Origin of the sequence: Sapientia aquatica (genome assembly GCF_004358105.1) — a bacterium.
Lineage (GTDB): Bacteria > Pseudomonadota > Gammaproteobacteria > Burkholderiales > Burkholderiaceae_D > Solimicrobium > Solimicrobium aquaticum.
In genome coordinates this window covers 57,672-115,342 of the sequence record NZ_SMYL01000005.1, presented here as the reverse complement: position 1 = coordinate 115,342, position 57,671 = coordinate 57,672, and the positions used below count along the sequence as shown (strand labels likewise).

The window sequence follows — 57,671 nt, the reverse complement described above, 5'->3', positions numbered from 1 at the left end:
ACGCCGTTGATGCAAGGCGCGACAATGGGTGCCCTAACACTAAAGCTACCATCACTGCCGAACTCGGTAGATAAAACAATGCGCTGCATTTGAGCGCCAACATCAACGTAATCCCAATTGCACCATACGCACCAATGCGCGAATCTTTCATGATTTCTAGCGTGCGTTCAGCAGTTACCGTGCCGCCAAAACCATCACACACATCGGCAAAGCCATCTTCATGAAAAGCGCCAGTCAGATAAATCGTAAAAATCGTGGACAGCAAAACCGCAACCATTTGCGGCAACAAGAGGGAGCAAACAAAATACATCGCTGCGCCTAATGCACCAATCAATGTGCCAACCAATACAAAATAGCGGGATGCCTGATGCAGCCATTGCTCTTCAAATCCGACCCAACCGGGGATTTGAATGCGGGTGAAAAATTGCAAGGCTATAAAAAAAAGCCGCACTTGGTGTAACAACCAAGCGCGTGCTTTACTTATTGGATTGGATGGGGTGAGATTATTTTCCATGGCCTTAAAGTTGAACAGGAAACCAACTTACCAATCCTGAGCCACTGGGATTATTCCGATTTTTCACTTACTTGCGCCGACTCAAAGGTCGCCATTTCACACAAAAACTTAACGGCAGAGTGCACTAAGGGGAACGCCAAGGCTGAACCAGTGCCCTCGCCTAATCGCAAGCCCAAGTTTAGCAAAGGCTGCGCGCCTAAATATTCCAGCATCGCCTTATGTCCGCTCTCGTCAGAGCAATGCGAAAAAACGCAATAATCCAAACTACTCGGCTGCAACTTGGCAGCGACCAATAAAGCGCTGGTGCAAATAAATCCATCGACCAAAATCACCTTACGGAGTTTAGCCGCTTGGAGCATCGCACCAGTCATCATCGCGATTTCAAAACCACCAAAGGTTGCCAACACTTGCAAGGGAGTTTTTGCGGCGTGGTGAAATTCAACTGCTGCTTCCAATACGCGCTGTTTATGCCGAATTCCATCAGCGTTCAAACCAGTTCCGGCGCCCACGCAAGCGCTCAATGAAATACCAGAAAGCTTATGCATCAACGCTGCAGCAGAAGTCGTATTGCCGATACCCATTTCACCAAAGCCGACAATATTTGCAGCACTCGCGCTAACTAAATCAGCGCCATGCTGCATCGCCAGTTGGCATTGCTCGGCAGTCATCGCTGCTTGCTGGGCAAAGTTTTGGGTGCTGGGTGCGACCTTTTTATCGATCAAACCGTCGCGCGCGCCAAAGTCATGATTGACGCCTGCGTCCACCACTTTTAAATCAAAATCATGTTGACCCGCAAACACATTAATCGCCGCACCTTTTGCTAAAAAGTTCTCGACCATTTGCCAAGTAACGCTTTGCGGATAGGCCGAAATATTTTCCGCAACGACACCGTGATCACCAGCGAAGACAAACATGGCTGGCTTGGTCAACGTTGGCTGTGCGGTTTGCTGAATCAATCCAATATGTTTGGCGACTTTTTCCAACGTTCCCAAGCTACCTAGCGGTTTGGTTTTATTGTTGATCGCCGCGTCTAATAAAGCCGACAACTCAGCCGATTGGGTCGTTTCAATGTGGGGGATTTGCATAGAATTTTAGAAGAAAGAAATTAGAAGTTCGAAAGAGCAATTTACGAAATCGACTGCAAGGGCAAAAACAATGTTCGGTCACCATGTTGAATCTGCTCTATCGGATAACCCAAACATCGGCTCAAATTAGCTGCGTTCATTACCTCAGCGACTTGACCGGTTATCCATTGTCCATCGTCCATCATCAACAACGCATGAGTGGCCATGCCATAGGCCAAATTCAGATCGTGGCTGACGACCAAGACAGATTTTTTTTGCTTCGTACAGCGTTCTGAAAATAATTGCATCACACTGACTTGATGCGCTAAATCTAAGGAATTGGTCGGCTCATCCAACAACATCAACTCCGCGTCTTGCGCTAACAAGGCCGCAATTGCCACCCGCTGGCGCTCTCCGCCTGACAAACTGCGTACATCGCGATGCGCTAAGTCGGCCACATCTAATTCGGCCAGCGCAGCTTGGGCCATAGCGACATCTTCGCTCGACTCCCAGTAATTGCCATCGTTATACGGATGGCGCGCGGCCATCACGGTTTCGATCGCTGGGTAGGCAAAGACATCGTTACGACCTTGGGCAAGATAGGAACGGACTTTGGCTAACTCCAACAACGACCAGTTACGCAAACGCTGGCAATTAATCGCAATGTCGCCGGCATCACGCGGCAATTCGTTTAAGCCCGCCAAGCTGCGCAGCAAAGTCGTTTTACCCGCGCCATTGCGGCCAATAATGCACCAACATTCGCCCGGATTTACTCGCCAATCCAGATGACGGATTAGCGGCTTGGAGCCGATGGCGAGCGATAAATTGGTGACTTGTAATTGCATAGAGAGTCAGATCAATCCAGTGATTAAGGCAAATAATGCCGACGTTGTTGGTGCAACTGAACGAGAAATAACGGCACACCGATCAAGGCCGTAATGACACCCACGGGCAATTGCTGGGGCGCGGCAATCGTGCGCGCTAAGGCATCGGCCAGCACGACAAAACTGCCACCTGCAATACAGGATGCGGGAATCAATAAACGGTGATCAGGCCCCCAAGCAAAGCGACAAGCATGTGGCATCACCAAGCCGACAAAACCGATGCTACCGGCATTACTGACCGCACTGGCTGTCAACAGCGCCGCACAAAAGAACAAAATCTTTCTCAGCCGTCCGACCGAAATCCCCAAAGTACTAGCACCATCCGAATACAACGCCGCCACATTAATCACCCGTGCCAACTTGATGCAATAAGCTAAAACAGCCAACATAATCACCCAAGGCACGTAACGCAATTCAGCACCCGATAAATCACCAATCAGCCAAAACACCATGCTACGCAATTGACCATCGGGTGAGATCGAAAGAATCAAGGAAATAATCGCCATGCAACCAGAACCAACAATGACGCCAGTTAATAGCAACGTCGTGACCGTGCCTTGCGAACTTCCGCTTCCTTTGAAATCGTTGTAAGCCAGCATAAATAACAGGCTCGCTACCAAAGCAGCACCAGCAAAGGCCGCCACATCGATAATCCAAGCAACGCTACAAAGCAACATTGCCAACAAAGCGCCCACTGCCGCGCCGCCTGACACGCCCAACACATACGGCTCAGCCAAAGGATTGCGCAACAATGCTTGCATTAATACGCCGGCCAAAGCCAAGGTGCCACCAGTAACAAATCCCGCGAGCGCACGATGTAAACGCAGCTCAAGCAACGTAGCGCTCATGCTACTCGGCTCACCACGAATCAATTCTGCTGACGCGGTCAACAACTCAGCCAATGACAACGACACCGAACCCAAACAACACGCTAACGCGATGCATAGCAAGGCGAGCAATCCTAGGATCGCTAAAATTGCGTAGGTGCGGCGCGCAGAATATTGGTGGGTGAAGATCACGGATGCCTGACGAAAAAATCAATAAAAAATATATCGTTAAAATTCATACGGCCTGACAAATATTCACAACCAAGTCAGGCCGATGATTAAACAAACTAATTAAAAGCTATACCGCAGTGAAGCTTTTAACTGGCGCCCGTTATCTGGATATACCGCACCAAGACAAGCATACGCGTTAGTGAAATACTGTTTATTGGCTAAATTTGTTCCACCTACTGAGGCTTCCCACGCGCCGAAAGTTTTGGAATAGCGCGCATCCAAAGTCGCGTGCGAAGGAATCAACGCAGAGCAGGTATTTAAAAAATCGCCTCCATAACGTTGGCTATCGATCCACTGAGTACCGAGGTAGGCCGTTTGCCCATCGCCGGGTACCCAATTTAAATAGGCCGAAACTGTATTTTTAGGAACCAATATCATTTCATTGCCCTGATATACGCCGCTAGTGAACACGGCATTAACATGCTGGGCTTGAGCCGTTACACGCAACTGCTGGGATAACTGCATTTTTCCCTCAACCGCAAAGCCACGGCGACGAGTCGGATCAAGATTGACATTAGCGCCGGGAAATTGAGAGCCAGCTACGATAAGCACTGGATTGTAATAAATTTCATTCGTCAAATCGTGTTGAAAAAAACGTGCTGTCACTTTGCGCGATGCATCGCCAACGGTTGTGCCAATCTCCAAATCATGCGACAACTGTGGCAGCAAAGCTGTGTCGGCTATCGGAGTCAAACTATTGTCATCCACGTTAGCAACGCGGTAGCTCTGGCCAGCCTTGGCAAACACATTAACGACCGGAGTAAAAGCGTAACTAGTCTGTAACTCCCAAGCGTTCACTGCTTGAGCGATGGAATAGTTATCGCTGTTTAATGGATCGGATGAACTCTTATCGAATATCTCGCGGCGCAAACCAGCGGCTACCCGCAATTGATCAACCCTGATTTCATCGCGCACATACACAGCGCGCGATCTTTGAGTGGCGTAACCTAAGGAATAAATACTATTGGTTTGACGATTCCAGTTAATAAGATCCAAACCTGCAACGAATTCGTTAGAAATATTGTCGCTTTCCGCCAAGTTGCGCAAACGCGGTGTGAATTGAGTTTGTCGGCCAGAATAACGGGAATTACCGTAATAAGCCGAATTGGTATCCTTCTCGCGGGTAGAAAGTTCTCCAGCAACCTGCCACGTACCAAAGGTTTGCTCGATGAAAGCTGTGTAACGGTCATTGGAGCGGGAGGAGCTGTTGGTCGGTGTTGAGGCCTGATGCGGATCTTGCTCAAACTGCGCCAAACTCAGAGAGCCAGCTAAACCAGAGTCAGTGCGCGCGAAATCGGCGCGCAGTCCAGCTCTTCCAGTGGTCGAATACCAAGTCAAAGCAAGGCTGGCATTTTTCTGTGTTACGCCATTATTAACGCGGTAGTTATCCGTTTTGGACTCGCTCACATTAAGGATGGCATTAAACCCATCTCCGCCTTTAGCCAACATTGCGCGTCCGACGCGACTATTGAACTGACCAGCCTCAGTGAAAACCGAGCCATTAAATGGACTTGCACCCAACTGTTTAGTAATAACTTGAATGACACCACCGGTCGCACCGTCGCCATATAAAACGCTGCTTCCGCTGCGAATAATTTCAACCCGCGCTACCGACTCAATTGGGATAGTGGACAGCAGCGCGACAGACTGTTCATTTTCCGAGATACGCACGCCATCGACAAAGACAACTAAATTATTGGCGCTAGCTGATCCAAAACCATTCATATCGAGATCGAAATCATCGGTTCCGTACAAACTCTGGCGACCATAAACGCCAGCAAGTTTGCGGACTGCTTCGTTCACGTTGTCAATTCCGGCATTCCGAATTTCGGATGCACTAATAACAGTTGCACCAATCGGCGCTAACTCAGCAGCACTGGCAAAACGCGATCCAGTAATAACAACCGGATCAAAATCGTCCGGACTTAACGCCGAACCCACATCCGAATCAGCGCGCGCGCCGCCTGAAAAACCAGAAAATACACAAACCAGAGCCAATACCAACGAACGTGGCTTAGCGAGCGGAAAGGCGAAGCCATTCGCTGCACTGCGGGATAAAAAAGAGAAAGTCATAGAGAACCAAGTAAAGGGCAACCAGCCAACGTCCCGTAAGCTGGGTTGAACGATGCGCTGCGATTGGTTCTCGAACCAATCGCAGCGCATCACCTATTTTGGCCGGTATCCGGGCTCACAAATGTCACTTTCTTACCTTCCCATGTCATGCTTCGACACAGTGGTTTAGAGAGAAAGCTGGTCGCCGAAAACTGTGGCGACATTTGTTACCGTTGCGGGGGCAGCACACGTGCGTATGTCGATTTTTGAGCTGAAATTGACGTGATCAATCTCACTACGACTACGGATGTTTCCCGTTTAACTACCGACATGATCATGCCGGTGAGCACCAAAACTGCGCCATTCTAATGCGTGTCATGCCTAACAGCAAGCTAAGTCGGGATATTTCACGGGCCTGCGTCAAGCGCTACTTGGACAATAGCAGCGGTTGAAAAACTTACAAGGAGATTAACAAAGATAGCATTGATGATTAACCAATCGCCCTTACAGCGGTTTGATCAACTTGAGAATATCGCGGAAATTAGGATGATCGGCGTCGCGCAGCCATTCGAAAATCATCATTTCGGAGCTGACGATTTCCGCTCCATTGGCCGCTGCGCGTTGCAGTGCCAAATTTTTATTGGAATCGAGGCGAGAACCAACCGCGTCGGCAACTAGCTTCACTTTCCAGCCGCGCTCCAATAGCCCTAACACTGTCTGCAAGACGCACACATGAGCTTCGCAGCCGACAATACACAAGTCTTGGCGCCAAGATTTTTCGCGCAGTAGATCTAGAGTGGATAAAAAATCCGCCTCGTCGCAAGCGTTAAAACTACTTTTCGCAATCGTGGTGGAAAACAAGGCTGCCAAGTTGGGCAAACTGCTGCCAAGCCGCTGCGGTTGCTGCTCGGTAGCCACGATGGGGATTTCTAACATTTGGGCGACTTGCGCCAAAATCGACGCCCGCTGTGCCACTCGTTCGCCCTGATCGATCGCAGGCATGAGCTTTTCTTGGAAATCGATTACGACCAAGATCGAATTTTCGGCGTCGGCGAGTTTGCTCATGTTAGATTTCCTTGATTAATATTACCTTGGAACAACTATCCTAGCCGATTACTGCGCGTGCTGGCTATGTCTAAATTGAGAGTATCGATCGATTTTTACCAAAGCGTGAATTGCTGCAATTAATTAGCTTTCTGAACTTGCAACACTTCGTCCAATTTGGACAATAGCGGCAAATACTGCGCGCGCGAATTTTTATTCCAATGTTTTTTCAGTTCATCCAATTCGGCGCGCAACTTCTGAGCTGTCGTCAAATCGCCTTGCTGCGCCGCCCAAATGGCATATTCGGCTTTGGCTGAGACACTACCAAAGCGCACTACCGCGTCTTCAAATTCCACTTTGGCTTCACCATTTTTACCTTGCGCTGCAAAGCTGCGAGCTAACAATAACGTCACAGCCTCAGCGCGGAATGTTGTACTTTGTGAGCGTATGGCCAGCAATAAATTCAATGCTTTATCAAACTGCTGGAAGCGAAACTGTGCATTAGCAGCGGCAAATTGAATTTCTAAATCGTTGGCAAACGGGCCTTGCAAGCATTGCTCAAACTGCTGCACCGCTTCGGCAACTTGATCGGCTGCCAATAAAGCGTCGGCATAACGCCATTGGTTTTGCGCGGTCGGGGTAAAGTCAAATGCTGCTTTCGCTTCGCGCAACTCACGACCTGGATCGATGCTATTGACGGCGGCATTGGTGACTTTGCGCAAGCCTTGTTGTACGTGGCCGTTGCTGCGGATTTCTGGCAAAAAAATCGCAAAGAAATACACCACGCTACCGAGCAAGGGGAACATAAATAAAATCAATAACCAATACAATTCGCGCCCCGAACGGATCGCGTGAATCGCAAAAAATATCGCCACAAAAATATGCAGACCTAAACCTAAAAATGGCATTTCTAATCCTTAATATTTTATTCGTCTAACTCACGTAATTTACTCAGCGCTTGATCAATCCGATCAACCGCAACAATTTGCAAACCTTCAATCGGCTGTTTCGGTGCATTCGCCTTGGGGATTAAGGCAATCGAAAAACCCAACTTAGCCGCTTCTTTTAATCGTTCTTGTCCACGCGGTGCTGGACGAATTTCACCCGCCAAACCGACTTCACCAAACACCACCAAACCACGCGGCAAGGGACGATTACGCATCGACGAATGAATTGCCATGAGCACCGCCAAATCGGCTGCAGGTTCAACAATCTTGACGCCACCAACGGCATTGATAAAAACGTCTTGATCGAATGCGGCAATCCCTGCGTGGCGATGCAAAACGGCCAATAACATCGCCAATCGATTTTGCTCTAAACCGACTGATAAGCGACGCGCATTAGGTGCGTGCGAAGCATCCACCAGCGCTTGAATTTCAACCAGCAACGGACGAGTACCCTCCTGGGTCACCATCACGCAAGCGCCGGGAACTGGCGTGTCATGCTGTGATAAGAATAGAGCGGAAGGATTAGATACACCTTTTAAACCGCGCTCAGTCATGGCAAACACGCCCAGTTCATTCACTGCACCAAAACGGTTTTTAATCGCGCGTACCAAGCGGAAGCTGGAATGGGTATCGCCTTCAAAATACAGCACGGTATCAACGATGTGCTCCAACACGCGCGGCCCCGCTAAGGCGCCCTCTTTGGTTACATGTCCCACCATGATGATGGTGATGTCGGATAACTTAGCCGCACGAGTTAATTGCGCCGCGCATTCACGCACTTGCGCCACCGAACCGGGCGCGGAACTGAGCGCGTCAGAATACATGGTTTGGATGGAATCAATCACCACGACTTGCGGCTTGTGTTGTACTAACGTTGAGAGGATTTTCTCAAGCTGGATTTCGGCTTGGAGTTTTAATTCCGACGTCTCAACCCCTAAACGCTTGGAACGCAATGCAATCTGCGCGCCGGACTCTTCACCGCTAACGTACAAAACACGTTTGTCTTTTGCCGTAGCGGCCAAGGCTTGCAGCAGCAAAGTCGATTTACCTATCCCCGGATCGCCGCCGATTAACACCACACCGCCAGCGACCAAACCGCCGCCCAAGACGCGATCAAACTCTTCAATTCCAGTGGTAAACCGCGGCACTTCTAAGGCGTCAATTTCGGACAACTGTAAAACCGGAGCGGTTTGCGCCAAGCTTTGCGGTGTTTGCGAATAACGATTGCCGCCACCCACATCGACCACGCTTTCCACCAAGGTATTCCATTGTCCACAGGAAGAACACTGTCCGGCCCATTTATTGGCGATGTAACCGCATTCGGTGCAACTGTAATTGGTTTTAACTTTTGCCATAACTTGCGTCATTCAATCCTAGTGAAGTCGTGCTGATAAAACGGGAGTAAATTTATTAATTAAACTTCGGTAATCAGTTTTACTCGACCTGTAATCGCGCACATTAATTCGTAGCCTATGGTTCCAGAAGATTGTGCCACTTCATCAATCGGCAAGCCCTGCCCCCACATGATGACTTCGGAGCCGACTTTCGCGTCGGAAATAGCAGTCACATCCACGGTAATCATATCCATCGACACGCGACCGACCAAAGCGGTACGAACGCCATTAACCAAAATCGGCGTGCCATCCACCGCATGGCGCGGGTAGCCGTCAGCATAACCGCAGGCGATCACGCCAATGCGCATCGGCTTTGGCGCAACGAAACGACTGCCGTAACCGACCGCCTCGCCCGCTGCAATTTCTTGGATCGCGATCAATTCGCTGCGCAACGTCATCGCTGGCAATAAATCTAATTCCGCCGCGCTCGCAGGCAGAGGCGATGCGCCATAAATCATGATGCCAGCGCGTACCCAGCTATTGGGTAAATCGTGTTTGAGCAAATTCGCCGCAGAATTGGACACGCTAGCTTCCAACTTAATCTCACCTAACGACGCTTTCGCTAATTCAAAACGACGCATTTGTTCGGCCATGGGCAAGCGCGCATTGTGCTCGTCATCAGCATTGGCGAAATGCATAGTTAAATCAACCACTTTTACCGCAGCAATTGCGCTGAGTCGCTGGTAAGCCGCAGCTACCGCTTCGGGTTTAAATCCCAAGCGATTCATACCGCCGTTGATTTTTAGATGCACTTTAATAATGCTAGATTCGCCATCCACCGACAACTTAGCTTGTTCTAGGTGTTCAATTTGCTCGTTGCAATGCACAGCAATGTCGAACTGATGCTGCTGCACGGTGTGCAAATCGTCGCCGTGAAAAAAACCCTCCAATAATAGTATCGGTTTAGTCCAACCCAGTTCGCGTAATTTGATCGCGTTATCGACTTCCACTAAAGCTAGTCCGTCTGCATGGGCAAATGCTTGCACGGCGTTGTGTAAGCCATGTCCATACGCGTTAGCTTTGACGACTGCCCAGACTTTGGCGGAGCCAGCATGTTGACGTGCGACGTTGTAGTTGTGAGTTAAGGCGGATAAATGAATGTGGGCGGCTATTGGTCTTGGCATAGGTAAGTCAAATCAGTCAGATCAGCGTTAGCAAAATAATGAAAAGTAGCCATCTATTTTAACCGAGCTATACATTCGCCTGCGCATACCGTTTCAGCTCAATCTAGAAAAAGCGCTTCTCGCGCTTATTTAGATAATAAATTGACATTTACTTTGCTAGGAATTTGAAATCAGTGACCGGACATTTGGGCGCTTTCTGTATTTTTAAGCTGGTTTTCATGGTATAAAAGCAGCCGACGAATATTCGCAGAATCGAGATTATTAAAATATGAAGCGTGGTTTCTATACCATCATGAGCGCGCAGTTTTTCTCTTCGCTCGCTGATAGCACCCTACTCATCGCCGCCATCTTTGCATTAAAGACAATTGACGCTCCGGGCTGGATGACCCCGATGCTCAAATTCTTTTTTGTCGCGTCCTACGTTCTGCTGGCCGCATTCGTCGGCGCATTTTCTGACTCGATGCCGAAGGGCCGAGTGATGTTCATCACCAATCTAATCAAAATATCCGGCTGCAGCTTGATGTTTTTTGATGTGCATCCATTAATCGCGTATGGCGTTGCAGGTATCGGCGCAGCGGCTTATTCACCCGCCAAATACGGCATCTTGACCGAATTACTCCCACCTGAAAAATTAGTCGCAGCCAATGGTTGGGTCGAAGGCTTAACTGTCGCATCCATTATTTTAGGAACCGGTTTGGGTGGCGTATTAATCAACCCGCTGGTTGCGACCCGCTTACTCAATCTGCCCATCATCAACTACTTTGATCGCAGCCCGCTAGAAGCCGCGCTGACCATCATTATGATGATTTACATCGTCGCTTTATTGTTTAACTTATTCATCCCCGACACTGGCGCGCGCTACAAAAAACAAGCGACCAATCCAATCAAATTAATCAGCGATTTCACCCACTGCTGCACTGCGCTCTGGAGCGACAAACTAGGCCAAATCACGCTAGGCATCACAACATTGTTTTGGGGCGCCGGCGCGGTATTGCAATTTTTGGTAATCCACTGGGCCACTGTTTCGCTGCATTTGCCGTTGGATAAAGCGGCTTCTATTCCCGCTATTTCGGCACTTGGCATTGCGCTCGGCGCTTATGCTGCGGGTCGTTATATTCCGCTCAAAAAATCACTGAGCGTTATGCCTTATGGCGTTGCCATGGGCGTGGTGGTGATGTCAATGACGATGGTAAATTCGGTCTGGATTGCTTATCCACTGCTGGTGTTGATCGGCGCCTTGGCTGGAATTTTTGTCGTGCCGATGAATGCCTTGTTGCAGCATCGCGGTCATGTGTTAATGAGTGCTGGTCATTCGATTTCGGTACAAAACTTTAATGAGAATGTCTCGATTTTAATCATGATGGGGATTTATACCTTGATGGTAAAACTCGATTTACACATCAACATCATCATCGTTCTATTTGGCTTGTTCGTTTCGACGACGACCTTGTTTGTCATGACTCGGCATTGGGCCAATCAGCGCGAACATGATTCGCTCTCCTTGATCGGCGAGCACAAACACGGCTGTGATTAAGCTGCTCAAGACCAATTACCTACAAGCCTAAATCATGCGCCACACCTTTTTGCGTTTTGCATTCTTGTTCCTGTCTGCGTCGTTAATTTTGTCACTTAATTTCAATCAGATCGCTAGCGCGGCTGAATACGACGAACAATTCCCGCCTGAATGCAAGGTTGCGTTACGCATCATCACCAGCCCAGAATATCTGCAAAAAAATAAAGCCGCCTCGCCCGAATTAAACAACTTGGATAACGATAGCGCGCTCAATTCTGTCACCACCACGTTTAAACAAGCGGTCAGTGACGCGGACGACAAGGAACAGTTTTGCGCCACTAAAGTACGAAAAAATCTGTCCTACACCAGCGCCTACAATTTCCCCCAACAATGTGTGGAATTCATTCCGTTATTGAGGAAAAGTTTTGAAGATCGAGTTGCCATTAAAACCGATAAAAACAATGGCGTCCAGCGCAAAATGGATGAAGCCATTTTAGAGATGTTGGTGTTAGATGAGATTGATCCACCCAAACTGATACAGCGCTGTGAGGTGGGAACTAAGGTCATGCACGTCAATTTAAAAGACACGCACTTGCGCGAAAAATATCCATTGCCAGCGAGTTGCGAAGTATTCTTTGCCGAGATGGAAAAACTAATGACCTTGCCAGCGGAGTTTGAAACGATCCAACGTCAGCGGGTTATTTTCGCCATTGAAAATAAAGATACACCAGAAAAATTAGTCCAAATTTGCGACGAAATTTCTAAGTAATCCAGATCAATCTTCATTCCAATTGTCCGGCACCACAAAGACACGTTGCACTTCGATAAAGGCATCGGATTCTGTATCTACTCGCTCCACCTGCGCCACCAATACCGGCCTAAAATCGAGCGCAAACTGCTGCTGCAATTTAGTTTGTAATTCTGCCCCAGTAATAAGCTGAGTCGACTTAACTCGGGCCGGTGCCAACCATTCCAAGCGCGCCAATTCAGAAAAATTAAGCGAACCAAAGCGCGTCAATTCAGAAACACGGCACCACAAACCACGGCAATGCTGTGGCGTGATTTCGGGTAAGGCCGGAGTTGAATTTGCAGGATAAAACAACCAACCTTTAATTAGCGCTTTAGCTGCCGTGAGCGGCTCGGTCAAGTACGATTGCGCCGCTGCATGCTGTCCCAACGCCAATTGCGCTTGCATAATTTTGCGCGATTTTTCGTCAAAATTATCCATTAGATTCGGCCCCACATAGTTGGATAAGGCGCCTTCTGGCTTTACCAATAAATAAAACTTACAAGCAAATTCCCAATGTTCCAAGCCGTTTGGCATCGTTAGCAAAAAATCGAACTCACCAATGGTGGTCGTTGAGCGAACTTGCAAGCTGTGGGCATGTAATTGATTACGCCATTTGAAGTAAAACGCCAGCAAGTTTTCGGCGTAATGTCCTAAGCGGGTATGCGGATGTAAGGCCAAGAATTCGATCAACGGCTCGGGTGCGTTATCCAAGGTCTGCAACCAATCCTCGACTTGCGGAGTTAGCGATGGTAACTGTGCAACTTGCTCATTCCACCGGGCGTGATCGACATTGAGCAAACCCGGTGCATCCAACAGCCAGGCCAAACTGCGCACATGAGCTTGAGTTAATCGCGGCCAGCGCTGTTGGAATTGCGCCTGATAGTTCAGGCTCTCGGTATTCGCTGTCGCGCTGGCCGGGTCAGAGATCATTAATGAGAAGTCGCCAATGCTTGTTTGAGCAAACAAAGATCAGCCCAAACGCGCGCTTTCAGCTTGGGCGTTCCTAGCATCTCCGCCGGATCGTGGGTGACGATTATTGTGCAATTGCCATAAGGATGCAGTTGACTAGGCAGTTGGGCGAATTCAGGCTGAATTAATTTTGCGGCAGCGCTACCAAAAACGAGTACAACCGCAGGATTTTGATTAGCGATTTGCGCGGATAAGGCATCCAAGCCGAGCTGGCTATTTTCATGACAAAATCCGTGCAACGAGAGCAGCGAATAATGTTGGTCTAAACCGGCAGCATGCAGACAATTTTCTAGTAGACGCCGTTGTGTTTGGTCTGTCATTGGCGCAGCTACGACCGCCAATACCGTCGCATTCGGATTGTCGAGTTGCAGCCACGCTTGATTGCAAATCGCACACGCGCCTGAATTCGGCGTGGGCTGTGTAATCTGAGCGGAATCCGCCGCAATATCATTCACGTCGGCCACCGGCTGACGCAACTTCCACAGCGGGCCAATCGACATCTCATTTAATTTGGTTAAAAACATAATGCCTTTAGTATGAATTTATTATTTTTGACTAGTCTAAAATTGGTCAAAAATCACGCAGCCGAACGATCCAAAATATACCGCAACATCAACGCATCTTCACGCTCAGTGGGCGAAACTTGATAATAAGCTTTGCGCCGCCCAACCAAGGCGAAACCAAACGCCTCGTACACTGAAATCGCACGCTGATTCGATACGCGCACTTCCAGCAAGATCGAATCCATTCCCATTGCACGCGCGCGCTCAAGCAAATGATTCAGCAGCAATCGCGCAATCCCTTGTTTTTGCGCTTGCGCCAACACGGCAATCGTTAGCAAGTGCGTTTCATCAACCACCGGCATTTGCACAAAATAACCGAGCAAAACACCCTCGGGGTTGCGCACTTGCCAAGCATCGTAGCCAAGCTTTAAGGAATCGACAAAATTACCGCGACTCCAAGGATGCGAATAGACCGCTTGTTCGATTGCCACAACCTCATCCACGTCCGCAGGCTGCATCGGCAATAGTGACAGGCTGGCTAAGTCGATTTTCATACTGTTTATTTAGAGGCGGCTGGCTGAGCGCTTTGCTCGGCGCGTTCAGCAATTGTTAAGGCAATCTTATTCCGCAAGTACAAAGGCTGCGCCTGATCTGGGTTAAACGTGCGACCAGCCAGCAATTCGACCAACGCTAATCTGGCAATCGCTTGCGCTTGCGGAACGGTATTTACCGCCGCATTGATTAACTCGTTGGGCAACGTGAATTGGTCCGCATAGGCCGCGAAACCATTACCGATCAATTGCAAGCCGGCCGTCATTTCTGGCACCACCAACGCGGGAGCGGACAGGGTTGGCTCAATCACCGTGCGCCATGTTTGCAGCACGCTGTCAAACCGATATTGCGCCCAATAGACTTCACCCATGCGCGCATCCAGCGCACAAAGTACATTGTTTGCCTCTGAACATTCACGGCAGCTTTGAGCTAAGGCCAGCAAAGTCACCATCGGGATCACCGGCAAATTTGCGCCGAACGCCAAACCTTGCACCACGCCGCACGCGGTGCGCACGCCGGTAAATGAGCCTGGACCTGAGCCAAAAGCAATGGCAGAACAATCCGACAAAGCAATCCCTGCTTCCTGCAACATTTCTTGCAACATCGGCAAAATTGATTGGGAATGGGTAGTGACACCGGATGCGACACGCTGAATCAGTTGTTGATTTATTAAAAGCGCGACCGAAGCTTGCTCAGAAGATGTTTCAATGGCAAGAATAATGTGCGTAGAGGGGGAGTTTTTTAACATGTAGGTATTTTACCTTAGCAACAAGCGGAGTAAAATTCGCGAATGCCAAATTTTGACCTGAACCAGACTGCCGTCGCAGAAATTCACCACCAAACTACACAATACCGCACGATTGTTGCGTGTCTTTGTGCCGAGTGGTGCGACGTGTGCAAAATCTACCGACCCAAGTTTGAGGAATTAGCACATCTGCATCCCGAAGCGCTGTTTTTGTGGATTGATGTGGAAGACCAAGCGGCTTTGGTGGGTGATTTTGAGATCGACAACTTCCCGACCGTGTTAATTCAGCAAGAAGACGTCGTCACTTTTTTCGGTACGATGCAACCAGAAACCGCCCAATTGCACCGCATCTTGCAATCCCAGCAAACTCAGCAGCTAGACGAATTGCGCCAATACGCCAACTCGGGTGAACAACAGCGCGCTTGGCAAGTAGAAGCCAATTTGCGTGCCCGCATGGCGCAGCACACGCTGTTTTAAATTGGCTTTAAATCCGTCTTAAAGCCAATTTAACTCAACATCATTCCATTCCACTCAACTCGATTCAGCCTAACTCAAGCGCAACGGCAAACTGCGCAAGCGTTGACCGGTCAATGCAAACAATGCATTGGAAACGGCCGGTGCAATCGGCGGCGTGCCGGGTTCGCCCATGCCTTCTGGATGTTCAGCGCTCGCAATAATGTCAACCTGCACCTGCGGCGCTTGGTTCATGCGCACGACTTGGTAATCGTGGAAATTACTTTGCTCGACCTTGCCGTCTTTAAAACTAATCTCGCCAAACAGCGCAGCCGATAAACCAAACAGCACCGCCGATTCAATCTGCTGACGCACCACATTTGGATTGACCACAATGCCGCAATCCAACGCGCAATAGACGTTGTGCACGGTAATTTCTTTGTCCTGCACCGATACTTCGGCCACTTGCGCCACGATTGTTCCAAAAGATTGATGCAAGGCGACGCCATGCGCGTGGCCTTGTGGCAGTGGGCCGGCCTTCTCCGCCAAAGCCACTGCTGCATTCAAGACCGTTAAATGACGCGGATGCTGCTTTAGTAAATCGCGTCGGAATTGAATCGGCGATTGTTTGGCCGCATGCGCCAATTCGTCAATAAAACTCTCTTTAAAAAACGCATTGTGCGAGTGACCAACTGAGCGCCAATAACCGATAGGAACCGCCGAGGGCACAATCACCGAAGCGATTTTTTGGTTCGTGAATTCGTAGGGCATGTCAAACTCGCCCTCGGCAGTGGTCTTATCCGGCCCCGCTGGGATTAATCCGAAATAGCGTTGCAGCACTTGTTGCGTGACCGATCCGCTGGCAGAGCGGTTCTCGTAACTCGTGACTTGACCGGCTGAATTCAGATTAGCGGAAAAGCGCGCGACTGCCGCAGGACGATAGAAATCATGCGACATATCTTGTTCGCGGCTCCAGATTAATTGCACTGCTTGCCCGTTGGTTTGCATCGCCACCGCCACCGCTTGCGCGATCATATCGACTTCTAAACGACGACCAAATCCACCACCTAAAAACGCGTGGTGCAACTCGATTTGATCTTCATTGACACCGGCGACTTTGGAAGCCACTTTCAAAGCAAAACTCGGGTTTTGGGTGCCAACCCACAAGCTAACTTTGCCGTTTTTGACTTGCGCGGTGCAGTTCATCGGCTCCATAGTGGCGTGGGCTAAATAAGGCGCGGTGTATTCGGCATGGATTGCCGTTTCGTTGGCACGAGCGGCTTGTACCGAGCCGGTTTTGTAGTAGGTAAAACCAGATTCGGTATCGAGCTTTTGACGTAATTCTTTCATCACACTCGCGCTCGACAATTGCTGCTGGGTTACTTCACCGCCGCTCCAATTGATGTTCAAAGCAGCCGATGCCGAGCGCGCTTGCCAGTAGGTTTTAGCAATCACGACAACGCCAGCGACGCTAGTGACCTTGGAATTGAGATCATTCAAGGTATGTACTTTGACCACGCCTGGCAATTGCGCGACCTGTGCATCATTCATGCTAGCGACTTTGCCGCCCAAGCTTGGCGCCATGATTACCGTGGCATACAACATCTCTGGCACGCGCACATCAATGCCGAATTGCGCATGCCCATTGACTTTGTCCGCGCTATCGCGACGCGGCTGATCTTTGCCGATTAGGGTAAATTGCTTCGGGTCTTTTAACTTGATTTGACCTGGATTGCTGTGCACTGCCAACGCAGCCAATTCGCCATAGCTGGCTTGTTTGCCGTCAGGGTGAGAGACGATTCCACCTTTGGTGGTGCATTCGCCTGCTGGCACTTTCCACTGCTGGGCCGCGGCAGCGATCAACATTGCGCGAGCGGACGCGCCCGCTTGGCGCAGAACGAGCCACGAATCTTTAATGCTGGAAGAACCGCCCGTGACTTGAATCCCTAATTCACGCGCAAATTTACCGGTCGTCCATTGAACACCATGTTTCAACGCGCCTTGATCATCGGGATGAAAAGGTAATCCATCGACTAACATCGCAACGTTGCCATAGATTTTGTCGATGCCAGCGGGAACAATATCGACTGAGGATAGCGGTACATCTAATTCTTCGGCGATTAGCATTGGCAAGGCAGTCGAAATACCCTGCCCCATTTCGCTTTTATGCAAAAACAAGGTGACGCGGCTATCGGGCGCAATCGCAAGCCAGCCATTGAGCGCGACTGTGCCTTGCGGGGTGACTAAGGGAGCTGTCGGTTCCAAGCGTTGGCGCATGGGTGAAACACCCCAGCCAAGCACCAATGCGCCGGTGACTCCTAGTCCGCCCAATAAAAAACGTCGTCTTGTTATTGCCATGATGGTTGTCCCTTAGTTGATTTTAATCGTTTTGATTTTTACTAACGCTTCACTACTACCTCATCCATTGCGGCGCGGATAACCTTGCGCCAAAATGCGCTGCCAGACTAATTCTTTTTCTTGCTCGTCCATGACGACCCAAGTTGCTACCTCAACGACGGTGCGACCACACCCGCGACAAATCTCGTCAAAGGTTGTCGAGCAAACCGCGACGCACGGCGTGTCAGCCCTGACCGGAGTTGGATTTGGTTCTGCTGCATCGACTGCGATTTCCTTACTGCTCATATTCACCACGATTCTTCTATCCACAAATTCAGATGGCATCATACCAAATTTGCGCGTAATTCTATTGCTAAGCAAAAACTATCTTGGTACGGCGAATTAGGACAATTTGGGCGGTAACGCTTTGTCCCGCCTTGGCATGTCGAGAGCATTCGTCGAGCATTCCTGAAAACGAGAAACCTGCGCTTGGCGACAAAGGCCTAATTCACCTAGAACTATCCAAAAAATCAACTAAACTTGAATCGAACACCCAATTCAAGCTAGCATTCGGCTTCGCAGAACTTTGCATCACTCAAATCGGTTGTAACCCACACCATGGCTCAAAATTTTTTCCAGACGTTTATCTTGCTCATCCTAGTCACCGATCCGTTTGGTGGCGTTCCTCTGTTTGTTAGCGCCCTGTCTTCCGTTCCACCTGCCCGCCGCTGGCGCGTCGTGGTGCGTGAATGCGCGATCGCGTTTTTGATTTTGCTGTTGTTTATGTTCTTTGGCCGGCATTTTATGAATGCGCTGCAATTGTCCGATCTGTCATTGCGGATTGGCGGCGGCGTGATTTTGTTTTTAATCGCATTGCGTATGGTGTTTCCACAGCCGGGCGGCATTTTTGGCGATATTGATCATTCGCACGAGCCGTTTATCGTGCCGCTGGCCATTCCTGCGTTGGCTGGCCCGTCCGCTTTGGCGACGGTGTTATTATTTTCGTCCGACAGTCGGGCCGATGTCGCCGCGCATTTGGCCGCATTAGTTGCTGTCGCCATCGTGTGGTTAATCGTATTAATCAGTGCCGAGCGGATGCAACGTCTGCTGGGTGAACGCACCATGATCGCTTTTGAGCGTTTAATGGGCTTAATTTTGACTGCCATGTCGGTTGAAATGTTACTAACTGGCCTCCACGACTTCATCAAAACATTGTAATTTTCATTACATAGTCAATAATTTCCAAGCAGTACAAGCCAACGCAAATCAAAAGAATCGAGTAAAAAGTTGCTTTACTCGTTCATTTGATTTGTTTCCTCACGGGCAATAATAGCCCTTAACTCTCGCTTAGAAGGTGCATTGTGCATTCTGGAGAAACACTAGACCCCACCGATTGGACTGCTTTTCGTGCGCAGGCGCATGCCATGCTGGAAGACATACTCGATTACACCCAACATCTGCGCCAACGTCCGGTTTGGCAGCCGATTCCGAACGAAGTCAAAGAGCGCTTCGTTGAGAAATTACCTGCACAAGGCAGCGAGCTGAGCGGATTGCATCAGCGTTTTTTGACCGAAATCATGCCCTACTCCATTGGGAATTCGCATCCCGGCTTTATGGGCTGGGTACAGGGGGGCGGCACGCCGGTGGGTATGGTGGCCGATATGTTGGCCGCGGGTTTAAACGCCAATGTCGGTGGACGCGAACAAATCCCGATTGCGGTCGAAAAGCAAATTGAAACCTGGATGCGCGAGCTATTTCACTTTCCAGAAACCGCGCACGGCCTATTCGTCACAGGCACATCGCTCGCCAATTTAATCGCCGTACTGATCGCCCGCACCAAGCATCTTGGCGGACAAGTACGCAGAAACGGAATTGATCAGGCCTCGCAAAAATTAACGGCTTATACGTCAACTGGCGCGCATGGCTGCGTCAGTCAAGCAATGGATTTAGCGGGATTTGGCACCACCGCTTTACGCCAAATTCCAGTCAATGAGCGATTTGAATTGGATATCGCCCAATTGAAAGCGGCGATTAAAGCAGACCAAGCAGCTGGCTACACGCCATTTTTAATCGTCGGCTCGGCTGGCACGGTTGATGTGGGCGCGATTGACGATTTAGCGGCGTTAGCCGAACTGGCTAAGCGCGAAAATTGCTGGTTTCATATCGATGGCGCGTATGGCGCTTTGGGCATGTTTTCCGCTCAAATTGCACCGAAATTAGCCGGCATTGAACTTGCCGATTCAATCGCGTTTGATTTCCACAAATGGGGCCAAGTACCGTATGACGCGGGCTACATTTTAGTGCGCGACGCGGCCGATCAATTAGCGACTTTTGCCGCGCCGGCGAATTATCTCAAACGCGAAACGCGCGGCATGGCGGCGGGTTCGCCTTGGCCGTGTGATTTTGGGCCGGATTTGTCGCGCGGTTTTCGAGCCTTAAAGACATGGTTTACGATTGCTAACTTTGGCGCTGACAAACTTGGTCAAATTATCACTAACACGTGTGAGTTAGCCCACTATTTAGCGCGTCAGATTGCCCAGCACCCTCAACTTACGTTAATGGCGCCCGTTAACTTAAATATTGTGTGCTTTCGTCATAACGGCAACGCCAATTTCAGCCTTGAACAACGCAATGCCTTCAATGCGGAACTAGTGATTGCTTTGCAGGAATCCGGACTCGTCGCACCTTCGTCAACCACGGTTAATCAACACATCGTTATTCGGGCTGCTTTTGTTAATCATCGCACTCGCCAATTCGATGTGGATCGCTTGATCGAAGCGACATTGAAACTGGGTGACGAATTGCTGTTAACGCCTCAATTCAGCTAACCAACACCAACGGAATCGCTATGCTCACTTCACCCTTGCCAGAGACAGTTTTAGAGGATCAAGCGGCTGCAATGCCCGACGTGAGCAGCGATTCCGCAGCAGACTTTATTGGCTTGCCGACCCTAATGACTTTGGCGTTTAATAATAGCCCCGAGTTGGTGGCGCTCGGCGCTAGCCTTTATGAGCGCGTAAAAACAAATCCCATGGATGCCAATGCCCTGCTCGATATCGCGATCTACTTGATCCTGCGTGGCGAGACCAAAGTTGCCTTGTCGATGCAAGCGATTGCCCTAAAAACTCAGCAAATTTATCACTACAAGCGCCCCGCTATTCCAGCCAAATTGCGCGTCCTGGCTTTATTAGGGCCGGGCGATTTAATGGCTAACTCGCCGTTTGAATTTTTGATCGAAAACCAAGCTATCGCGCTCGATCTGATGTACATCACGCCAACGATGGGCTTACCCGAATCCATTCCTGAGCACGATGTGCTGTTGGTAGCGATTAGCGAATCGGATGAAAACCAACTGCTGCTGGCGCAAGCGACTTCGTATTTAAATCATTGGCCGCGTCCAGTCATCAATCATCCGAGCAGGATCAGCCAATTATCGCGCGACAGTTCTTGTGCCAAACTCAGTCACCTACCGGGCGTCATCATGCCGTCCGCAAAGCGCGTCAGCCGCAGCATGCTCGAGGAGTGCTGCCGCGCTGAGGATAACGCTGCGCCATTGGTCGAACAATTACACGGCATCAATTACCCGATCATCATTCGCCCGATTGATTCGCACGCGGGCAACGGATTGAGTAAGATCGAATCCGTCAGCGACTTAACTGCCTATCTGATCCAATCACCTGAAGATCATTTTTTCGTCGCGCCATTTATTGATTACAGCAATGACGATGGACTGTTCCGCAAATACCGCATCATTTTGATTGGCGGCAAGCCTTATGTTTGTCACATGGCGATTTCTGCTCGTTGGATGGTGCATTATTTGAACGCAGACATGCTCGAAAACGCCGATCACCGCGCTGAGGAAGCGCAATGTATGGCGAACTTTGATCAAACATTTGCGCTGCAGCACGCCACCGCCTTCAACGCGATTTATCAGCAACTAGGGCTTGATTACGTTGGCATCGACTGCGCCCAAACACCGGATGGCAAGCTACTGATTTTTGAAGTCGATAGCAACATGATCGTGCACAACATGGATTCGGCTGAAATTTTTCCCTACAAAAAAATTCAGATGCCCAAGCTCTTTAACGCCTTTGGACAAATGCTAGCGCAACGCTGCGGGGCGTCATTATGAGGACCAACATATTATTGCAAGCAGCAGCGCGTCCGCTGATAACTCCAAAGCGCTCAAAAGCTAGTCGCGTCCTGCCAACGCGAGTCACGCCAACACTGAACCAATTATCAGCCTTGAGTACTGACCAGTTGCTATTAACCGGCGGCGATGCGCGACTAGCGATTGATTTAGAAACCCATGTCAACAAATACGGCTGCGGCAGCCATCCTGATCCCAGCTTAGTCGCCTTTGGTTCGTCGACCGGTTCCACCATTTCGTTGCGCGGCTATAACGCTAGCCATTTTTTACACCAATACCTGATACGCCAACAGGGACGTATTTCAGAAGGCGATCTATATCGGCAAGAGTTGGATCGCGTGCGCGCTGAATTTCAGCAATTGTGTGGCTTTACACCCAAAGACAACATCGCCACAATCTTTGCCGCATCGGGCACGGATTTGCATTTAATTTGCAGTCAACTTTTGGCCGAAAGCCACGATAAACCTCTGCGCATCATCATGATGGATGCCTGCGAAACTGGCAGCGGCGTTGCGCCAGCGGTGCGTGGTCAACACTTTAGCGACCACGCCGCGTTGGGCGGCACGGTCACCGCATTTAATCGCATCGAAGATGCCTACCCAATCGAAGTTAGTAGCATCGCTTTGCGCCATGTTGATGGCAGCAAAAGGCCGCTAGCCGCCATTGATGCCGAAGTCGAAGTCCATATTACCAACGCCATCGCCAATCAACAGCGGGTGCTGTTAATCATGATCGATGTATCCAAAACTGGCTTGATCGCGCCTAGCCCAAGCTATGTCGCGCAACTGCGCCAGCGCTATGCCGAGCAAGTCGATGTCTTGGTGGATGCCTGTCAATTCCGTGTTTCAACCAAGACCTTAGCCGCCTATCTTGATCTGGGCTGCATGCTAACGCTGACCGGTTCTAAATTCTTAACTGGCCCGGCGTTTTCTGGAATGTTGTTCATCCCGCCCAACTTATCCGCACGTTTATCGCAACATCCGCTTCCGGCGGCATTGGCTGATTACTCCGCGCAAGCAGAATGGCCCGAGCATTGGGATGGAAGCCAACAATTAAATGACTGTGCCAATTGGGGCTTGTTGTTGCGCTTAGAAGCAGCGTTGACCGAATTCAAAGCGTTTCGTGCAATTCCTGAACTGCATGTCAGCGGTTTTTTGCAACAATTTTCGTCAGCGGTTCAAGACGCGATTCAAGCCTCGCCGCATTTTTCATTGATGGCGGAGCGACGCATTGATCGCAGCCCAATTGTGCCAAGAGCACGCGCTAGCTGGGATCAAATTACGACGATTTTCCCGTTTATTTTGATGCATAAAAAAGCTCGCCCACTGAGTCGCGAGCAGACCCAACTGATTTACCAAAAATTACAAACCACCATCACCGACCCAACTATTTTGCCCAGCTATTTGGCTGAATTGCGCGGGCAACTTGGGCAGCCTGTTTTGTGCGGCACACAACACGGCGTCGAAGTCAGCGCATTGCGCATGTGCGCTAGTAGCCGCGTAATTATTGAAGCCTGCGAACATGGCACGGAGTCGGCTAGAGAAGTGATCGAAAAGGCGTTAAATGTGCTCAACAAAACCGCCTATTTGATAAAAGCCTTGAATTAACGCCGCGCACGATTCTCTTGAAATTACCAATTTAACGGCCTTCAACGCGAAATTTAAGATTGGTTTATGATGGCGCACATTGGCGAGGGGCAACAGTTAGCCAATCCATGCACAACATCACAAATTCCGTTTTAATTAACTTTCGTCTCAGGAGAACTATTTTGACTTCAAGCAAATTATTACGCGCTTGCGTACTAGCCACGCTCACTTCCGTTGCGGCATTCTCCGCATTCAACACCCCATCCGCTATCGCCGCCGCGCCACAGATCAAAGCCCAAGCGCCGGGTTACTACCGCGTCATGCTAGGCGATTTTGAGGTAACTGCTTTGTCCGACGGTACCGTTAAATTGGGTATGGATAAATTGTTGAAGGGCATTTCATCCGCTGATTTTGACAAAGCGATGAGTAAGTATCATTTGTCCAATCCAGTCGAAACCTCAGTCAACGGCTATTTAATCAATACCGGGACAAAATTGGTATTAATCGACACTGGCGCAGGTGGCTTGTTTGGCCCTACTTTGGGTAAATTAGTAGCGAGCTTAAAAGCGGCTGGATACACACCGGATCAAGTCGATGAAATCTACATTACCCATATGCACGGCGACCATATCGGTGGTTTAGCTACAGCTGAAGGTGCCACGGTGTTCCCCAATGCTATTGTGCGCGCCGACAAGCGTGATGCAGACGAATGGCTAAGCCAAGCGAAGATGGACAGTGCCAAGGAAGAAAATAAAGGCGGCTACAAAGGCGCAATGATGGAATTCCAACCGTACATTGCTGCTGGCAGATTCAAAACCTTTGATGGCACAACTGAATTGGTTCCTGGCGTAAAAGCAGTTGCAGCGCACGGCCACACTCCAGGCCACACGATTTACGCAGTAGAAAGCAAAGGTCAAAAATTAATGTTGTGGGGCGATTTGATGCATGTGGCTTCCGTTCAGTTTGCCAATCCAACGATCACTATCAGCTTTGATTCGGACAACAAAGCCGCATTAGCAGAGCGTCAAAAAGAATATGCTGCCGCTGCCAAAGAAGGCTATTTGATTGGTTCGGCTCACTTATCTTTCCCTGGATTAGGTTATATCCATAAAGAAGGTAAAGGCTATGCTTGGATTCCAGTGAACTACTCGTCATTTCCTTAATCTGCCTTGATTAATATTACATAAGTTAGACATAAAAAAAGAAGCCGCAAGGCTTCTTTTTTTATTGGCGACGACTATAACTCTAACCGGGTCGGCGATGATCCAGCTCGTAAGCGCGAGCCAGTTTGTGCTGGGTACTGGATTTTTGCATCAACTGAGTAAGCTGCGCCATTCTTGGTTCGGTAATATCGCGGATTTTTCTATCATCGGCCAAAATTTTATTGATAACTTTGATTTTACGCTCGCGAATTTCTTTATCTAATTTGGTCGGAATCTCCGCGCTTTTTAAGGCAGCTACTTCGCGACTGCAACTCGCTTCCAATTGCGCCAACAACTCCCAATCAGCATGCTCGGCCGCGACCACCATTTGGTCAGTAATGGTAGCAACTTGCTCGTAGATAGAAATCACTTCAACACTATTCATTTAATCGCTCACATTACTAAAGTCGGTGGAAAACACTATCGGCTCTTTGACACAGCACGGCTAGACAGAAATAAAGCTGGATTTGCGCGGCGCTAATGCATCTTGCTGCATCGGCGCAATCCGCTCTGCCGCCGCATTTTGGGCATTTTTATTAGGCGCGATTTGCTCCCAAGCCGAACGTAATTCATGCAACAGCTTTTTTGATTCGACCAATTTCTCGACATCGTTTTGAATATTAGCTGTCATCAATTGCTTAATAATATAGCCGTACAAAGCATCCAAATTTTGCGCCAATTCGCCACCAACTTCTTTGTTCAAACTAGCGCGCAAACCGCGTTCTACAATAGCAACGGCGTGTGAAATCGAACGTCCTTTTTCGGCGATTTTCCCTGCTTCCATTTGGTTAATGGCGTTATTGATTGCCATTAGCGCGCCGTCGAACAACATCAAAATCAGCTTGTGCGGATCGGCTGCAAACACACCTGTTTCCATACCAACTTTTGAATACGCATTGGCGCCATTTCTGGGGGAAGAACCGAACATAAATGCTCCTGAATATTTTTATCGTAAAGCCAATTTTTTAAACCGGTAATTCTTTGCCGCTGCGCTGCAACAGCGACTTAATACGTTTATTTACTTGGCAAGTGCGGCTAGTTGCTGGGTCAAATAAGTGCTAGTGCTGGTCAACTTTGCCATCGTCACATCGAGCGCCGAAAACTCGGCCTGATAATTAGCCAACACCTGTTGATTAAGTAGTTGGTCGTTGGCAATCGTGGCTTGCATGGACTTGATCGTGGCGTTGTAACCAGCCGTGGCCGCCGCAATTTGACCGCCCTTGCCTAAAACCGAAGTCATCAATGTATTGAGTCCGTTGGTATAGCCTTGGGTGTAATTGATTGAGCCGCGTGCGCCCACGCTGCCGCCGATCACCTTTATGGTCAACCCAGCCGAATTGTCGCCGGTTGCACCAACCAACGTCTGACCAGTTCCAGTCGCTAACGCGCCATTGATCGTGCCTGCCACATCGACCCCAGCAACCACTGTTGCCGCTGCACTGCCAAGCAGGTCAGATTGACCGTTGCCACCGGTCACATTAGCAATCGATTTTGAACCGTATGAATTTGAAGTAATGGATAACACTCCTGCATTTTGGCTGACGCTAGCCGAAGCACCAGAAGCCGTAAATGCATTATTGGTATTGATCGCTGTTTGCAAGGCAGTGGCAAGCGATGCGGGCGTATACGTTCCCGCTGCTAGCGTTACGTTGGCAGTAGTGCCATCTAGATTAAGCGTGAGCGTATCGTTCACACCAGCCGTAATAGTTGTCGCTGCGGCCGCGCTGCCGGTAATACTTCCTTGACCTGCCAGCCGAGTAATGTTGACGGCATAGCTTCCCGGCTTAGTTAAGGTATTACTGCTGGTGTAGCTAATGAGCGAATCGTTAGAAATACCATTTGAAGCGAACATGCCGGAAACCGCCGCCGGATTAGCCGTCAACGCGGCCTGTAATTTGGTGTTATCGACCGACAAGGTGCCATCTTTTTGGAACGACACACCAATTTGCGCCAAATTGGAATACGCACTTGGTGCGCCAGGAATCGGCTGATTCAGGACTTGCTGCATTTGGCTCATAATCGACAACACGCTAGTTTGCCCTTGCAAAGGACCGGCCTGTTTAGCGGATGAATCGTAAGCGGTTGCTTGCTGAATGGTGGAGGCAATCGTGTTGTAGGCTGACACAAAAGAATTAACTGCATTGGTTGCACCGGCATTATTTTTATTCACGCTTAAGGTGGTTGCCGTGGTGTTGGTCGATAGCAGATTCAGTGACACGCCAGAAATAACATTTGAGGCTGTGTTAGTGCTACTGGTAATGGCGATACCGTTTAAATTAAATTGCGCGTTTTGAGCAGCCGATGTCTCGGTTAAATTTTGCGTTCCCGATGGATCTTGATTCAACATACTCGACAAAGCAGCGTCGCCAGAAACCGAAATCTGCATGCTGTTCGCCGCGCCCGTATTATTGGACGTCAGCGATAAGCGATACGGCGTATTACTGCCATCATTAACAATACTGGCCGTCACGCCAATGTTGGCGGCATTAATCGCTGCGGCAATACCGGTGATCGAATTATTGGAACTATCAATCGTCACCGTCTTTGCTGCGGAGCCGGAATTAGTAAATATCGTGCCAGTGCCGTATTTGCCACTCGTAGCAGTTCCACCTGAAATCGTGCCAAAGTTAAACGAAATCGTACCGACGCCAATCGCACCGGTGCTGGTCGCTTGACCCGCAGTGACTAAGGTTTGGGCCTGCGCTAGTTGATTGACTTGTAAGGAGTAGGTACCCGCCGAAGCACTGGAACTGGCCGTCACCGTCGCCACGGAACTATTGGCAACCGAGGCCGTTACGCTTTGGTAGTTGCTGGCTGACGTTAAGCCTTGCATTGCGGTTTGAAAGGTCGAGAGCGCATTCTGGAGTTGCCCAAAATTGCTCACCAAGGTCTGAGTGGATGCTTCCTGATTCTGGAGCAGATTTACTGGCTGATTTTGTACCGCCATCAATTGGCTGATAATGCCTGTTACGTTCAAACCAGAACCGACACCTAACGACGAAATGATGGCTGCACCGGCCGATGAACCAACATTAGTTACGTTACTCATTTTGCTTCTCCTAGACCATCACCGTTCGTCACTATAACCAGTTATCGGTGAATCCTAAGCGAACTTTAGCGTGGGTATTCAGGCTTTATTGTTTGATTTGCCTATGACACCCGAAAACCGATTAATCGGTTTTACAAGCGCAAAAAAGCTCCTTCATCCAATGATGAATTAGCAAAATATACTTATCGAGGCACCCTCGACATTGTTACAGTAGCGCCCTAGATCAGGCCTGCTGATTAATTACCTGCCCTAACTTTTGTCCCAGCGTCATCGACATTTGGATGATTTCCTCAGAAGGAATTTGGCGTATCACCTTATCGGTTTGCTGATCGATAACTTGCACCACTACACGCTTACTATTTGGGTCCACTGCAAACTGCACGTTTTGTGAATTACCGTTAGCGTTGAGCGATGCATTAATATTGTCCACCGCTTGCTTGACCTGGGCCAATGATGGCGGTGCGCTGCCAGAGCTGCTCGAGCTACTTGCAGCCGAACTAGCTGGCGGATCCGCTGCAGGGGCAGGAGTCGCAATGGCTGGGCTAGGTGTTGTTACACCCGTACTGTTCTGCCCAAGAGCGGCGGCAGAAGTACCGATTGTATTAACGTCCATGATGTCGTCTTCCAAGTGAATTCCCCGACCGAAGTCGGGGAGGTACTAATTACTACTTTAGCCAAAAAATTTTAAGCTAAATGACTGCTTAAGATTAACGAAGTAAAGCCAACACACCGTTAGGTAACGAGTTCGCTTGCGCCAACATCGCTGTACCAGCTTGTTGCAGAATTTGACCGCGAGACAAGTTCGCTGTTTCTGCCGCAAAGTTAGTATCCAACACAGTACTACGTGCTGAAGTGATGTTTAATGTTGACGTTTGCAAGTTGCTGATACTAGCTGTGAATCGGTTTTGTAACGCACCCAACGAAGCGCGGGCGGTATCCACGTTTGCTAACGCCGCATCAATAACTGCTAAGGCATCGTTTGCACCGCTTGGTAAGCCGTTGGTCAACTTGGTAACGTCAATCCCTGCAACCGAAGATAAGGTACTACCGGAGCTGGTTGTGGCGTCAAAAATACCGGAGGTCGCAGTATCTGTGCTAACTGAGAACGAGCTCGCTGCACTGAACGACACCAAAGCACCCACAGTAGCTGTGTCACCGACAGAACCAGCAGCAGCCAAAGTCACTGCAGTACCCGCAGCACCAGCAGAAGTGGTACCAGTAACTTCCAACGCCGCTTGGGTCGAATTGGTTGCATTCGTTACACCAATATCGTAACCAGCCGCTTGAGTCAGCGAGATAGTACCTTTGACCAAATCGGCCACCGCAGTAATTCCGGTTGAGCCACTCTGTGCATTGATTTTAGTCGTTAAATCTGTCAAGTCTTTTGAGGTAGCCAAGGTTGACGACACGGTAATTGGACTGGCCGCGCCAGTAGATGTTGGTGCGCCTTGCAAAGTCAATACAGTCAAACCGGTTCCGAAATTGCTCAATGTCGCATTGCTGGTTGCTGTGGCTTTTACGCCCGTTGTACCCGCTGCCGCGTTGACTGCTGCCGCCGTTGCATAACCCGATTCGCCTGCTGTTAAACCAATACTGGCTGATGTGCCGTTACCAGAGATGGTAATTGTTTGCGCTGCTAATACGTTAGCATCAACAGAAGCGGCAGTACCAGACAAATGCGCTTGGGACAAAGTTGTCGCTGCGGTTGCTGCGGTTGGGGCTAAGGTATTGTTACCGATGGCGTTTGCAGCGGAACTACCGATATTGAAGCTAATGGTTTGACCAGCGTTAGCACCAACTTGGAACTGAACGTTGCTCAACGAGCCGTCCAACAAGTTAATACCGTTGTACTGAGTCGTTTGTGATACTTGACCAATTTGTTGTTGCAACTGAGCGATCTCAGTTTGCAGGGATTGGCGATCTGATGTGGAGTTGGTGCCGTTGGCGGCTTCCACTGCCAAGGTACGCATAGTTTGCAGCAGTGATGTTGTACTAGCCAAACCACCGTCTGCAGTTTGCGTCAATGCAATCGCATTACTCGCATTTTGTGTTGCTTGATTCAAACCGTTGACTTGCGAAGTCATCCGATCGGAAATCGCTAAACCCGCAGGATCATCCGCAGCGCTGTTAATTTTCAGACCAGACGATAAACGTTGGATTGAAGTTGCTAACGACGATTGCGAATTAGCCAAATTGTTTTGGGTTGATAACGAGATAATATTCGTGTTGATTGCGTCTAACATGACTTTCCCCTTGCCTAAGTTATTAAAAATGGCGATTAGCCTCAAACTTTGGTCTAGTTTTTTGGACTACTCGACCGCCGTTGGTAGGGGTATCGGTCAAGTCTGAAAAAAATTGAGCACTAAATTATTTCAAAAAGGGCTAAAGTTTTTTGATCTACTACGTTCATCGGCAAGTTTCAAAATTACTTTAGGGCTAAATTCGACGAATTTTGAGCAATTTTTTTTAAAACTTTTTTCAAAACAAGGGGGAAAACATTCACAAAAGGCAATAATTGGGAACGTCGTGGGGAATAGTTAGCGACTACTAGAGACTTTTTCTGACTGAATTCAATTGCGCTGCGATCATTTCTATCATCCCTGCCCAATTTTCATCCCACGATTTATTAAAGGTCTGCATCGAACGATAGAAAATATTTCCATTAGCGTTCCTTCTTTGCCAATCGAAGCCAGTGAGCATCATCCAAGTTGGCACATCCAGCGCGCCAGCCAAAATCGCCGCTGCCGTGGGCGCAGAAATTACCAAGTCCAGCGCGCTGGTCAGCGCAGCCGCCTCTAGTAAGTCATCGTATAAATCAACCTCGGGAAAGGCATGTATCCGCACGCCAAATTGTTGGTACGCCGCATCTAGCTCAGCATGGCAATCATCGTATTGCAAATTAATAAAGGTCACGCCCGGTACCGACAATATCGCGCCCCACTCTGCGAGCTCTGTGCAATAGAGTGCGCGATCTCCGGTGATATTGCCACTGCGCCAGCAGATACCGACTTTGATCGAATCACCCATCGTTGCCAAGCGCTGCTTCCAATAGCTAACGCGTTGCCAATCCGCGCTCAGTATCGGTTTGGTGCGATCAAAACTGGCGTAATCGGGCCGTAACCAACGCCCCAACGAACCCGCTGCCATTTGCACATCAGCAGTTTGCGGCTCCAACAAAGTAGGATCATCAAATTCCATCACCCGCGCGGTGGGGAAGCTTTGCTTAAAGAGTGGGACCAACTTTTTGGTGCAGGCCAAGACGCAATTCTTGGAGCGGGTCAACATATCGTCCACCATACTGGCATAGGCAATCTGGTCACCAATTCCCTGCTCAAACCACACCAAAATCGTTTTTTCAGCCAAGGACTCTCCCTGCCATTCAGGGAAGGGGTAATAGCGTTTCAGCACAGGATCGACTTTATGCACGAAGCGGTAATCGTGCTCTAACCAACCGGCGACAAACTGCCCCGTTCCCAACAGTAAAATCGCTAACGTGAAATGCGTGTTGGGATTGTTATCTAACGCCAGGGAATGCTGCAAAAATTGTTGGCTCGCTTGAACTTGCCCCTGTTCCATACAAGCGGCACCCAAGTAGTAATAGGCGCTAGCATTATTGGGATTGAGCTTTAAGGCCAATAAACAGTTTTGCGATACGTCATCGAAGCGCTTTAAATAGAGCTGCGCTGCCGCTAAATTGACATACGAGCCTACATAATTGGGATTAATTGCGATGGCCTTTTGATGCACTAGCGCTGCCTCGGCAAATTTCAATTGCAAGCGCAAAGCAGTGCCTAAATTATCTAGCGCTTCAACATACTGTGGTCGCAATTCAAGCGCTTTTAAACAACTAGCTATGCCCTGCTCTACTTGGCGCTGATCAATCTGCGCTGCGGCCAGATTAAGATAGGCTTCGGCATAATCTGGCTTCAGCGCCAGCGCTCGTTGCTGACACTCGATTGCCTTCGACAGCTTTTTTTGGTCACGATATAAGCTACCCAGATTACTGTAGTAAAACGGATTGCCATCGTCTTGATTGATGGAGGCACGCATCAATTCTTCTGCCACCGGATAGTTTTTAGCTTGGTAGGCCAAAACACCTAAGTAATGCAAGGCATCGGGATGCGTTGGGTGCTGCTGTAAAACCGCTTCGTAATTGGCCTGTGCTTGGGCTAATTGGCCTTGCTGGTGCAGCGCTTTTCCCTCAACCATTAAGGCATCTATGTTGCGTTGTTGCGCTTGAATTGCTGTTGAACTGGCCAAATCCGCGTCCATGCAACATTGCTTGTATTTTTTTCCACTGCCACAAGCGCACGGATCATTGCGGCCTATTTTTTTCATCGTCAATGTCGTCATTGTCGTTTCACTTCCACTAAATTAGTCAGTTCGGTAGCGATGTCGGCAATCATGGATTCCCAGTCTTGATCCCAATTCTTGTGGAAGCCGCGCAATTGGGGATACCAACGATTTGAGTCCTGACCTAAGTTGTGCCAATAAAATCCACTCTGCATCATCCACGTCGGCACACCCAGTGCACCGGCTAAAATCCCGCTCGTGGTAGGCGCTGAAATGACTAAATCGAGCGCTTTGGTAAGTGCCGCGGTCTCCAACAAATCATTGTATAAATCGACCTCCATAAAGCGAACGATTTCAACCCCAAACTGCTGCCGCGCCTGATTTATTTCCACTTCGCAGTCATCGTATTGAAGGTTGATAAAACGCACTCCTTGCACGCCAAAAATTGCCTGCCATTGGGTGATTTGAGTGCAATACAATGCGCGGTTACCCGCCATATTGCCGCTACGCCAGCCGATTCCTACGTTTAGTTTTTTAGCCTGACCCACATCCAGTTCAGCCAGCTTATTTTGCCAATGCCGAACTCGTGAGGTATTTGCGACTAAAAAATGGCTACGCTCAGGAAAGCTGGCAATGCTAGAACGCAACCAGCGCGCCGCCGAACCAGCCGCGGATTGCACATCAATGACGATTTCGTCCCATTGCACCGGGGCGTCAATATCGGCAATTAGTGCAGTCGGAAACGACGTTTGGAATAACGGGATCAGCTTTTTGGTACAAGCAAAAACACAGCATTTGGCGCTCTCAAGCAAATCTTGGTAAAGACTAGAAAACAAAATTTGATCGCCTATTCCTTGTTCGCCCCAGACCAAAATCGTTTTATCGTGCAGCGACTCGCCCTGCCACCATGGATAGGGAAATTGACGCATTGGCTCGGGCGCGACTTCTTTGCTCCAGCGATATTCAAAACCGGCCCAGCCTTGCGGCAATTTACCCAATGCCAGATAGAGCAAACCGAGCGAACATAAAACTGTGGCGTTGGGCTGCCCGCGTTCCTGATTAATCACAGCGGCGCGCTCGTGGAAGACTTCGCTGCCGATCAAATTACCTTGCTCTTGGCAAGCAATCGCCAAATGAAAATAGCTATTGGCATGGTTAGGGTCGAGCGCAATTACTTTTAATGCTGCTTTGGCTACCGCATCAAAATTTTTCACCGCTATCTGGCAAACGGCTAAATTGTTGTAGGCGTCAATATAGCTATCATCCAAGTCAATCGCCTGCTGGTAATACGGAATCGCTGCAGCGTGATCTTCACGTAATCGAAATACCGTGCCTAAGTTATAAAACGCTTCTTTTAGCTTTGGATTAGCAGCAATCGCATTGCAATAACTCTGCACACCCTGATCAATTAGATTCAGGCTAATTTGGGCGACACCAAGATTAAAATGGGCAATCGCGTTGTTTGGTTCTAGCTCCAAAGCGCGGCGCTGGCAGACAATCGATTCAGCGTAACGACCTTGCGCGCTCAATGACTGACCTAAGTTAATGAAATAATTGGCAGAGTTTGGATTAATTTCGGTCGCTAAACGGATTAATCGTTCGGCGTCGAGATAGTTGTGTTCTTGATAGGCGATTAAACCTAAATAGTGCAGCGCATCGGGCTGGTGCGGATCACGGCTTACTATGCTCTGATAAATGTGCTTGGCCTGTGCAAGCTGTCCGGCTTGGCGCTGATGATGAGCAGTTTGCAATAAGTCGCTGAGCGCATGCTGATCTGAACTGGTCGCGCTCAAACTGGGCTGAGTAAGTGGAATCGACATCTTGTCTGCTTTCTTGCTCATCCAGTTTAGTCGTAAAAGTAAAATCGTCCCGTGTCAGCTGCAACGGATCAAACTTGCCAATAAGTTAAATTTCTAGCCACACCTCTGGCATCCTTATCATTCAAACACGACCACGCCAAGAACATAGCGCTAAATAGAACTGTTTTTTACGCACTTCTCACCGCTTGAAAGAATTCGTTTCCGTTCACAATCTGTCAATCTCCCTGAGTGCGGGTTACTGCTTGGCTCGCACCAAAACCCAAAATGATTGAGGAACTGGTCGTTGAAAACACTTGCGCTGATTCCCGCCCGAGGCGGCTCCAAAGGTATTCCACGTAAAAACTGTCGGCTGTTAGCCGGCAAGCCGTTGATCGCCTGGAGTATTGAAGCAGCGCTAGCGTCGCCCTATATCGATAGCGTGGTGGTCAGCACCGACGATCAAGAGATTGCCGACATTAGCCGACAATACGGCGCACAAGTGCCTTTTATGCGTCCTAGCGAGCTGGCGCAAGACGACAGTCCGGGCATGGCGCCGGTATTGCATGCGCTGGAACATCTGCCGCAGTTTGACCACATCTTGCTGCTGCAACCCACGTCACCGCTGCGCACCTTGGGTGAGGTTAACCGCTGCATCGAATTTGCCGTCGCGCGACAAGCCAAGGCTGTCGTGTCGGTGAATGAATCGGCCCAATCGCCTTACTGGATGTATCGCCTCGATGTCGATAGCTATTTAAGTCAGTTAATTCCTAGCACCGAATTCACTAGCCGCCAACAATTGCCGCCGGTATTTAGTTTGAACGGCGCGCTGTATTTTGCCAATTGCGAATGGCTCAAGAAAACGCAAACCTTCTTAACTCACGAAACCCTGGGCTTTGTCATGCCGATTGAGCAATCGCTCGACATCGACACGCCTTTCGATTGGAAAATTGCCGAGCTACTTTTGGCCGATACGCTATGAGTAAACTATTAGTTACTGGTGCCGATGGTTTTATCGGGTCTCATTTAACCGAGGCACTAGTGCGCGCTGGACATGAGGTACGCGCCTTTGTGCTATACAACTCGTTTAATTCATGGGGCTGGCTAGATCGCTGCGCACCGGACGTTAAAGGCCGTTTTGAAGTCTTTGCGGGCGACATTCGTGATCCGCACGGTGTGCGCACGGCGATGACCGGATGCGATGCGGTATTGCATCTGGCCGCACTAATCGCGATTCCCTATTCCTACCATTCGCCCGACACCTATATTGATACCAATATCAAAGGCACATTAAATGTCGTGCAAGCGGCGCGCGACTTAAATATAGCCAAAGTGATTCATACCTCCACCAGCGAAGTGTATGGCACGGCACAGTTTGTACCGATTACTGAGTTGCATCCACTCGAAGGTCAATCGCCCTATTCCGCCAGCAAAATCGGCGCGGATCAGTTGGCCATGTCGTTTTACCGCTCGTTTGGCACACCGATTGGCATTGTGCGTCCCTTTAACACTTACGGCCCGCGCCAATCCACCCGCGCAGTCATTCCAACCATCATTACCCAGCTCGCGCACGGCAAGCAGCAAATTAAACTAGGCGCAATTCATCCTACGCGTGACTTTAATTTTGTCAGCGATACCGTCAACGGTTTTATCGCCGCGCTGAATTCGCCCAGCAGTATTGGAGAAGTCATCAACTTAGGCAGCAACTATGAAATTTCCATCGGTGAAACCGCCAATGTGATTGCTGACATCATGGGAATTAGGCTTGAGATCATTTGCGACAATCAACGCTTACGACCCGAGAAAAGCGAAGTCGAACGACTGTGGGCATCGAATGAAAAAGCACAAAAGCTATTAAGTTGGTCACCCATTTATGCAGGCAAAGAGGGATTTAAACGCGGTATCGCAGAGACCATCGCGTGGTTCACTAATCCCGATAACTTGTCGGCCTACAAAGACGACGGTTACACGATTTAAATGGTGGCCAACATGCATCCTAGCCATCAAGACATTATTGATTTTATTCGTGCGCTATATCCGTCCAAGGACAGCAAAACTGATGCCCTGATTGCCTTGCATGCGCCGCTATTTGCTGGGAACGAAAAAAAATATTTACTCGACTGTATCGATTCAACCTTTGTATCCAGCGTTGGCGCCTACGTTACCCAGTTTGAGCAATCTGTGACCACCACCACGGGAGCCAAGCATGCTATCGCCACCGTTAACGGCACCGCCGCTTTGCACATTGCGCTATTACTAGCGGGCGTTAAAGCCGGAGAAGAGGTAATCACCCAACCGTTAAGCTTTGTCGCCACCTGCAACGCCATTGCGTATTGCAATGCCAAGCCAGTTTTTGTGGATGTGAATCGCCATACCTTGGGTATGAATCCAGCTAGCTTGCTCGATTTCTTAAGCAATCACTGCCTAATAAATAGCCAAGGCTGCTTCAATAAAGCCACCGGCAGACGTATCGCCGCTGTGCTACCTATGCACACCTTTGGACTACCTTGTGACTTGGAACAGCTCATAGCAATTTGTGCTGAATTCAACTTACCGCTCATCGAAGACGCTGCCGAAAGCCTAGGCAGCTATTATCACCAACAACACACAGGCACCTTTGGTTTGCTAGGCACATTGAGCTTCAATGGCAACAAAACCATTACTACTGGCGGCGGTGGCATGATTTTAACCAACGACGACGAGCTAGCGCGCCGCGCCAAGCACCTAACCACCACAGCCAAACTAGCCCATCCTTATGAATTTGTGCACGACGACATTGGCTATAACTATCGGCTGCCCAACATCAATGCCGCACTAGGTTGCGCCCAGATCGAAATGCTGCCGCAACTGCTCGCCAGCAAAAGAAAAATTGCGCAAGCCTATGCTAGCTTCTTCGCTGACACGCGTTACACCTTGGTTAAAGAACCTGACAACACGCACGCAAACTATTGGCTTAACGCCGTTATTTGCCCGACTCCATCAGCGCGCGATCAATTTCTGACTGAACTGATTGCGGCCAATATTATGGTCAGGCCAATTTGGACATTAGTTAATACCCTGCCGATGTACGCAGATTGTCAAGCAATGGATTTAGCGAATGCACAGTGGCTAGTTGAGCGCGTCGTGAACTTACCCAGCAGCGCCAGATTCGATTTGCCACGCTAATAAAATACAGAGGGGATTTACCATGCAATTTAATTGGGTCACCACGCTAGCATCATTAGCATGCCCAATATATTTTGAGCAGTCGTATCTGTCGTTATTTGCCAATCACAGCGGCGCTAAGCTCGTTATTTTGCAACTAACGAAAAACTCCTCCTTAGCCTTTTTGCCGCTCGAGTTACAACCCGTGGGCGACGATTATTGGGAAGCTTCTAGCGCATACGGTTATGGTGGACTGTGGTCTGACGAAGCGTTTTTTGTGACGCCAGAAGAACATGCCGCATTGCTTGATTTTCTCCAATCACAAAGAATCATCGCCGTCTTTTTAAGACACGCGCCGTTCGCTCAGAATCAATACTGTTGGCCCGAGAACAAACATACGTTAAATCGAATTACCTACACCCGCGGGCTTGAGGCCAACATCACGTTGACTGAATTTTGTGCATCGTCACATCAAAAAATCCGTTGGTCGATCAACGCCGCATTACGTCAACATTTGGTGGTGGAATTTCAATCGGCGGATTCATGGAAAGCGAGCGATGTAAAGGATTTTTACCGCATCTATCACGCTGCCATGTCTGAGAAAAAAACCAATCCATTTTATTTATTTGATGAAGATTTTTTCCTGCTCCACGCCAGCGCTTTTGGGCGTCAATGCGAACTCGCAATTGTCCGCGACACCAAAAATAATCAAATTATCGCTGGCGCATTATTTTTAATGGATACAGCTGGCTGGGTTCATTATCACCTTAGCGCACTGATGCGCGACTATCCCGCTTCTCAGTTTCACGAACTACTGCTAGCAGAATCGATCGTCCATTACGGAAACCGAGGCTATACGTTTTTTCATATCGGTGGAGGGCATACATTGGATGAGAGCGACGGCTTAAGTCTGTTTAAGAAAAAATTTGCCACTAAAAAATTAAATTTTGATGTGTCAACATGGATTTGTAACGAGAAAATTTATTACCAAGAACGCCAACTTCTGCCCTTGCAGCATCCAACTTACTTTCTCATTAACGAAGCGCGGGGAGAACAAGGTGTTCTATTCAATTCGCTTTAACCAGCGCTTTCCGGTGAGCGCCCATCGCGTTTGCGCGGGGTTTAATTTTACACTCGCAAAAGCATAATCATGTCGCCCAAAAAAGTCGCTATTTTCACTTCATCCCGCTCCGATTTCGGTCCGCTGCGCCGACTGATTGGCTTGTGTTCGACTGCGTTTGATCTAGACCTGTTAGTCGCGAGTTTGCACCAACAGCAGCTATACCAAAGTGCAACTGAAATAGAACAATATGTTAAGGATTTACCGCTTCGTATCGTCCCCATCGCATTTGGATTGCGCGGTACCACTGAGCAATCGCGCATGCAGGCAATTTCTGCGGCACAAGCTCAATTGGCTGACTGGTTCGCACAGCAGCATTACGACGCAATCGTTGTTTTAGGCGACCGTTGGGAATTATTTGCCATTAGCATTGCGGCCTTCCTGTTTAACATTCCCATCGCGCATATCAGCGGTGGCGAAATAACGGCAGGCGCGATCGACGACAGCATCCGTCACGCGCACACTAAATTAGCGCATTTACACTTTGTGGGAAATGCCACCTATGCGCGCAACGTCAGCGCGATGGGCGAAGAAGATTGGCGTATTACTATTTGCGGTGAATGTGGCTTGGATTCGATACATAGCAACGACTATGCAAGCGCTGATGAAATACAAAAACAATTCGATATTGCTGTCACCGCCAGACCGATTTTAGTGACCTACCATCCGTCCACATTAGACCTCAACACATCAGTGCAAGAACAAATTAATGGACTCTTAGCCGCCTTAGATTTATTCCCCGATGAGTTAATAATTTTTACCGCACCGGCATCTGAGAAAGACGCCGAAATCATCACTCAACGTATTCAAGCGTTTATTGAAGCAAGGAAGAACTGCCGCTTCGTAGCGCATTTTGGCAGTAAAAATTATTTGGCGGTCATGCGTCGCGCCAAACTGGTTATCGGCAATTCATCCAGCGGACTTACCGAAGCGGCCTCGTTTAATATCCCCGCTATTAATATCGGCAACCGTCAAAAAGGCAGAATGTCAGCCGCCAGTGTGATTCATACCAACTATGACGCCACTGACATTAAGGACGCGATCGCTCACGTGCTGGCGCACCCCGCGCCAGACCGGCCAGAAAATCCCTATGATCCTTATCGCGACGGACGTAATTCGGAGCGCATTGTTAGCGCTCTGAACACAGCACTTACTACCCTGCCGCAGGACAAGCTGTTGTCTAAAAACTTTGTGATTGAAGTGAATTCGCTTGACTGGAATTCGTTGTTAAAGGAGTTCAAATGACAGCGCCTGTATTTATTATCGCTGAGGCCGGCGTCAACCATAACGGCGATATCAATACCGCATTTGCGCTCATTGACGCGGCTCAACGTGCTGGCGCGGATGCGGTTAAATTTCAGACATTTAAGACCGAAAAAATCATCACCAAATCTGCTGCAACTGCCGACTACCAAAAAAATAACGTCGCTGGCGAAGCATCGCAGTTTGAGTTAGTGAAGCGCTTAGAACTATCGTACGAGCAATTTAGCGAATTACAACGGCATTGTAAGAAGCGCGGAATTTTATTTCTATCCACTCCAGACGAATCAGAAAGCTTGGATTTTTTAATCGATGTGCTTCAAATGCCCATCATCAAAATTGGTTCAGGCGAGGTCAATAATTTACCTTACCTCCGTCAGATTGCGAGCAAGAATAAGCCGATGATTTTATCGACCGGCATGTCTTATTTAGGTGAAATCGAAACTGCAGTCGCAACGATTCAAGCCATTAGTAGCGCGCCGATCACGCTATTGCATTGCACCACCAACTACCCTTGTCCGATGGAGCAAGTCAACTTGAGCGCCATGCTCACGTTAAAGAATGCGTTTAAAACCGAGATCGGCTATTCCGATCACACGCTGGGAATTGAAGTGCCAATCGCCGCCGTGGCTTTGGGGGCCACAGTCATCGAGAAGCACTTTACGCTCGACAAAAATATGCCCGGCCCAGACCATCTTGCCTCATTAAATCCACAAGAATTAACCGAAATGGTCACCGCCATCCGACGCATTGAATTAGCGATGGGCGACGGAATTAAGCGTCCCAACAGTTCAGAGCAAGTAACCAAAACAGTGGTACGCAAACGACTAACCGCAATAAAAAATCTGCCAATCGGACATGTATTAAACCCGTCCGATATTGAATTTAAGCGAGCTAACGTTGGTATTTATGTCGAGCATTTAGATCTCGTCATTGGAAAAAAATTGATTCAGCCCGTGTTAATAGATACCGCATTTCAGTGGAGCGATTTCATGCAAGTTGAAACCGCTGGGGCCAACGATTCAGCACTCGCACTGGCAGAAGCAAACGTCTTTCCAAGGCAAAACCAATAATTAATTGTGAGAAAGCGGACATAAATCATGCTTACCCAAGATCTCGAACGGCTCGTTATCCCTGACACAGCCAATATCGGCGACGCCATGACCGCCATCGAAAAAAACTGGCGTGAAGTTGTGATGGTAGCCAGCCCTGAGCACGCCATCATCGGCGTCATCACAGATGGGGATATCCGACGCGGCTTATTGGGTGGCTTAACAATGCAATCACCGGCTGCGAAAGTAATGAGCCGCAACTTCATTTCCGTTCCGCTCAAAACCGACCGCGCCGCCGTGTTGGATTTGATGAAGGCATTGCGGATTCGGCATGTTCCAGTAGTCGATAAAAATAAACATTTATTGGGCATGCATTTTTTGGAAGAGATTATCGGCACGCCCACTCGGCCCAATGCGGCGGTCATCATGGCGGGCGGGAAAGGGACGCGGCTGCGGCCTTATACTGAAAACTGCCCGAAGCCCATGGTCAAAGTCGCCGGTCGCCCCATCTTGGAGCGCATCATTTTAAATTTAGTCGGCAATGGCATACGCACTATTTTTATTTCGATCAATTATTTGGGGCATATGATCGAAGAACATTTTGGCGACGGCAGTGATTTTGGCTGCGAAATTGAATACCTGCGCGAAACGACTGAGTTGAGCACGGGCGGCGCGTTAAGCCTGCTACCCAAAGATTTAGAGCATCCAATTATTGTGTTAAACGGCGATCAAGTGACGCGCTTGGATGTACAAGGAATCTTGGCCTGCCATAGCGAATACAATGCTGACGCGACCATTTCGGTCGGACATTATCGACACGAAGTTCCGTATGGCGTGGTGCATCAACAATCGGGGAAATTGCTGCGCCTTGAAGAAAAACCTGCCTTGGATATTTTGATCAATCTTGGAATTTACGTCTTAAGTCCGGGTGTTTTAAATCTCGTGCCACCGAATCAGTTTTTTATGATGACCGATTTATTTGCCAGTCTTTTACAAGAAAATAAAATCGTGGCGACCCATTTTTCGGAAGAGGATTGGATAGACGTTGGGCGCCCAGCCGATTTAAAACGAGCTAACGGTGTGGCAGAAAACTAAGTAATGCAGCGCCGTTAAATAAAACCGAACCAGCCCAACAATGCGCCAGCAAAGATGAGCCACAACATATGAATGCGTGTGCGCCAAATCAAGATTGACGCCACCATCGTCACCAACCAAAGATGCCATTCGCCTGCTGGATGCGCGCTCGCCATAATCCAACCGGTTGCAATTAACAGGGCAATTACTATCGGTGCCAAACCTTGTTTAAACGCGCGCACTGCAGGCATACCAGCATTGCGCCCTAACCAACCCGCCGCTAGATAAGTTAACGAAGTACTCGGTAACAAAATACCGAACATACAAATCAACACACCCAACATTCCAGTCAAATAGCCACCCGCATTAACGCCAATATTCCAACCCAATAGCGCAATAAACAGCACGTTTGGACCCGGCGCTGCTTGGGCAATCGCCACCGACGCGGTAAATTGCGCTTCGCTTAACCAATGATGTTGTTCGACCAAAAACCGGTGCATTTCGGGCAAAGTAGAAATCGCGCCCCCAACCGAGAGCATGGATAAGCCAATAAAATGCTGGAACAGTTGCCACCAATCTGACCACTGCAATGTAATGAGTGTCGTTGCTTCCATTGATTTACCGGCTCAATCTCAGTTTGCGATACACCAAAATACATGCAGGCAAACCTAAACCGAGCAGCACAATCGGCAGCGAAACATGGAATAGCGCGATGCCCGCAAAACAAGCCACACCAAAAAATCCAGACAGCGCTTTGCCCAACGGATTGTGCGCCAATCCGGCAAACATCTTTAGGCCCGTTGCAATGATTAAGCCTGCCGCCACCGCCCCCATGCCGCGCATCGCACCTACAACGCCGGGATGATGGGCAAATTCGGTGTAGAGAATTCCCAGGAGTAAAACGATCAAGAGTGGCAGCACCAACATGCCCGCCAAGGCCGCCAAAGCGCCGCGCAAACCAAAATGACGCGCGCCTATCATTAATGACAGGTTGACGACATTTGGGCCGGGCATAATTTGCGCCACCGCCCATTCTTCAACAAATTCTTCGGGAGTCAGCCAACATTTTTTCTCAACAATCTCACGCTGCACAATCGCCAACACGCCACCAAATCCTTGCAAAGCAATTAGGGTAAAGGAAACAAATAAATCGAGCGGCGAGCGCGGTGAAGAATGTTGTGCGGACATATCGAGGGTGGGGAATAACCGCTAACTATCGCCATCGGATGAGCTAGCGTCGGATGGCGATCAATTTATTTTATGGCGTTAGTTGAATCTGCTGGCGTCACTTGGTCTGCGCTCGGACTAGTGGTTGTGTTTGGCGTTTGATCGGGCAATGGGTGCGCTAAATTCTTTTCTACTAGCGCTCTGTCCATCTCTTCCACATTGTTTTTCCGCTTGAAATAATTCGCGGCGACTTCACTTTTTTTCACAACAGCTAAATCATCGTGGCGTTCTTTTTTGGCGTCTATTAAGCAAGAATTGACGAAAAATCTGTCGTAGCAAATCTGCTCTTTTTGTTTAAAACGCCAATCAATCTGCGAGCGCGCCAAGGTAACGTCATCCGATACCGAGTCGGCTTGCGTGACGCTGGTGATCGGATCAGAAGACGGAAAATGAATCGTCACATTGGTATCAACTAGCGGCTTGGTCGATGCGCACGCCGAACACAGCGCAACTAAGCTACTGGCGAGAACCAATTTAAACCAGTTCATCCGCAGCATCTCTGGATTGGGTGTCCAAGTAGTCTTGCGATTGCATTTCAATAATGCGCGAAACGGTGCGGTGAAATTCATTGGATAAAGTGCCTTCGGTGTACAGCTCTTCAGCCGGCACTTGGGCCGACATAAAAAGCTTAATTTTATGATCATAAAACACGTCAATTAACCAGGTAAAGCGGCGCGCTTCGGACGACATGGAGGCCGACATACGAGGGATGTCAGACAATATCACGGTATGGAATTGGCTGGCAATTTCTAGGTAATCGTTTTGTGAACGGGGTCCTCCACAGAGCGTGGCGAAATCAAACCAAATAATGCTGCCAGCACGACGCAGTGCGCGGATTTCGCGCGACTCAATGCGTAGCACCGGTTCTTGGTCGGCTGTTTCTGCAATGCTGGTGTAGGTTTTGCGCAGCGCCGCCGCTGTGTTCGCATTTAACGGCGTCAAATAGACTTGCGCTTGCTCCAAACTGCGTTTGCGGTAATCGTTGCCCGAATCGACATTCATCACGTCCAAGCGCTCTTTGAGCAATTTAATCGTTGGCAGCAAACGGTCACGATGCAGTCCATCGGGGTACAAAGTGTCGGGCTGATAATTGGATGTCATGATGAACGACACGCCGTTGGCAAATAAGGCCGACAGCAAGTTGTACATGATCATGGCGTCGGCCACGTCAGAGATATGAAACTCATCGAAACAAATCAGACGGTATTTTTTGGCGACTTTTTGCGCCACGATGTCGAGTGGATTGGCAACGCCCTTGAGTTCATCGAGCTGCTGGTGTATCCCGCGCATAAATTCGTGAAAATGAATCCGAGTTTTGCGTTGAATCGGCACGACGCTGTAAAAGCTATCCATCAAAAAAGATTTACCGCGTCCAACCCCGCCCCACATATACACGCCGCGTGGCACTTCAGGTGGATTAATCAGACGCATTAGTTTGTTGGTGCGACGACTTTTATAAGCGACCCATTCATCAAAGGCCGCTTGCAGCCGCTCTACCGCGCGAAACTGTGCGTCATCGGCGGTAAAACCACGCTCGTCGAGCGCGTGCTGGTAGAACTCCACTACATTCATAGGCAATCCACAATGTCGCTAAGTAGCTTGAGCTGATGGATTATCGGCTCAATCATTAGCTAATAACTAGGGCTAAATCAGCCGCAATTTAGCCCTGTAATGCGTTGAGCAAGGTGGGCTAATTGATCCTTAGCCCAACCAGTCAAATTAGAAATTCAGAGCGCGTTTATCGACTGCTAATGCAGCTTCTTTGGTGGCTTCTGACAAGGACGGATGCGCGTGACAAATACGAGCGATATCTTCGGCCGATGCTTTGAATTCCATCGCAACAACGGCTTCCGCAATCAACTCGGATGCTACTGGGCCGATGATGTGTACGCCTAAGATTTCATCGGTCACCGCATCAGCTAAAAACTTCACCATACCGTTGGTGTCGCCCAGAGCACGAGCACGACCGTTAGCCAAGAATGGGAAAGTACCGGCTTTGTACGCCACGCCATCGGCTTTTAATTGCTGTTCGGTGCGGCCAACCCAAGCGATTTCTGGGGAAGTGTAAATTACCCAAGGAATCGTGTTGAAGTTCACGTGACCGTGTTGACCTGCGATACGCTCAGCAACTGCAACGCCCTCTTCTTCGGCTTTATGCGCCAACATTGGACCGCGAACCACGTCACCAACCGCCCAAACGTTAGGTAAATTGGTTTTGCAATCGCCATCCACCGCGACGAAACCGCGCTCATCCAATTGCAAGCCAACTGCTTCGGTATTTAATCCGATGGTGTTTGGTGTGCGGCCAATCGAGATGATTAACTTATCGAATTCGGCTTTATGTTCTGCGCCGGCTGCGTCGGCGTATTCAACGGTAACGCCTTTTTTAGCGGTAGTGATCTTGCCGATCTTCACGCCTAAGTTAATCGCCAAACCTTGTTTCGACATGAGTTTGTGCGCTTCTTTAGCGATCTGTTCATCGACTGCGCCCAAGAAGGTTGGCAATGCTTCCAACACGGTGACTTCAGAACCCAAACGACGCCACACGCTACCCATTTCCAAGCCAATCACGCCAGCGCCGATCACGCCCAATTTCTTTGGTACGGCATTGATGTCTAACGCGCCGGTATTGGACAAAATCAGTTCTTCATCAAACGGTGTGCCAGGCAATGCGCGCGCATTGGAGCCGGTGGCGATGACGACGTGCTTTGCCGTGACGTTGTCGGCATCTGTTACGCTGATTTCATACACGCCGTCTTTCGCGCTAACAAACGCGCCGCGACCGTGGAAGAAAGTCACTTTATTCTTTTTGAACAAATACAAAATGCCGTCGTTATTTTGTTTAACAATCGTATCTTTGCGCTTTTTCATTTGCGCCAAGTCGAGTTTTAAACCAGATACTTGAATACCGTGTTCAGCAAAAGCGTGACCTGCGTGCTCATAGTGCTCGGACGATTGCAGCAATGCTTTTGATGGAATGCAACCCACGTTGGTGCAAGTGCCACCGGGGGCTGGACCGCCTTTTTCATTTTTCCATTCATCGATACAGGCAACCGAAAAACCCAGTTGCGCTGCGCGAATTGCGGCGATATAACCGCCAGGACCGCCACCAATGACGACCACATCAAATTGTTTACTCATAGCGAATTCTCTTAGTTGATTTTAAGTGTGCGTTCGTTGTGCAAACGCTCTTAAATGCTTAAAAATTTCAATGCCTAAAACTAAAAAGGCAGCGCCGTTTGATGGGTGACATCAAAACATGCGCTGCGCTCATGGAGTTTAGATTACAGATCCAATAACAAACGTGCTGGATCTTCTAACGCTTCTTTCATTGCCACTAAACCCAATACGGCTTCGCGGCCGTCGATGATACGGTGATCGTAGGACATCGCTAAGTAGTTCATTGGGCGAATCACGATTTGACCATTTTCAACCACAGCGCGGTCTTTGGTGGCGTGCACACCCAAGATTGCCGATTGTGGTGGATTGATAATTGGCGTTGATAACATCGAACCAAAAGTACCACCGTTTGAGATCGAGAAAGTACCGCCAGTTAAATCATCTAACGTTAATTTACCTTCTTTAGCTTTCACACCGAATTCACCAATTTTCTTTTCAATATCAGCGATCGACATTTGATCGGCGTTGCGCAAAATTGGTACCACTAAACCACGTGGCGAACCAACCGCGATACCGATATCAAAATAGCCATGATAAACGATGTCGTTGCCATCAACTGAGGCATTGATGATTGGGTATTTTTTCAACGCGGCGACAGCGGCTTTGACGAAGAAGGACATGAAGCCCAATTTAACGCCGTGTTCTTTTTCAAACTTGTCTTTGTACTTGTTACGCAAATCCAGCACTGGCTGCATATTGACTTCATTGAACGTCGTCAAGATGGCGTTAGTGGATTGCGATTGCACTAAACGTTCCGCAATACGAGCGCGCAAACGGCTCATTGGTACGCGTTCTTCAGGGCGATCACCCAAATCGGCGCCGGCTGGCGCAGCCACTTGTGCCAACGCCGCTTTTGCAGGCGCTGCGGCTAACGGTGCAACTGCTGGCGCTTTAGGCGCAGCAACAGCGGCTAATGCGTCGCCTTTAGTAACGCGACCGTCTTTACCTGTGCCAGCAACCTGACCAGCGGACAAATTGTTTTCAGCTAAAATTTTAGCTGCTGCTGGCATCGCCACATCCGCTTTGGATGCACTTGCCGGCGCGCTCACTGCTGCTGGAGCTGACGCTGCTGGCGCTGATGCTGCAGCCGCTGGCGCTGGCGCTGCGCCTGCTGATGCAGTTGCTTCGGTATCGATCAAAGCGATCACTTCACCAGCCACAACGGTACTGCCGTTTGGTCGGATGATTTGGGTAATCACACCTGCTTGCGGTGCTGGTAATTCCAACACGACTTTATCGGTCTCAACGTCGATCAAATTTTCGTCACGCGCAACGGATGCGCCGACATCTTTATGCCACTGCAACAAGGTTGCTTCGGCCACTGATTCTGATAGTTGAGGAACTGTAACTTCAACGATTGCCATAAAATTCTCCGTAATCTAGTTTGTCGCACTAACCAATTTTGTAGCGTGCGTACGATGTAAATTGTGCAAATTGGGCTGCAGGCGCAATGCCGACAGCCCAACTTTCGCCATTATCTGGTTAGGACAAAACCTTTAACCTTGCTAAATGCTGTATCAATGAGCGCTTTCAACTGCGCGTAGTGCTTATCGTAGTAACCAACAGCCGGTGATGCGCTAGCTGGGCGACCTGCATACGCCAACTTCTGACCTTCTTCCAACGATTCAAAAATGTTGTGCTGGATTTGGAACCAAGCACCTTGGTTTTGAGGCTCGTCTTGCGTCCACATTAATTCTGTGAAGTTAGGGAATTTTTTCAATTCAGCCGAGAAGCTCTTATGTGGGAACGGATACAACTGTTCGATACGAATAATGGCCACATCAGTTTGTGCGCGTTCTTTACGAGCATTGACTAAGTCGTAGTAGATTTTTCCTGAGCAAGCGATGATACGTTTGACTTTCTTCGGATCAATCTTGTCATCCACTTCGCCAATCACGGTATGGAAGCCGCCTTTAGCTAAATCAGTCAGCGGTGAACCGGCATCTTTATTACGCAGCAAAGATTTTGGCGTCAGGATAACCAATGGCTTTCTAAACGGACGAATCATTTGACGACGCAACAAATGGAAAATTTGTGCTGCCGTTGTTGGCTGAACCACTTGCATATTGTTGTCAGCACACAGTTGCAAGAAGCGTTCTGGACGAGCCGATGAATGCTCTGGGCCTTGGCCTTCGTAACCGTGCGGCAGCATCATGGTCAGACCAGATGCGCGACCCCATTTCACTTCGCCTGAGCTAATGAATTGGTCGATAACAACTTGCGCGCCATTGACGAAGTCACCAAACTGGGCTTCCCAAATCGTCAACGCGTTTGGTTCTGCGGAGGAGTAACCGTATTCAAAACCGAGTACCGCTTCTTCCGACAACACGGAATCGATGACGCGGAACGGTGCTTGACCTTCGGAGACGTTTTGCAGCGGAACATACGTGCCTGAATCCCAACGCTCACGGTTTTGATCGTGCAATACCGCGTGGCGATGAACAAAGGTACCGCGACCAGCATCTTGACCAGTAATACGCACGGCGTAGCCTGAAGCGACCAACGAAGCAAATGATAAATGTTCGCCCATACCCCAGTCGAGGTTGATTTCTCCGCGACCCATTGCAGCGCGATCGGCCAATACTTTTTCAACCAAGCTATGTGGTTTGAAGGTTTCTGGAATTGTCGTGATGCGTTGTGCTAAACGTTTTAATTCCGTCATTGGCACAGCCGTATCGGCTGCATCGGTCCATTTACGATTTAAGAATGGAATCCAATCAACGGCAAACTTGTTTTTGAAGTTAGTGATAACTGGATCGTGCGCCAATTTACCCGCATCCATCGCAGCGCGGTATTCCTTGACCATGTCATCACCGCCGGTGGCAGGAATCGTGCCTTGGGTAACCAACTTATCGGCATACAACTTACGTGTGCCTGGATGTTGGCCGATCTTCTTGTACATCAATGGCTGAGTTAATGCCGGTGTATCTTGCTCATTGTGACCGAGTTTGCGGTAGCAAATGATGTCGAGCACGATGTCTTTTTTGAATTCACGACGATAATCAATCGCGATTTGCGTTGCCAAAACAACGGCTTCAGGATCATCGGCATTAATGTGCAGAACTGGCGCTTCGATCATCTTAACAACGTCTGAGCAATACAACGTCGAACGTGAATCGCGCGGATCGGAAGTCGTGAAACCGATTTGATTGTTAATCACGATATGCAATGTACCGCCAGTACCGTAGCCGCGAGTTTGCGCCAAGTTCAAGGTTTCCATCACAACGCCCTGCCCTGCAAACGCCGCGTCACCATGTACCAAGATTGGTAACACTTGCGCGCTTCCGCCATCGCCACGACGCTCAATACGCGCGCGAACCGAACCTTCAACCACTGGGTTAACGATTTCGAGATGCGATGGGTTGAATGCTAAGGACAGGTGGATTGGGCCGCCTGGGGTCGAAATATCGGACGAGAAACCTTGATGGTATTTAACGTCGCCAGCTGGCAAATCATCACCGTGCTTACCTTCAAACTCAGCGAATAACTCTTGTGGCATTTTGCCCAAAGTATTCACCAATACGTTCAAACGGCCACGATGCGCCATACCGATAACGATTTCTTGCACGCCGAATTCGCCAGCGCGTTGGATTGCTTCATCCATCGAAGCGATAAAGCTTTCACCGCCTTCGAGCGAGAAACGCTTTTGACCAACATAACGTGTATGTAAATAGCGCTCTAAACCTTCTGCCGCTGTTAAGCGTTCGAGAATGTGTTTTTTCTTCTCAGCAGTAAAGTTAGGTGTTGAGCGGATTGATTCGAGTTTTTGTTGCAACCAACGCTTTTCGATCGGATTGCTGATGTACATGAACTCTGCACCGATAGAACGGCAATAGGTATCACGTAGGGAATTCATCAAGTCGCGCAGCGACGATGTTTCTGGTCCGAAGTAAGTGTTGCTGATATTGAATTTAATATCCATATCAGCATCAGTGAGACCGTAAGATGCAGGATCCAACTCAGGAATCAAAGGACGTTCTTGGCGTTGCAGCGGATCTAAGTTCGCCCAATGGGTACCCAAGAAACGGTAGGCAGCAATAATTTGCTGAACAGCGGTACGTTTGCGACCCATTTCCGCATCAGCAGAAGCCGACACAACACGAATAGGACCACTTTTCGCACGTTCTGCAAAGGAAGCAATAACTGGAGCATGCGCAACGTCAGGCTTGGATGAACCATCCACGGCCGGTACATTTTGCACAGCATCAAAATAGGAGCGCCAGTTTTCCGGAACGGAACCCGGATTATTGAGGTACGCCTCGTAGAGTTCTTCTACGTAGGGGGCATTGCCGCCAAACAAATATGAGTTGGCATTAAATTCTTGCATCATCTTGCTCACCTTTCTTCGCGTTTCGCGAGATTAGCGGGTTAATCTAACCTTCCGCGACACGGCCTGACCGGTTAGCGGATTGCACATCAAGTTGTGGGGAAGGGCTTGAGGAATACTAGTCTTTAAATCGTTAAAGTACTACCTAAATCAACTTAGACTACGCAGCACTCTAATACAAATAAATTCTATTTAGTTCCAAAATTCTAAGGGTCAAAGCATAGCACAGTTTCAAATCAAAAAAGCGAGTCCGAAGAACTCGCTTTTTATAAAACTACGAAAACAATGCCAATTTACTATTAACGCTGTTCAATCGGTTTAACGGTACGTGTTTTCTCACCGATAAACAATTGACGTGGGCGGCCAATTTTTTGCTCAGGGTCTGAAATCATCTCTTTCCACTGTGCGACCCATCCAATGGTACGCGCCATTGCAAAGATACCAGTGAACAAGGCGGTTGGAATACCTAAAGCGCGTTGAACGATACCGGAGTAGAAATCGACGTTTGGATACAGCTTACGGGTTACGAAGTATTCGTCTTCCAACGCGATTTTTTCTAATGCCATTGCCAATTTAAACAATGGATCGTTTTCCAAACCGAGTTCAGCCAACACTTCGTAGCAAGTTTCACGCATTAATTTAGCGCGTGGATCGTAGTTTTTGTACACACGATGACCAAAGCCCATCAATTTCACGCCGGAGTTTTTATCTTTAACTTGACGAATGAACTCAGGAATATTATCGACGCTACCGATTTCTTCCAACATCGATAATGCCGCTTCATTAGCGCCGCCGTGTGCTGGACCCCACAAACACGCAATACCAGCAGCGATACATGCGAACGGATTCGCACCTGACGAACCCGCCAAACGGACAGTTGACGTCGATGCATTTTGCTCGTGATCTGCGTGCAAAATCAAAATACGGTCTAAGGCGCGCACTAACACGTCGTTGACTTTGTATTCTTCGCACGGAGTCGAGAACATCATGTGCATGAAGTTAGCGCTGAAGGACAATTCATTTTTTGGATAAACAAATGGTTGTCCGATCGAGTATTTATATGCCATTGCCACCAATGTTGGCATTTTCGCGATCAAGCGAATTGCGGACACTTCGCGGTGACGTGGGTCGTTGATATCCAATGAATCGTGGTAGAACGATGCTAAGGCACCGACTGTTCCCACCAATACCGACATCGGATGCGCATCACGGCGGAAGCCGCGGAAGAAGAATTGCATTTGCTCATGAACCATTGTGTGACGCGAAACTGTGTACACAAATTCATCTTTTTGCGCTTGATTTGGCAATTCGCCATTCAATAACAAGTAGCAGGATTCGAGGAAGTCGCCTTTGGCCGCCAATTGTTCAATCGGGTAACCGCGATACAACAACTCACCTTTGTCGCCATCAATATAAGTGATCGCTGAATTGCATGAGGCAGTGGACATAAAACCTGGGTCATACGTAAACATGCCGGTCGCGCCGTACAGCTTACGAATGTCAATTACGTCAGGTCCAACTGTACCTTTATAAATAGGCAATTCCAATGGTGTAGAACCGTCGGAAAATGATAGGGTAGCTTTAACTTCTGAGTTAGTCATGGCTCTTCCTTCTTTGAGGGGTGAGTCGTTAATCGAATGGTTCAAAAAAATAAGATTTGTTCAGGCGACCCGCAAGCGCTGCATCAGGGCGTGAACAGAGGGCATATCTAATTCACCGGTAGGCTCGGTGCGTTCCAGCATTAGGCTCATTAAATCGTTATCGGACAATTCCATGAGTTTGGTAAATGCATCGACTTCATCGTCGGTTAATGTTTCCTCATGGGCGTCAAGAAATCGGGTCAAAATCAAATCGTTTTCCAACAATCCTCGACGCGCACGCCAGCGCAAACGAGCGCGCTTGACTGGATCGAGCTGATGGTTGATTACATTAGCGGTAGACATACAATTCCTTATTTGATGCAGGTCAAAAAGTCTCTACATTGACCTCAACGAGCGCATCGAATAAATGAGCGGCATCACCTAACGCGCCACCGCTCATTCATTACTATTACTGCACATACTACAAATCGGTACTAACGCTATTACACGGCGCGACGTACCATTAACTCTTTAATCTTACCAATTGCCTTCGTTGGATTGAGACCTTTAGGGCAAACATCAACGCAATTCATAATCGTATGGCAGCGGAATAAACGATATGGATCTTCTAAATTATCCAAACGCTCGCCCGTTGCTTCGTCGCGAGAATCGGCGATGAAACGATAGGCTTGCAACAAACCAGCTGGGCCAACGAATTTATCCGGATTCCACCAGAAAGATGGGCAGGATGTTGAGCAGCAGGCGCATAAAATACATTCGTACAAACCGTCCAACTCTTCGCGCTCTTCAGGAGACTGCAAACGCTCTTTCTCCGGTGGGATCGAATCGTTAATCAAGAATGGCTTGATTGAGTTGTATTGCTTGAAGAATTGCGTCATGTCCACGATCAAATCGCGAATCACAGGCAAGCCAGGCAATGGACGCAACACGATAGGTTGGGTCAACTCATTGAGGTTAGTGGTGCAAGCCAAACCGTTTTTGCCGTTAATATTCATCGCATCCGAACCGCACACACCTTCACGGCATGAACGACGCAATGACAAGGAATCATCAACATCCGCTTTGATACGTTGCAATGCATCGAGCAACATCTTATCGGTGTCTTGTAACTCAACAGTTAAGTCTTGCATGTACGGCTTCGCATCCTTATCAGGATCGTAGCGGTAAATTTGAAATTTTAAAGTACGTGCCATGTTCTACCTTTTGGTGTTCTTTTTAAAATGTACGTGGTTTTGGTTTGAATGTATCCACAGTCAACGGCTTAGTTTGAACTGGTTTGTATTCCAAGCGATTCCCTTCGGAATACCACAAAGTGTGCTTCATCCAGTTTTCATCGTCGCGGTGTTCAAAATCACGGTGGGCATGGGCGCCACGGGATTCTTTACGCGCTGCCGCTGAGGTGATGGTTGCTTTTGCTGTTTCGATCAAATTATCCAATTCCAGCGCTTCTACACGTGCAGTGTTGAATACTTTGGATTTGTCTTTGAAGGAAACATGTTTGCAACGCTCAGCCAAAGTCATGATTTCTTTGTAGCCTTGTTGCAGCAATTCATCCGTGCGGAACACGCCGCAATAGCGCTGCATAGTGCTACGAATTGCGTTCGCCACGTCTTGCACTTTTTCCGTGCCTGAGCTGTTTTCCAAGGCATTCAAACGAGCCAAGGTTTTATCCGCTGCGTTAGCTGGCAATGGCTTGTGTTCTTGCGATTTCAAGTCAGCTGCGATGATGTGATTACCTGCGGCACGACCGAATACCAGCAAGTCCAACAAGGAGTTCGTACCTAAACGATTTGCACCGTGAACCGAAACGCAAGCGCATTCACCAATCGCGTACATACCATTAACTACCGCGCTGGAATTGCCGTCTTTAGGAACAACAACTTGACCATGAATATTGGTGGGAATACCGCCCATTTGATAATGGATAGTCGGCACAACTGGGATTGGTTCTTTGGTCGCATCAACGTTGGCAAACTTATGTGCAATTTCCAAAATCGATGGCAAACGCTTTTCGATGGTTTCAGCACCGATGTGACGCAGATCCAGCATGACGTGATCTTTGTTTGGACCACAACCGCGACCTTCTTTGATCTCTTGATCCATGGAACGAGATACGAAATCGCGCGGAGCCAAGTCTTTCAGTGTTGGAGCATAACGCTCCATGAAGCGCTCACCTTCGGAATTGACCAAAATCCCGCCTTCACCACGTACGCCTTCGGTAATCAACACACCTGCGCCAGCAACCCCGGTTGGGTGGAATTGCCAGAATTCCATATCTTCCAACGGCAAGCCAGCGCGAGCGGCCATACCCATACCGTCACCGGTATTGATAAACGCGTTAGTTGAAGCGGCCCAAATACGCCCTGCTCCACCGGTTGCGAAAATCGTCGTCTTACCTTCTAAAATCATCAATTCGCCGGTTTCCATTTCCAGTGCAATCACACCCAAAACGTCGCCTTCTTCGTTGCGAATAATATCTAACGCCATCCACTCAACGAAAAACTGAGTGCGTGCGCTAACGTTACGTTGATACAGCGTGTGCAACAATGCGTGACCAGTACGATCGGCTGCGGCGCAAGCGCGCTGAACTGGTTTTTCACCGAAATTGGCAGTGTGACCGCCGAATGGACGCTGGTAAATAGTCCCATCTGCATTACGGTCGAATGGCATACCAAAATGCTCTAACTCGTACACCACTTTTGGTGCTTCGCGGCACATAAACTCAATGGCGTCTTGGTCACCCAAATAGTCTGATCCTTTTACGGTATCAAACATATGCCAGTACCAATTGTCTTCGGACATATTACCCAGCGATGCACCGATACCACCTTGCGCAGCTACAGTATGCGAACGTGTTGGAAATACTTTCGAGAGAACCGCCACATTCAGACCAGCCTCAGCCAATTGCAATGAAGCACGCATTCCAGAACCGCCCGCACCAACAATCACGGCGTCAAAACGACGAGTTGGAATGCTCGATTTCAAAGTCGAACTTGAAGTAGATTTAGCCTCAGCCACGATTACACTCTCCACAAAATTTGTGCTGCCCAAGCCGCACAGCCTACCAGCCACAGGATAGTGGCAACTTGCAATGTCAAGCGCAATGCAACCGACTTAACATAATCCATCCAGATATCACGCACACCAACCCAAGCGTGGAAGAACAGGGACATCAGGACAACAAAGGTAACTAACTTAAACCACTGTTCGGCAAACATGCTTGCCCAACCAACGTAACTAAAATCGCTGGCGGTTAAAAACTTGACGAACAGAATAACTGTGTAAATTGCCATCACGATGGCGGTAACGCGCTGCGCCAACCAATCGCGCATTCCATAATGCGCGCCAACGACTAAGCGCTTTGGTCCAATATTGTCATTTGCCATTTAAAATACTCCGAATAATTTCAGGGCAACCAGTGCAGCCAAAGGAATGCTGATCAGGAAAACGCCTAATGCCGATTTACGCGCTGAGTCTTTATCGAGCCCATGATGCGTATCCATCGCTAAGTGACGAATACCTGCGCAGAAGTGGTGCAGATAAGCCCAAACGATGGCCAAAATAATGAGTTTAACGAGTGGATAGTGAACAAATCCTTTGAAGTAATCAAAGGTATTTTCAGAGGTGAGACTGTTATCGAGTAGATAAAGAATGAATGGTAACAGTGCGAACATCAATAAACCGCTGATGCGGTGCAAGATGGAAACAAAACCGGCTAATGGCAGGCGATAATTCGCTAATTGCGTAACATGAATGTTACGAAACTGCGGCCGATTTTTTGCGGCTTCAGGCATAAAAACTTCTCCTTTTTTTCAAATATTGCATAGGTGCATAATTTTCACCTATTTTGTGCGACGCACCAAGACTTATTCCACAAACCCGCAAAATAAATCTTAAAGAAACATTTTAACTCGAACTGAATTTTGAAGTCAGGCAACACCCCGGTTCAACTCAGCTTAGTTCATTTTGGTAATGATGATTGAGCGTCAAATACAGCCCGCGGCGAAACTCCACCGGCTTATCCCCATAAGTGTAGGAAACCCGCTCCACATTTAACAGGGGTGAACCAATATCTATTTTTAACAACTCAGCAGCCACCGCATCTGCCGCCACAGCGCGCAACTGTTCAGACGCGCGAATCATATGGGTTCCGAATTCCGTTTCGAATAAAGCGTACATCGGCCCCTTGTACTCATTCAGCAAATCGGCGGTGAGGCCTTTGAAGATGGCACCGGGCAGCCACAAATCCTCTAAAATCGTCGGAACACCATCAAAAGACTGGACGCGTCGAATGTAGACAACCGAGTCACCAACCTTAATGTCCAGCAATTTTGCGATCTCAGCCGGAGCGCGGATGCGTTTTACTTCGACAAACCGGTTATTTGGATATTGCTGAATACCAACATCTGGCTTCAAGCGTAAAAAACGGAATTGCGCCCGCGCTTCATGATGCGTCGCAACAAAGGTTCCTTTACCTTGACGTCGCACCACTAGATTTTCCGCCGAAAGCTCATCAATCGCTTTACGCACCGTACCTTGACTAACTTTAAAGCGCACCGCCAGCTCAACCTCGCTCGGAATCAACTCGCCAGGTTTCCATTCGCCCGACTGCAGACTTTGCGTAATTAATGCTTTGATTTGCTGATACAGCGGACTAAAGGTAGGAGCTAGTTGCGTAGCCGATTGCGCCAAATTGGATTGGGTGTACGAAGCAGACGACGTTAGTCCTGTTTGACTAACGGGCTCTGGTACAGGTGAATTTGGCAGGTCAGGATTCATAAGCCGAGATTTCACCACAAAACGAAATAATCGTCCAGACAAATAACGCGAAAAAGATGTCTTATATAAGACATAAGATATATATATTGACACAAAGAATATGTGCGCCTAAACTCGCGCCTTAGCAAATATCAGGCCGCACAATTTTTAGCATTAATCGTCATATTTCGGTCAATTTTATATGGCATTGTTTGAGACGCTGTCATAAAGTGTATCTTCATCCCGCACACTAAAATCGTCATTTATGAACATCAGAATAATGTGCCGAATCGTTAAGGTGTAAACTACGCACCGTTTTTTGGCATCTTTATAATTTGGTTTTTTATCACTTTGGAGAACGAACATGACTAAAGCACCTATGCGCGTTGCAGTAAGCGGCGCCGCCGGACAAATCGGCTACGCCTTATTATTCCGCATCGCAAACGGCGACATGCTGGGCAAAGATCAACCAGTTATTTTGCAATTATTAGAAATCGCTGACGAGAAAGCACAAAAAGCGCTCAAAGGCGTGATGATGGAAATCGACGATTGCGCATTCCCACTGTTGACAGAAATGACAGCACACAGCGATCCGATGACAGCGTTCAAAGATATCGACGTCGCTTTGTTAGTTGGTGCACGTCCACGTGGCCCAGGCATGGAACGTAAAGATTTGCTCGAAGCCAATGCTCAGATTTTCACTGTTCAAGGTAAAGCCTTGGATGCAGTTGCTTCACGCAACGTTAAGGTTTTGGTTGTTGGCAATCCAGCAAACACCAACGCTTACATCGCCATGAAATCAGCACCAAACCTGCCAGCGAAAAACTTCACCGCTATGTTGCGCTTGGATCATAACCGCGCCTTGTCACAAGTCGCTGCCAAAATCGGCAAGCCAGTTGCTGCGATCGA

The 57,671-nt window shown here is 48.7% G+C and carries 52 protein-coding genes and 1 riboswitch (2 of these 53 cut by a window edge); of the genes, 16 read left to right on the top strand and 36 right to left on the bottom strand.

The features are described 5' to 3' along the window. The 9 genes from E2I14_RS11470 to alr form a co-directional block, all read right to left on the bottom strand. Nucleotides 1-514 carry the 5' portion of an adenosylcobinamide-GDP ribazoletransferase gene (locus E2I14_RS11470; protein WP_133328591.1) on the bottom strand. 314 nt of this gene lie to the left of the window's left edge, so only the first 514 of its 828 coding nucleotides appear in the window; its start codon is at nt 512-514; the stop codon falls past the left edge of the window. A gap of 50 nt (nt 515-564) precedes the next feature. Next, a complete protein-coding gene (gene cobT, locus E2I14_RS11465) occupies nt 565-1,599 on the bottom strand; it encodes a nicotinate-nucleotide--dimethylbenzimidazole phosphoribosyltransferase (protein WP_133328589.1) in 1,035 nt (344 codons plus the stop codon). 41 nt (nt 1,600-1,640) lie between these two features. Then, complete coding sequence (locus tag E2I14_RS11460) at nt 1,641-2,423, bottom strand: ABC transporter ATP-binding protein (protein WP_133328587.1); 783 nt, start codon at nt 2,421-2,423, stop codon at nt 1,641-1,643. Between the two features lie 23 nt (nt 2,424-2,446). Next, nucleotides 2,447-3,481 (bottom strand): FecCD family ABC transporter permease, encoded by a 1,035-nt coding sequence (locus E2I14_RS11455; RefSeq protein WP_133328585.1) that lies wholly within the window; start codon nt 3,479-3,481, stop codon nt 2,447-2,449. 99 nt (nt 3,482-3,580) lie between these two features. Further along, complete coding sequence (locus tag E2I14_RS11450) at nt 3,581-5,593, bottom strand: TonB-dependent receptor (protein WP_133328583.1); 2,013 nt, start codon at nt 5,591-5,593, stop codon at nt 3,581-3,583. Nucleotides 5,594-5,676: 83 nt separating this feature from the next. Then, nucleotides 5,677-5,941, bottom strand: a riboswitch (cobalamin riboswitch). Between the two features lie 135 nt (nt 5,942-6,076). Beyond that, nucleotides 6,077-6,637, bottom strand: a complete 561-nt coding sequence (locus E2I14_RS11445) for an isochorismatase family protein (RefSeq protein WP_133328581.1) — start codon at nt 6,635-6,637, stop codon at nt 6,077-6,079. Between the two features lie 119 nt (nt 6,638-6,756). Then, the gene (locus tag E2I14_RS11440) at nt 6,757-7,524 is read right to left on the bottom strand and encodes a hypothetical protein (protein WP_133328579.1); all 768 of its coding nucleotides are present in this window, start codon (nt 7,522-7,524) and stop codon (nt 6,757-6,759) included. 17 nt (nt 7,525-7,541) lie between these two features. Next, nucleotides 7,542-8,918, bottom strand: a complete 1,377-nt coding sequence (gene radA, locus E2I14_RS11435) for a DNA repair protein RadA (RefSeq protein ID WP_133328577.1) — start codon at nt 8,916-8,918, stop codon at nt 7,542-7,544. A 59-nt stretch (nt 8,919-8,977) separates the two neighbouring features. After that, complete coding sequence (alr, locus tag E2I14_RS11430; protein WP_133328575.1) at nt 8,978-10,081, bottom strand: alanine racemase; 1,104 nt, start codon at nt 10,079-10,081, stop codon at nt 8,978-8,980. Between the two features lie 268 nt (nt 10,082-10,349). On the opposite strand from alr, the gene lplT reads away from it, so the two are divergent. Both lplT and E2I14_RS11420 read left to right on the top strand, forming a co-directional pair. Then, the gene (gene lplT / locus E2I14_RS11425; RefSeq protein ID WP_133328573.1) at nt 10,350-11,615 is read left to right on the top strand and encodes a lysophospholipid transporter LplT; all 1,266 of its coding nucleotides are present in this window, start codon (nt 10,350-10,352) and stop codon (nt 11,613-11,615) included. 34 nt (nt 11,616-11,649) lie between these two features. Continuing rightward, nucleotides 11,650-12,363, top strand: a complete 714-nt coding sequence (locus E2I14_RS11420; RefSeq protein ID WP_133328571.1) for a hypothetical protein — start codon at nt 11,650-11,652, stop codon at nt 12,361-12,363. A gap of 6 nt (nt 12,364-12,369) precedes the next feature. Here E2I14_RS11420 and E2I14_RS11415 read toward each other — a convergent pair whose 3' ends face one another. From E2I14_RS11415 to tsaB, 4 genes are read right to left on the bottom strand one after another with little or no spacing between them, the layout of a single operon-like run. Further along, nucleotides 12,370-13,314, bottom strand: coding sequence for a DUF1853 family protein (locus E2I14_RS11415; RefSeq protein ID WP_133328569.1), 945 nt, complete (start codon nt 13,312-13,314; stop codon nt 12,370-12,372). Next, nucleotides 13,314-13,877 carry a uracil-DNA glycosylase family protein gene (locus E2I14_RS11410; RefSeq protein ID WP_133328567.1) on the bottom strand — a complete coding sequence of 188 codons (564 nt, stop codon included), beginning with the start codon at nt 13,875-13,877 and terminating at the stop codon, nt 13,314-13,316. The genes E2I14_RS11415 and E2I14_RS11410 overlap by 1 nt, the downstream gene beginning before the upstream one ends. A 53-nt stretch (nt 13,878-13,930) precedes the next feature. After that, nucleotides 13,931-14,410 (bottom strand): ribosomal protein S18-alanine N-acetyltransferase, encoded by a 480-nt coding sequence (rimI, locus tag E2I14_RS11405; RefSeq protein ID WP_133328565.1) that lies wholly within the window; start codon nt 14,408-14,410, stop codon nt 13,931-13,933. Between the two features lie 5 nt (nt 14,411-14,415). Then, nucleotides 14,416-15,156 (bottom strand): tRNA (adenosine(37)-N6)-threonylcarbamoyltransferase complex dimerization subunit type 1 TsaB, encoded by a 741-nt coding sequence (tsaB, locus tag E2I14_RS11400; RefSeq protein ID WP_133328563.1) that lies wholly within the window; start codon nt 15,154-15,156, stop codon nt 14,416-14,418. 42 nt (nt 15,157-15,198) lie between these two features. Between tsaB and E2I14_RS11395 the strand changes: the two genes are divergently transcribed. Continuing rightward, nucleotides 15,199-15,630, top strand: a complete 432-nt coding sequence (locus tag E2I14_RS11395; RefSeq protein ID WP_133328561.1) for a thioredoxin family protein — start codon at nt 15,199-15,201, stop codon at nt 15,628-15,630. Nucleotides 15,631-15,699: 69 nt separating this feature from the next. Here E2I14_RS11395 and E2I14_RS11390 read toward each other — a convergent pair whose 3' ends face one another. Together E2I14_RS11390 and E2I14_RS11385 are read right to left on the bottom strand one after the other, a co-directional pair. After that, nucleotides 15,700-17,964 carry a xanthine dehydrogenase family protein molybdopterin-binding subunit gene (locus E2I14_RS11390; RefSeq protein ID WP_133328559.1) on the bottom strand — a complete coding sequence of 755 codons (2,265 nt, stop codon included), beginning with the start codon at nt 17,962-17,964 and terminating at the stop codon, nt 15,700-15,702. A 60-nt stretch (nt 17,965-18,024) separates the two neighbouring features. Continuing rightward, nucleotides 18,025-18,249 carry a DUF1289 domain-containing protein gene (locus E2I14_RS11385; RefSeq protein WP_133328903.1) on the bottom strand — a complete coding sequence of 75 codons (225 nt, stop codon included), beginning with the start codon at nt 18,247-18,249 and terminating at the stop codon, nt 18,025-18,027. A 312-nt stretch (nt 18,250-18,561) separates the two neighbouring features. Between E2I14_RS11385 and E2I14_RS11380 the strand changes: the two genes are divergently transcribed. The 5 genes from E2I14_RS11380 to E2I14_RS11360 all read left to right on the top strand — a co-directional run bounded on the left by E2I14_RS11380 (nt 18,562) and on the right by E2I14_RS11360 (nt 24,842). Further along, nucleotides 18,562-19,161: a MarC family protein gene (locus tag E2I14_RS11380; protein WP_133328557.1), complete on the top strand. Its 600-nt coding sequence runs from the start codon at nt 18,562-18,564 to the stop codon at nt 19,159-19,161. A gap of 206 nt (nt 19,162-19,367) precedes the next feature. Further along, nucleotides 19,368-20,771, top strand: a complete 1,404-nt coding sequence (locus E2I14_RS11375; RefSeq protein ID WP_133328901.1) for a pyridoxal phosphate-dependent decarboxylase family protein — start codon at nt 19,368-19,370, stop codon at nt 20,769-20,771. A gap of 20 nt (nt 20,772-20,791) precedes the next feature. Next, nucleotides 20,792-22,075 carry an ATP-grasp domain-containing protein gene (locus tag E2I14_RS11370; protein WP_206105627.1) on the top strand — a complete coding sequence of 428 codons (1,284 nt, stop codon included), beginning with the start codon at nt 20,792-20,794 and terminating at the stop codon, nt 22,073-22,075. After that, entirely contained in the window at nt 22,072-23,700 is a 1,629-nt protein-coding gene (locus E2I14_RS11365) for a hypothetical protein (RefSeq protein ID WP_133328555.1), read from the top strand. The genes E2I14_RS11370 and E2I14_RS11365 overlap by 4 nt, the downstream gene beginning before the upstream one ends. A 161-nt stretch (nt 23,701-23,861) precedes the next feature. Further along, the gene (locus E2I14_RS11360; protein ID WP_227544715.1) at nt 23,862-24,842 is read left to right on the top strand and encodes an MBL fold metallo-hydrolase; all 981 of its coding nucleotides are present in this window, start codon (nt 23,862-23,864) and stop codon (nt 24,840-24,842) included. Between the two features lie 82 nt (nt 24,843-24,924). On the opposite strand, the gene E2I14_RS11355 is transcribed toward E2I14_RS11360, so the two are convergent. From E2I14_RS11355 to E2I14_RS11325, 7 genes are all read right to left on the bottom strand, one after another. Further along, a complete protein-coding gene (locus tag E2I14_RS11355) occupies nt 24,925-25,266 on the bottom strand; it encodes a flagellar protein FliT (protein ID WP_133328551.1) in 342 nt (113 codons plus the stop codon). 60 nt (nt 25,267-25,326) lie between these two features. Further along, nucleotides 25,327-25,809 carry a flagellar export chaperone FliS gene (gene fliS, locus E2I14_RS11350; protein WP_133328549.1) on the bottom strand — a complete coding sequence of 161 codons (483 nt, stop codon included), beginning with the start codon at nt 25,807-25,809 and terminating at the stop codon, nt 25,327-25,329. Between the two features lie 90 nt (nt 25,810-25,899). Continuing rightward, nucleotides 25,900-27,930, bottom strand: a complete 2,031-nt coding sequence (fliD, locus tag E2I14_RS11345) for a flagellar filament capping protein FliD (protein ID WP_133328547.1) — start codon at nt 27,928-27,930, stop codon at nt 25,900-25,902. Nucleotides 27,931-28,153: 223 nt separating this feature from the next. Beyond that, nucleotides 28,154-28,543 carry a flagellar protein FlaG gene (locus E2I14_RS11340; RefSeq protein WP_133328545.1) on the bottom strand — a complete coding sequence of 130 codons (390 nt, stop codon included), beginning with the start codon at nt 28,541-28,543 and terminating at the stop codon, nt 28,154-28,156. A 94-nt stretch (nt 28,544-28,637) separates the two neighbouring features. Beyond that, nucleotides 28,638-30,173 (bottom strand): flagellin N-terminal helical domain-containing protein, encoded by a 1,536-nt coding sequence (locus tag E2I14_RS11335; protein ID WP_133328543.1) that lies wholly within the window; start codon nt 30,171-30,173, stop codon nt 28,638-28,640. Nucleotides 30,174-30,477: 304 nt separating this feature from the next. Beyond that, nucleotides 30,478-32,283, bottom strand: a complete 1,806-nt coding sequence (locus E2I14_RS11330) for a tetratricopeptide repeat protein (RefSeq protein WP_133328897.1) — start codon at nt 32,281-32,283, stop codon at nt 30,478-30,480. Next, on the bottom strand, nt 32,280-34,064 hold the full coding sequence (locus E2I14_RS11325) for a tetratricopeptide repeat protein (RefSeq protein ID WP_133328541.1): 1,785 nt from the start codon (nt 34,062-34,064) through the stop codon (nt 32,280-32,282). Before E2I14_RS11325 ends, E2I14_RS11330 begins: the two co-directional genes overlap by 4 nt. A gap of 262 nt (nt 34,065-34,326) precedes the next feature. On the opposite strand from E2I14_RS11325, the gene E2I14_RS11320 reads away from it, so the two are divergent. The 7 genes from E2I14_RS11320 (at nt 34,327) to E2I14_RS11290 (ending at nt 41,690) form a co-directional block, all read left to right on the top strand. Continuing rightward, nucleotides 34,327-35,001: an acylneuraminate cytidylyltransferase family protein gene (locus tag E2I14_RS11320; protein WP_206105626.1), complete on the top strand. Its 675-nt coding sequence runs from the start codon at nt 34,327-34,329 to the stop codon at nt 34,999-35,001. Continuing rightward, complete coding sequence (locus E2I14_RS11315) at nt 34,998-35,996, top strand: NAD-dependent 4,6-dehydratase LegB (protein ID WP_133328537.1); 999 nt, start codon at nt 34,998-35,000, stop codon at nt 35,994-35,996. The genes E2I14_RS11320 and E2I14_RS11315 overlap by 4 nt, the downstream gene beginning before the upstream one ends. A 12-nt stretch (nt 35,997-36,008) precedes the next feature. Continuing rightward, nucleotides 36,009-37,184 carry a LegC family aminotransferase gene (locus tag E2I14_RS11310; RefSeq protein WP_133328535.1) on the top strand — a complete coding sequence of 392 codons (1,176 nt, stop codon included), beginning with the start codon at nt 36,009-36,011 and terminating at the stop codon, nt 37,182-37,184. 22 nt (nt 37,185-37,206) lie between these two features. Beyond that, nucleotides 37,207-38,244, top strand: coding sequence for a GNAT family N-acetyltransferase (locus E2I14_RS11305; protein ID WP_133328533.1), 1,038 nt, complete (start codon nt 37,207-37,209; stop codon nt 38,242-38,244). A 69-nt stretch (nt 38,245-38,313) separates the two neighbouring features. Further along, nucleotides 38,314-39,528: a UDP-N-acetylglucosamine 2-epimerase gene (gene neuC, locus E2I14_RS11300; RefSeq protein WP_133328531.1), complete on the top strand. Its 1,215-nt coding sequence runs from the start codon at nt 38,314-38,316 to the stop codon at nt 39,526-39,528. After that, nucleotides 39,525-40,616, top strand: a complete 1,092-nt coding sequence (gene neuB, locus E2I14_RS11295) for an N-acetylneuraminate synthase (protein WP_133328530.1) — start codon at nt 39,525-39,527, stop codon at nt 40,614-40,616. The genes neuC and neuB overlap by 4 nt, the downstream gene beginning before the upstream one ends. A gap of 27 nt (nt 40,617-40,643) precedes the next feature. Then, entirely contained in the window at nt 40,644-41,690 is a 1,047-nt protein-coding gene (locus E2I14_RS11290; RefSeq protein WP_133328528.1) for a nucleotidyltransferase family protein, read from the top strand. Between the two features lie 14 nt (nt 41,691-41,704). Here the strand turns inward: E2I14_RS11290 and E2I14_RS11285 are convergent, their stop codons facing one another. From E2I14_RS11285 to E2I14_RS11220, 14 genes are all read right to left on the bottom strand, one after another. Continuing rightward, nucleotides 41,705-42,283: a chromate transporter gene (locus E2I14_RS11285; protein WP_133328526.1), complete on the bottom strand. Its 579-nt coding sequence runs from the start codon at nt 42,281-42,283 to the stop codon at nt 41,705-41,707. 4 nt (nt 42,284-42,287) lie between these two features. After that, nucleotides 42,288-42,857 (bottom strand): chromate transporter, encoded by a 570-nt coding sequence (locus E2I14_RS11280; protein ID WP_133328524.1) that lies wholly within the window; start codon nt 42,855-42,857, stop codon nt 42,288-42,290. A gap of 65 nt (nt 42,858-42,922) precedes the next feature. After that, nucleotides 42,923-43,384, bottom strand: a complete 462-nt coding sequence (locus tag E2I14_RS11275; RefSeq protein WP_133328522.1) for a hypothetical protein — start codon at nt 43,382-43,384, stop codon at nt 42,923-42,925. Continuing rightward, complete coding sequence (gene zapE / locus E2I14_RS11270; protein WP_133328520.1) at nt 43,371-44,468, bottom strand: cell division protein ZapE; 1,098 nt, start codon at nt 44,466-44,468, stop codon at nt 43,371-43,373. The genes E2I14_RS11275 and zapE overlap by 14 nt, the downstream gene beginning before the upstream one ends. A 147-nt stretch (nt 44,469-44,615) precedes the next feature. Continuing rightward, nucleotides 44,616-46,037, bottom strand: a complete 1,422-nt coding sequence (lpdA, locus tag E2I14_RS11265; RefSeq protein ID WP_133328518.1) for a dihydrolipoyl dehydrogenase — start codon at nt 46,035-46,037, stop codon at nt 44,616-44,618. 143 nt (nt 46,038-46,180) lie between these two features. Beyond that, nucleotides 46,181-47,440, bottom strand: a complete 1,260-nt coding sequence (gene odhB, locus E2I14_RS11260; protein ID WP_133328516.1) for a 2-oxoglutarate dehydrogenase complex dihydrolipoyllysine-residue succinyltransferase — start codon at nt 47,438-47,440, stop codon at nt 46,181-46,183. A 110-nt stretch (nt 47,441-47,550) separates the two neighbouring features. Next, nucleotides 47,551-50,406, bottom strand: coding sequence for a 2-oxoglutarate dehydrogenase E1 component (locus E2I14_RS11255; RefSeq protein ID WP_133328514.1), 2,856 nt, complete (start codon nt 50,404-50,406; stop codon nt 47,551-47,553). A 296-nt stretch (nt 50,407-50,702) separates the two neighbouring features. Beyond that, nucleotides 50,703-52,004: a citrate synthase gene (gltA, locus tag E2I14_RS11250; RefSeq protein ID WP_133328512.1), complete on the bottom strand. Its 1,302-nt coding sequence runs from the start codon at nt 52,002-52,004 to the stop codon at nt 50,703-50,705. Nucleotides 52,005-52,064: 60 nt separating this feature from the next. Then, nucleotides 52,065-52,346: an FAD assembly factor SdhE gene (locus E2I14_RS11245; protein WP_133328510.1), complete on the bottom strand. Its 282-nt coding sequence runs from the start codon at nt 52,344-52,346 to the stop codon at nt 52,065-52,067. Between the two features lie 140 nt (nt 52,347-52,486). Next, nucleotides 52,487-53,197, bottom strand: coding sequence for a succinate dehydrogenase iron-sulfur subunit (locus E2I14_RS11240; protein WP_133328508.1), 711 nt, complete (start codon nt 53,195-53,197; stop codon nt 52,487-52,489). 22 nt (nt 53,198-53,219) lie between these two features. Then, the gene (gene sdhA, locus E2I14_RS11235) at nt 53,220-55,022 is read right to left on the bottom strand and encodes a succinate dehydrogenase flavoprotein subunit (RefSeq protein WP_406675707.1); all 1,803 of its coding nucleotides are present in this window, start codon (nt 55,020-55,022) and stop codon (nt 53,220-53,222) included. A gap of 2 nt (nt 55,023-55,024) precedes the next feature. Then, a complete protein-coding gene (gene sdhD / locus E2I14_RS11230; RefSeq protein WP_133328506.1) occupies nt 55,025-55,390 on the bottom strand; it encodes a succinate dehydrogenase, hydrophobic membrane anchor protein in 366 nt (121 codons plus the stop codon). Continuing rightward, on the bottom strand, nt 55,391-55,798 hold the full coding sequence (gene sdhC / locus E2I14_RS11225; RefSeq protein ID WP_133328504.1) for a succinate dehydrogenase, cytochrome b556 subunit: 408 nt from the start codon (nt 55,796-55,798) through the stop codon (nt 55,391-55,393). A gap of 157 nt (nt 55,799-55,955) precedes the next feature. After that, nucleotides 55,956-56,783 carry a GntR family transcriptional regulator gene (locus tag E2I14_RS11220; protein ID WP_133328502.1) on the bottom strand — a complete coding sequence of 276 codons (828 nt, stop codon included), beginning with the start codon at nt 56,781-56,783 and terminating at the stop codon, nt 55,956-55,958. Nucleotides 56,784-57,126: 343 nt separating this feature from the next. Between E2I14_RS11220 and E2I14_RS11215 the strand changes: the two genes are divergently transcribed. Next, a protein-coding gene (locus E2I14_RS11215) for a malate dehydrogenase (protein ID WP_133328500.1) crosses the window boundary here: on the top strand, nt 57,127-57,671 show its 5' portion. It continues 445 nt past the right edge of the window; only the first 545 of its 990 coding nucleotides appear in the window; the start codon lies at nt 57,127-57,129; its stop codon lies off the right edge, out of view.

Excerpts from the sequence above, each read along its gene's own strand:
- cobT (WP_133328589.1), bottom strand. The coding sequence starts at position 1,599 with ATGCAAATCCCCCACATTGAAACGACCCAATCGGCTGAGTTGTCGGCT.
- E2I14_RS11460 (WP_133328587.1), bottom strand. The coding sequence starts at position 2,423 with ATGCAATTACAAGTCACCAATTTATCGCTCGCCATCGGCTCCAAGCCG.
- E2I14_RS11450 (WP_133328583.1), bottom strand. The coding sequence starts at position 5,593 with ATGACTTTCTCTTTTTTATCCCGCAGTGCAGCGAATGGCTTCGCCTTT.
- E2I14_RS11445 (WP_133328581.1), bottom strand. The coding sequence starts at position 6,637 with ATGAGCAAACTCGCCGACGCCGAAAATTCGATCTTGGTCGTAATCGAT.
- E2I14_RS11440 (WP_133328579.1), bottom strand. The coding sequence starts at position 7,524 with ATGCCATTTTTAGGTTTAGGTCTGCATATTTTTGTGGCGATATTTTTT.
- radA (WP_133328577.1), bottom strand. The coding sequence starts at position 8,918 with ATGGCAAAAGTTAAAACCAATTACAGTTGCACCGAATGCGGTTACATC.
- alr (WP_133328575.1), bottom strand. The coding sequence starts at position 10,081 with ATGCCAAGACCAATAGCCGCCCACATTCATTTATCCGCCTTAACTCAC.
- lplT (WP_133328573.1), top strand. The coding sequence starts at position 10,350 with ATGAAGCGTGGTTTCTATACCATCATGAGCGCGCAGTTTTTCTCTTCG.
- E2I14_RS11420 (WP_133328571.1), top strand. The coding sequence starts at position 11,650 with ATGCGCCACACCTTTTTGCGTTTTGCATTCTTGTTCCTGTCTGCGTCG.
- E2I14_RS11415 (WP_133328569.1), bottom strand. The coding sequence starts at position 13,314 with ATGATCTCTGACCCGGCCAGCGCGACAGCGAATACCGAGAGCCTGAAC.
- E2I14_RS11410 (WP_133328567.1), bottom strand. The coding sequence starts at position 13,877 with ATGTTTTTAACCAAATTAAATGAGATGTCGATTGGCCCGCTGTGGAAG.
- rimI (WP_133328565.1), bottom strand. The coding sequence starts at position 14,410 with ATGAAAATCGACTTAGCCAGCCTGTCACTATTGCCGATGCAGCCTGCG.
- tsaB (WP_133328563.1), bottom strand. The coding sequence starts at position 15,156 with ATGTTAAAAAACTCCCCCTCTACGCACATTATTCTTGCCATTGAAACA.
- E2I14_RS11395 (WP_133328561.1), top strand. The coding sequence starts at position 15,199 with ATGCCAAATTTTGACCTGAACCAGACTGCCGTCGCAGAAATTCACCAC.
- E2I14_RS11390 (WP_133328559.1), bottom strand. The coding sequence starts at position 17,964 with ATGGCAATAACAAGACGACGTTTTTTATTGGGCGGACTAGGAGTCACC.
- E2I14_RS11385 (WP_133328903.1), bottom strand. The coding sequence starts at position 18,249 with ATGAGCAGTAAGGAAATCGCAGTCGATGCAGCAGAACCAAATCCAACT.
- E2I14_RS11380 (WP_133328557.1), top strand. The coding sequence starts at position 18,562 with ATGGCTCAAAATTTTTTCCAGACGTTTATCTTGCTCATCCTAGTCACC.
- E2I14_RS11375 (WP_133328901.1), top strand. The coding sequence starts at position 19,368 with ATGCTGGAAGACATACTCGATTACACCCAACATCTGCGCCAACGTCCG.
- E2I14_RS11370 (WP_206105627.1), top strand. The coding sequence starts at position 20,792 with ATGCTCACTTCACCCTTGCCAGAGACAGTTTTAGAGGATCAAGCGGCT.
- E2I14_RS11365 (WP_133328555.1), top strand. The coding sequence starts at position 22,072 with ATGAGGACCAACATATTATTGCAAGCAGCAGCGCGTCCGCTGATAACT.
- E2I14_RS11355 (WP_133328551.1), bottom strand. The coding sequence starts at position 25,266 with ATGAATAGTGTTGAAGTGATTTCTATCTACGAGCAAGTTGCTACCATT.
- fliS (WP_133328549.1), bottom strand. The coding sequence starts at position 25,809 with ATGTTCGGTTCTTCCCCCAGAAATGGCGCCAATGCGTATTCAAAAGTT.
- fliD (WP_133328547.1), bottom strand. The coding sequence starts at position 27,930 with ATGAGTAACGTAACTAATGTTGGTTCATCGGCCGGTGCAGCCATCATT.
- E2I14_RS11340 (WP_133328545.1), bottom strand. The coding sequence starts at position 28,543 with ATGGACGTTAATACAATCGGTACTTCTGCCGCCGCTCTTGGGCAGAAC.
- E2I14_RS11335 (WP_133328543.1), bottom strand. The coding sequence starts at position 30,173 with ATGTTAGACGCAATCAACACGAATATTATCTCGTTATCAACCCAAAAC.
- E2I14_RS11330 (WP_133328897.1), bottom strand. The coding sequence starts at position 32,283 with ATGACGACATTGACGATGAAAAAAATAGGCCGCAATGATCCGTGCGCT.
- E2I14_RS11325 (WP_133328541.1), bottom strand. The coding sequence starts at position 34,064 with ATGAGCAAGAAAGCAGACAAGATGTCGATTCCACTTACTCAGCCCAGT.
- E2I14_RS11315 (WP_133328537.1), top strand. The coding sequence starts at position 34,998 with ATGAGTAAACTATTAGTTACTGGTGCCGATGGTTTTATCGGGTCTCAT.
- E2I14_RS11310 (WP_133328535.1), top strand. The coding sequence starts at position 36,009 with ATGCATCCTAGCCATCAAGACATTATTGATTTTATTCGTGCGCTATAT.
- E2I14_RS11305 (WP_133328533.1), top strand. The coding sequence starts at position 37,207 with ATGCAATTTAATTGGGTCACCACGCTAGCATCATTAGCATGCCCAATA.
- neuC (WP_133328531.1), top strand. The coding sequence starts at position 38,314 with ATGTCGCCCAAAAAAGTCGCTATTTTCACTTCATCCCGCTCCGATTTC.
- neuB (WP_133328530.1), top strand. The coding sequence starts at position 39,525 with ATGACAGCGCCTGTATTTATTATCGCTGAGGCCGGCGTCAACCATAAC.
- E2I14_RS11290 (WP_133328528.1), top strand. The coding sequence starts at position 40,644 with ATGCTTACCCAAGATCTCGAACGGCTCGTTATCCCTGACACAGCCAAT.
- E2I14_RS11285 (WP_133328526.1), bottom strand. The coding sequence starts at position 42,283 with ATGGAAGCAACGACACTCATTACATTGCAGTGGTCAGATTGGTGGCAA.
- E2I14_RS11280 (WP_133328524.1), bottom strand. The coding sequence starts at position 42,857 with ATGTCCGCACAACATTCTTCACCGCGCTCGCCGCTCGATTTATTTGTT.
- E2I14_RS11275 (WP_133328522.1), bottom strand. The coding sequence starts at position 43,384 with ATGAACTGGTTTAAATTGGTTCTCGCCAGTAGCTTAGTTGCGCTGTGT.
- zapE (WP_133328520.1), bottom strand. The coding sequence starts at position 44,468 with ATGAATGTAGTGGAGTTCTACCAGCACGCGCTCGACGAGCGTGGTTTT.
- lpdA (WP_133328518.1), bottom strand. The coding sequence starts at position 46,037 with ATGAGTAAACAATTTGATGTGGTCGTCATTGGTGGCGGTCCTGGCGGT.
- odhB (WP_133328516.1), bottom strand. The coding sequence starts at position 47,440 with ATGGCAATCGTTGAAGTTACAGTTCCTCAACTATCAGAATCAGTGGCC.
- E2I14_RS11255 (WP_133328514.1), bottom strand. The coding sequence starts at position 50,406 with ATGATGCAAGAATTTAATGCCAACTCATATTTGTTTGGCGGCAATGCC.
- gltA (WP_133328512.1), bottom strand. The coding sequence starts at position 52,004 with ATGACTAACTCAGAAGTTAAAGCTACCCTATCATTTTCCGACGGTTCT.
- E2I14_RS11245 (WP_133328510.1), bottom strand. The coding sequence starts at position 52,346 with ATGTCTACCGCTAATGTAATCAACCATCAGCTCGATCCAGTCAAGCGC.
- E2I14_RS11240 (WP_133328508.1), bottom strand. The coding sequence starts at position 53,197 with ATGGCACGTACTTTAAAATTTCAAATTTACCGCTACGATCCTGATAAG.
- sdhD (WP_133328506.1), bottom strand. The coding sequence starts at position 55,390 with ATGGCAAATGACAATATTGGACCAAAGCGCTTAGTCGTTGGCGCGCAT.
- sdhC (WP_133328504.1), bottom strand. The coding sequence starts at position 55,798 with ATGCCTGAAGCCGCAAAAAATCGGCCGCAGTTTCGTAACATTCATGTT.
- E2I14_RS11220 (WP_133328502.1), bottom strand. The coding sequence starts at position 56,783 with ATGAATCCTGACCTGCCAAATTCACCTGTACCAGAGCCCGTTAGTCAA.